The following is a 57,671-nucleotide window of genomic DNA, read 5'->3' on the forward strand; positions in this document are numbered from 1 at the left end:
GCAGCTGCTGCACCTGGAGCATACCAAGCAGAAGTTCCTAATAATTTTACAATTTCTCCACCACCAAATTTGGTTCTTTCAATAATTGCATCAATTTTATCTTGCGCCATTAATTCAGTCAATGGAATTCCACCAACAGTTGTATATCTTGGTAAAGGCACCATAGTATCTCCATGTCCACCCATTAATAAGGCTTGAATATCTTTAGGAGAAACATTTAATTCCATGGCAATAAAAGAACGGTAACGCGCAGTATCTAAAACACCAGCCATACCCATTACTCTTGACTTGTCAATTTTAGCAGTCAAAAATGCAGTATAACACATTACATCTAAAGGGTTAGAAACAATGATAATTTTAGCATCTGGAGAATGCTTAATCACATTTTCAGTTACTGACTTTACAATACCAGCATTTGTAGCGATCAAATCATCTCTACTCATACCTGGTTTTCTTGGAATACCAGAAGTAATTACCACAACTTCAGAACCTGCAGTTTTAGAATAATCGTTAGTTGAACCAGTGATTCTAGAATCATATAAGTTCACAGGTGAGGTCTCCCACATGTCTAAAGCCTTACCTTCAGCAACACCTTCTTTAATATCCAATAATACAATTTCGTTTGCAACTTCGTTATGTGCTAATACATTTGCACATGTTGCTCCAACATTTCCGGCTCCAACTACAGTAACTTTCATTTTTATTTGTTTAATTTGGTTAATCTACATATTTTAATAAGAATGCGAATTTACAAAACATTTTGAAAGAAATAAATTATATTCACGCAGTTTTTAATTAATTAGGAAAAAATTAATTCTTAGGCAACCCTTTATTATTTTTATCGTTTTAAAATCGTAAACCAACAAGTGGAAAATCAGCAAGAGCTACAAAATATCATTACAGGTTGTATTAAAGGTAAAAGAAAATACCAAAAGCAACTCTTTGAAAAATACTACGGTAAGATGATGGGGGTTTGTATGCGATATGCTAGGGACCAAGATGAAGCACAGGATATGGTTCAGAATGGATTTATAAAGGTATTTGAAAAATTAACCGTTTATAATTTTACAGGTTCATTTGAAGGTTGGGTACGCAGAATCATGGTCAACACAGCGATTGACTTGATTCGAAAAAATAAAAAGAACACATATGCTATCGAAAATGAAGCGGATATTGCTTCAGAAGAAGAAAATGGCATAATTATAGAGGAGGATTTAAATGCGTTAAACTTTAAAGCGAGTAAAGCAATAGAAGCCATCAGTAATTTATCTGCTGGATATAAAATGGTTTTTAACTTGTATGTGATGGAAGGATATACCCATAAAGAAATTGCCGAGTATTTAGGCATTTCCGAAGGCACTTCTAAATCAAACTTAGCAAAAGCAAAACAAAAATTAAGAGCGTCATTAAGCGCAGAAAAGGTGGAGTATCATGGATAAATTTGAAAAAACAATTAAAAATGCTGTTGAGCACTATGAAGTGCCATATACAGAAGCTGCATGGGATTCTTTTTCAAAGAAACTCGGTCCAGAAAAAGGATTTATTTCAAAATGGGTGATTGGTATTTCTGCAGTTGCAGTAATAGCAAGTGCTGGTGTCTGGTATTTATCTACCACGCCTACCCCAGTAAATATAACTCAAGAGGTAAGCGCAAACCAAACAGAAAAAGACTTACTATATTCAGAAACAACGACAGAAATAAAAGAAAATAGCAATCAAGAAAAAAATATTCAAACTAAAAACCCCGTTGCTCAACCAAAAGTAAATGCGCAAAACTCACCAAATACGGGATTAGTTGAAGGGCAATCAAAAAATAAAAAAGAAGAAACAAAAGCCATTCAACCAACAAAATTAATTCACTTAAACAACTTTGAAAAAGTGATTACACCTGCGCAAAACACACTACCTGTTTTAAAGCCTTTGGAGGAGAAAAATGAACTTGCATTAGCTGCGGAAACAAAAACAATTGACTATTCAAGCTTTAACTTACAAGTTGTTTCTAATCGCACAAGTATTTGTTTAGGTGAAGCTGTTATTTTAACGCCTTCTATTCCTAAAATAAAAGCAAAATATCAATGGGATATGGGAGATGGTACGCTACTCAGTACAAATCTGGTAGAATACACATACAAAAATCCTGGTACTTATCGTGTCACTATTAATTTGTTGGATGAAAAAACTGAAGAGCTACTGTATAAAAGCGAAGTGAAATTTATAGAGATATTAGCATTACCAGAAAACGCCATCCAAATAGAAATTGAAGAAGACTTAATTCCGACTGCTTATATTTCTTTAAGAGAAGATCAAATGAACAACCAAGTAGACTGGGAATTAACTAACCTTTATAAGTCCAGTCAAAGTAGTTTCCAATATAGCTTTAAAGAAAAAGGAGATTACCGCTTAAATTGCACGATTACGGGAAGCAATGGCTGTCAAAATACAATGACGCGTCATATTGAAATAGCAAATGATTATAATTTATTGGCGCCGAATGCATTTTCACCAAACGGTGATTTACTCAACGATTATTTTATTCCAAAAGCATTATTAATAGACAATAAGCCTTTCACCATGTCCATTTATAACAAGGCTGGATCCTTATTGTACCAAACAAACGAAGCTACGCGTCCATGGGACGGTCTATACACGAAAGACAGAACACAGGCGCCTAGCGGGATTTATATTTGGGTGGTAGAACAAACTAACGAATTCGGTGAGGAAGAAATTTACCGTGGACATGTTACCATAACTAGATAAATCATTTGTATTTTTTGAAGGCCGAATTGAGTAAATCAATTCGGCCTTTTTATTTTCACATTATCTTTAGTAGCGCTATACTTACTACTCCTTTTCTCTAGTTTAAAATTCAAAGAATGATCTATCCATGGCTACCTTAAATAGTTTATTAAAAACTAACAGGAATACAATTCAAAAGGAGATAATGGCATTGATTTAAAAGGCTGAAAATTGGGTGAAGCACCTTAACCAGAAGGAAAATAAAGCTAAAGGTAAATGAGGTCTAAAAAGAAACCGAATCACCCCTTGAAACAATGGTTGTAATTAACACCTATTCAACAGGTAATCATTAAATATATCTCACTATTATTTATGGGGACTTATTGCGTAAGGAACTGCGCACAGGTCAAATACAAAGTCTTATTCTTTAAAGAGAACATTAACGGTACCTGTATTTTCAAATAACTTATCGGCTTTATCTTTAAAAGTAATTAAATACACATAAACTCCCTCATACACAAAGTTATTATCAGGAAAACGACCATTCCAACCAACCTCTATGTCATCTGATTCAAAAATTGTTTTCCCCCAACGGTCGAATATTTTCAAGGTATAGCTATTAAATACATAGAGACTAATAACAGGGTTAAATATTCGGTTTTCTGAAATTTGACTATTTGGTATAATCGTATTAGGCACCCAAATTACCGGATCAAAAGTCATGCATTCTTCATCAGAATATGCTGTTTTTATAAAGCCATATTGATTCAACTCTTCTACAGCGGCAATACGGTAACAAAATCCACCTTCAGACTGATCAAACTGTGTCTCTAATTCGTCCACAAAGGAGCGAATCCCTGGATTTGTAGTTCCTATGGGTACTGGATTATACACCCCATCCATTCCTCTATAAATATCATATTGTTTTACGCCGCCATCAAACTGCAAGTATGGTGTCCAGGATAAGGTATTCACTAATTTAGCTTCATCTGATTGAATGGTCAAGTCAATAGCGCTAACCATATTGGTAGTTGCACCTAAATTTCCACAAGAATCTACTAAAGATACTTGGTATTGGTAAACGCCATCTGTTTGAATTTCAAAATCGTATATTTCATTGAAATCACTCCCGTTAGGCAACTCAGTTGTTAAGTATGTAAAGCCAAAGTCATTCGGTCCCTTTTTATAAATTTCAAAAGATTTAACCGAAGACAAAGATTCGGTGTACCATTCCACATGCATGCTGCCATTTAACTGATGAGAAACATTGGACAAATAGTGAAAATTAGGATTTGCTGCTGGTAAGATAGTTTTACAAAGTTCATTTGAATAAGTTATTTTCCCCGATTGAGAAACCCCTCTGATGAAAAAGCAATAAGTATTATTATAATCAATGTAATCATAATTAAAGCGAGCAATGTCTGGAGTTACCGTTTTGATCACCTGTGCTGGTGCATGATTTATGCTAAGTAAAATTTGGTATTCTACAAGAGGATCGTCTGCCGTCCAGCCATTATAAGAAGTCCAATTTACAGCCATTTTTAAATTACATAAATCAACAGTCGCACTAGTATAAATGGTTGCATGTGATTCACTGGCAGCTGAAGTTTGATAATTTGGTGGAATATTATTTATTAAGCAAGAATCAAATGCAGCCACGGCATAAGTTTCGGACTGTAAGTTGTGTTTTGCATTTAAGTCGACATACGAAGTAATGTAACGCCCATAAATAGTATCTAAATTTTCCCAAAAACCATTTATGATTTTTAATATTATATAGCCATAAGTATCTGAAGACTGGTTAACATTCCAAAAAACATTAGTTACATCATTCAATGTGTCTACCGTAACCGAAGAAACTACAGGAATGTAAGGGTTCATGATATCGATAAAAAAATCTCCTTCTACATTAGAAGTCGAACTACAACCGCTGGTATGATTAACCCTGACTTGATAATTCACAAATGCACTACAAATATCTATGGTATCACGATATTCAAAGGTGCCATAATTAATATTTTTATGCGGGCTCCAAACGCCTGCTGGGTATTCTTTAAAAATGGTATAGTTAATATTCTCTCCAGCTAACTGAGGGGTATGGGTAGGGTTCCATTCAACCAATACCCTCCCATCACCTAAATCATTTATTTCTAAAAAAATGGAAGAAATGGTATCTGAATAGGTAATTTCAATATTTCCATTGTCATTGGACTTGGTTGCAAGCACGTAATTTTTTATGCCTAAATTCCCGTTAGCACCAACATGGGTATAAGTCGCAGTATTGATGTTGGTAATGGTAGCAATGGGCGTTGGGCCAGACTCTAGACAATACACTTCATATTCGAGAAAAGTACCCGTTCCAACCACAGAAGGTAACCAATCAATAGTTACGTCTCCATTTGCTAACACATTGACACAAGTCATGTCCACTGGCGGAACAATTACCCCCTGCAATCTATCGGGCATAGAAACAGTGGACATAGGCATAGCCCATGCACAAAAATTGTACAACATCAAAAAAGTGAATATGCTTATGAATTTCAACTGTTTCATTGCGTTATAACGGCTGTAAAATTACTTTATTATAAATTAAGAGACCTAGCTTTAGGGCACTTATTTAGAATACGAAAAATAATAGAGATAGTTGTTTAAAAGACAGGTTAAATAGGAATATAAAACTTGTTTTTCTTAGCTTTCACTATTATCTAATAAAAACTCATCCAGCCCAAGTGATTGTATTGGTTGCACAGCTGCACCAGCAATTCCTTCAATTGAGCCATACATATTTGTAGTATTGAGCATCACCTTTTCGATTTGTTTTTCTCTTTTCTTCCAAATATTCATCATGGCTTTTTTTTCTTTATCCAAGTCTTGTTTTAACATTTCGAACCCTTCTACAATAGCCTGTACTTGACTTCTGAATTCGTTACCAGTTAAAAAGCTGTACAACATTTGCATTTTATCGCCTTTATTTTCATTTGAATCACTTACTTGTTGTACTTTAATTAGACCTTCTCGTATGGCCATTGCCAAACTTTTAAATTCGGCAAAAGAACAGACCCAGACGCCACTTACCATTTCAAAACTTTGCTGGTTTTTAGGTAAGGTTTCGGTTATTAACACAGGCACATCAGCACCAGCCAATCGCATATCATCTTTTAGTTTTTCAATCCATTCATTAGAAAAATTCTTAGTTCTTTTCGATTCGTAAATTATTTTACCACAAGCAACGCCACCTCTATTTCTAACTGTTTGTATACAATCGGCTCCTCTTACCCCTTTTGAAACTTCCTCAATAATATCAAATGGAAATTGCACTTTTAAATCATCTTCAATGGCCAATTCCTGTACTTCTCCTTGCATCTGCATAGAACCTTGCTCAGCTTTTCTTTTCATTTCATCAATCAACTTTTGCTGATCATCCATTTTCTTTTGAAATTCACGCTTTTGCATTTCAAACTTTTCCCCTTCTGCTTTCTTCACCTTCTCTTCTACCAATCTTTCCGTCTCCAATCTTTCTTTTTGGATTTTCAATTCCAGTTGCTCTTGCCTTTCTTTGAGTTCGTTCTCTTTTCTCATAAAAACAAGCTCTTTTTCTTGTAAAGCACGAATTTCTGCCTTCTTTTTAAGCGCTTCCTCTTCTAATTGCTTAAATTTTAATTCATTTTTTTCGGAGGCTTCCTTTTCTGCACTTTCGGTTAATTCTTTTCTAATTTGAGCACGGTCTGCTTCAATTTTTAATTTATACTCCTCTTGTGCTTGCCTTCTTTTTATTTCAAATTCCGCTTCTTTTTTTAATTGTAGCGCTTGTTTTTCTTCAAATACTCTTTGTTGTTTTTCCCGCTCTATTGTAATCTCCTGTTGTTTTTTTTGAAGTTCTTTTTTCAGTCTATCTTCAATATTTTTTGTAATAGTATCTTCCACACTAAAAACGTGTGCACAATTCGGACATTCTATTTTACTATTGTTCATGTTGGCTAAAATTTGGTATTCCTCAGTAAGGAAAACAAAATTAAGTAATATGGACGTAAATTATTTACGTTATTTAAATAGATATGCTTTTTTTTTGAACTGTTTTTATAAATCCAGTTTTTTCCAGATATAATTTGCTGTTTTTTCAGGCATTAAAATTAGCAATAACCAACAAATTCCGACGACTACAATCAACAGCTCTATTATTCCGCTATTGGGCAGTAATAAAAAAGCAGTAAAGGAAAATAGATTAAACAATACCGACTGTGTCAACTTACTGTTCATAATTTTGAACCTCATTCTTGTCACAAAACCGTTTAACAACAGCAAGGAAATTCCTGCGATAAAAAATAAAGCAATTAAAATTGAACCTGTAAATAATGAAGCCTTATCCTTATTAATCAAAACACTCAATAAATATAATATTGCAGCTACAGTCATGGCTATTGCCATTATTTTTACAATAAAACTATTTTCTTCTCGAATTCTTTTCATTTAATAAATCACAATATCAACAGCAATATTCTCTTCCCTCGCTGTTGGTCTTTGTTTGTTATTAGACATGATGGCGACCTGCTTATTGACATAAGTCCTGATTTCAGAAATCTGAATCAAGCCGTCTCCATTTGCATCTGCTTTGCGCTCTTTAAATCCTCTTATAAAGTTATAAGTAAATAAGCCATTTTTCCATTCATCACTTTCCATGGCATACTCAGCCCCACCAGCACTTGAAATTACCGTTGCTCCAGTTCCTTTTCGGGTATCAGAAAATAAATCGGCTGATAATTTATTCATGTTTTGCGCGCCAAAAGCATTTTTAACCGCAATAGCGCTTCCTACAGCACGGAATTGTATACCGCCTGACTCCACTTCCACCGCTGATGATTCTTCCACTTCTTCTTTATCTAGTTCACCAGAATGGCATGTATCCATTATCAGTAATTTTTGGTAAGCTTTAATACTGTTCAGTAACTTGGTAATTTCATCATAAGGTAATCCATTATTCGAAGGTTTATCAAAGTCAATATTATAGGTTCCAAAATAGTAATCAAAATTTTCATCCAGCAAACCATGTCCTGCAATAAAAACAGCTGCTACATCTCCAGCCTTACAGGACTGAAAAAATTGCGTCAATGCCCTGATGTTAGCTACCGTTACTTGTTCGTCTAGCAAATACTTAACATGTACCGTTTCGTATTGCTTATTATCCTCTTGCAATGCCTCTGCAATTTCAGTTGCATCCTTTGTTGGGTAGGTCAAATTATAGCGGGCATCTTTATATTTAGAAACGCCAATTGCAGCAATGTAAAAATCTTTTCCCGTCGGTTTTCCTGACTTTAAAATTTCTTTTGTGGCGTACAAGGATTCCGTGCCATTTGCATTGATACAAGAAATGTCAATTTTATTCAACCCCTCCAATAAAGTAACATTGGCCACGTAACGAAATGACAAAGGGTCAGTTCCTGGAGCTGGACGCAGCCCTTCCTCACCGTAAACAGGCGAATTATTGACGTAAACATTGATTTGTTTTATTGGATACTTTTCGTCCCAGGCCTTAATTGAAAATTCAATATTAGACTGGTCGGTCGTTAACGGAACCGTGTTTTCAATTTGCGTAAAAGGCAAGTTAAAGTCCATTATTAGACTACCCGCATCTATATTGTATTTTCTCAATCGTTTTCTATACAAATACTGATAAGCATCAATCAAATTCTGTGGTGTTTTCCCAATTGTTTTCGCGATAATATCCGGTCTGTTTAAATTGATATCATACTGTTCAAAAGGAACTAATTTCCCTCCAACCCTAAATGCAATGGAAGACAAGGCTGTTTTGGCGGCCATATAATAATTATCGGGCGTATAAATTATAAATTCTTTGTCATCTGTTGAAATCAAGGTTGCCAACACCTTCTTTTCTTTATAGGAATTAATCATGATTGAGCCATCATCAGACCCTGTAAAAACATAGTCAGCTTTATAATCAAAAAAGGCTTTATTGATACCTGACTTATGCGCATCTATTTTTGCCATCTGCTCCCCATTCAATTTCCAGAAGATTATGGAATTATCCGAACTAAAAACACTTTGATTCGTCGCATAAGTCATTAACACATCCCCTTTTTCATTAAAGTCTAAACCATTAATATCTCCTGTATGACCTGACCATTCTTTTTTTAATGCAAAAGTATTTGCATCATACACTTTTATTTTTCTATCCCAAGAAACTGTTCCAAAATGTGCGCCATTATTACTAAACTTAACCCCTCCAAAAATACTTGGCGAGGCAGATAAAGAAAGTTTTTCAATTCCTGTTTTAAAATCAATCACTTTACAATTCCCAATCAAGTCGGCATAAGCAAATTGGCTTTTTGTAGGGTGAAAATCGAAAGCCCTAAGCCCGACAGTATGCTTTACGGTATAAGCCGCTGTTTTAGTTTCGGTATCATATATAATGGTATTTGGCATATAACCACCCACGGCAATATATTTACCATCATTTGAATAACTTAGCATACTATTTACCTTATTATTGGTTTTATATGTCCCGGTAATCTTCCATGTTTTAGTATCGTACTCCACCATGTTTAAAGCATAGTTCATCACCACCAATTTTCTACCGTCGGCACTAAAGACACAAGGAAACATACCATTAATTTCTTTTGCTACTTTATTTTGACTCAGGTCCCAAATTTCCACTGTTCCTTTGGCCCTTGCAATCGCTAAATACTTGTCATTTTGATCGTAAGTCATATCAAGAATTGCTTTGGCTCTCGGTTCAAAAGATTTAAATATTTTCTTGTTTTTTAGGTTAAACAATTGAATAAGATTGAAACTTGAGGTCATCAGCACATCATTTTCAGGATAAGTTGCAATGCAATTAAAATCAAAATTCAAATCTGGGTCATCTTTTGAAAGTTCAGTTACAATTTTATTACTTTGATAATCATACACAATAATTCCGTTTCCGCTAACGCCAATATAGGCGTATGTTTTTTTGTTGTCTACCACTAAGGAATGTAAATGCTTACCAAATAAATCTTTCTCCATCAATACGGTTCCTTTTTGCAAGTCGACCACCCTAATGGCATTATTGACCAATACTTGAATTAAAAATCGATTATCGACTGACAACTGGGTTGGAATAGAAACATTCACATGTGCATTTGATGTTGAAATTCTTTCAATTTCTTCCAAGGTATTTAAATCCAAAATAATGATTTCATTCAAGTGACTGATCAATACAATCCTTTCATTTTTCAAGTCTAAATTTAAACTCAAGCAATAAAGCGATTCCTTTAAAATTACCTTTTGTTTCAAATTGGCATTAAAGCGACTTAGTTTGGAGTTTTCATCAATGTATATTATATCCTTTGAATTTGGTAAAAAGAAAGCCGACACTTCCATAGCCCCTTGTGCTGCTGTTTCGAATAATTTCTCACCCGAAATCACATTCCACCCGATCATTTCATTTTCCGAAGAAATGCCAATCAAAGTTTCATTATCCTCATGAAAAGTCAAAAAAACGATTCGGCCATCACTTCCCGTTATGGTCCGAAATTCTTTTCCTGAAGCAATGTCCCAAATTTTTATCAACTTGTTATTACCTGCACTGGCTAAAAACTGAGTATTTTCTGACACCACCATGGCGTTAATTTGCGTATTGTGTCCGGTGGTAAAAACGACCTCAGGTTGGGTATTCGACCAAGCAGAAAAGTTGCTTGTCATGCAGTATATGCACAAGATAAAAATGAATTTCATGGTTGGGTTATTTTGTTTAAAATTACAAAATTATTTTAAGACCCTTAAAAGTTACGTAAATACTGTAGAATTTTAAAAAGAAGCATGGTGAATTGGGTTCGATATTTTTTCAACACCAATTGTTGTTTCTTCCCCATGTCCAGTATAAACCACAGTATCGTCTGGCAATTTAAACATGGTATTTAAAATGGAATTTTTCAAAGTTTCAAAATCTCCACCAGGTAAATCAATTCTACCAAAACTACCTTTAAACAAAACATCTCCATTAATTACAAATCCTTGACCTGTATGGTGAAACACCAAATGATCGGGTGCATGTCCGGGACAAAAGTAAACATCTAAAGCACTGTTCCCGAACTTTAACACATCCCCTTCTTTTAATAAGGTTACAGGGTCTGGAGAAGGTTGGTAAGCATTAAAACCATACATACTGCTATAGGTTGGCACAGCAGCCAATTGCTGTTTTAAATTCTCATGCCCCACCACATCAATCCCATACGTTTTATGTACAAAGTAATTGCCCAAAACATGGTCGATATGCCCATGGGTATTTACTATTTTTACTGGTTTCAAATCATTTTTCGCAATAAAATCAACCAATTTATTTTGTTCATTTTTTTCATAACAACCCGGATCAATAATGATGCATTCTTTAGTTTCGTCATACAAAACATAAGTGTTTTCCTGAAAAGGATTAAAGGTCATTTTTTCTATTTGAATCATTGTTGTTATTTTATGTTACAAATTTAATGATATCCACTTATTAACCGTTCCTTTTTTTTATCTTTACCTCTTTAATTATGGTTTTAGATAAAATTTTCCGTTTTATTGTATTTGCAACAATATGCCTACTACCAAGCTTGGTATACGGTCAATTCTATCAAGGTTCTAATCAAGAATATGGTAAAAACCGTGTGCAATACAGTAGTTTCGGTTGGAAATCACACAATTACAAACGTTTTAGAATATATTACAGCAGTGCTGACACTAAGCTAGCCTATTATTCGGCCAAGGCATTTGATTATTATTTAAGGGAAGCGGAACAAAAATTAGAATTTAAATTTCCCGAAAAAATGGAAGTGATTGTATTTGAAAATCACGCAAAGTTTAAGCAAAGTAACATTGGATTATTACAAGATGAGCAGACCCAAATAGCAGGTACATCCAGAATATTTGGGTCAAAGATTTTTGTTTACTATGAAGCCAATCATCAAAACTTTAATAAAAGTGTAAAGTTTGCGGTTTACGAGGCCTTAATTAAAAACATGTTATTGGGTAATGACTGGAAAAATGTTTTAAAATCGAGTGTACAGTCGGGCGTACCCGATTGGATGGAGCAAGGATTAATCCGATACCTTACTGTGGGTTGGGACAGTGAAATTGAAAGTAGAACAAAAGACTTAGTGTTGACGAATAAACTATCTAAGTTTAACAATTTAAGTACCGAAGATAAGATTTATGCTGGCCACGCCATGTGGAATTACATTGGAGAATCCTATGGTAAAAGTAGTATTCCGGCTATTATTAATTTAACAAGATATACCCAAAGTATCGAGCGATCGCTTTACACTACCCTTTCCCTAGATTTTCAAAAACTAAACACCAACTATATTGCTTTTTACAAAGGAAGATATGTACGAGATTACAAAGTACAGAAAGAGCCAACAGGAGAAGAGATTAGCTTTAAAAAAAAGAAAGATGGTGTTTATTATAGTTTTAAATTATCTTCAGATGGAAAACACGTCGCTTATGTTGAAAATAGATTGGGACAATATCGTGTAAAATTGCTTGATTTAGCGACAAAAAAACGCAAAACCATTTATAAAGCAGGAACAAAACTAGAAAGGATTCAAGACTATAGTTTTCCGGTACTTGAATGGCATCCTAAGGTGAATGCATTTAGTTTTTATACCATAAAAAAAGACAAACTCTACTATTGTATTTACATTTTAGAAGAAGCAGGTAAAAACAAAGCATCATTAACTATTAAACCCGTTACTGAGCTAGATAAAGTCATTGCCTTTGATTATAGTTCAGATGGTAAAACACTCATATTATCGGGCGTTAAAAATGGTCAAACTGACCTTTATACTTATTCTGTATTTGGCGGACAATTAACGCAAATAACAAATGATTTATATGATGAATTAGAACCAAAATTCACCAACGACAATCAAAGTATTGCCTTTGTATCTAATAGAGAAAGTGATACTATTTTTAAGGATATTGACATGCAATTCTTGCCAAACACTACCGACATTTTCACCATGGATGTTTCGCAATTTAAGCGGACATTTAAAAAATTAAAAAGAATTACGAATACTCCGAAAATCAACGAACACAGTCCGCTACCGCTTAAGGGTGGCAGCATCACTTACTTATCAGAGCAAAATGGCATAGACAACCGTTTTATAGCCAAAGTCAATCGCGTAATTGACTATATAGATACCAGTATTCATTACCGAGATGAAATCAGTTTGCTCCCCCAAACCAATTATGTAACTGAAATTAGGGAACAAGCAATGAATTCGGACCAAGATTTAATATATTTAGTCTACCAAAACAACAACTATAAATTGTATAGGCAAACCTATGACACTACCAGCTTAGTTAAATTTTATAATGCAGGATATTTACAAAAGGCAAACGCAGTAAAAATTTCAAACCTAAAATTACAAGGAGCTAGTAATAAAGACACCGTTTACATCAACAATGTTTACTATCAGAAAATATTCGTGGAAATTGGTAAAGAAACAAGCATTAAGTTAGCAAGTGATTCCACAAAAGAAAAAACTAAACAACTCATTCCTAAATACCAATTCCCAAAGTACACGATTTACAATATTAACTTCACAAAGGATTTTCTGGTCACTAATTTCGATAATACTTTTTTATTTCCAAACTATCAAATATACCAAGGACCAGGTTCGGTATACATCAACCCTGGTCTTAATTCACTGACCAAAATTGGAGCGAGTGACTTATTTGATGATTATAAATTAGTAGGCGGTATTAGAATTCCACTTTCCTTGAATTCAGGCAGTGAAACCCTACTGTCTTTTGAAAACTTAAGAAATAGATTAGACCACCGTTTACTTTATTACCGACAAAAGGCAGTTTCAGAAACAGAGCTATCTAAAAGTATTACCCACGATATTCGTTACCGAATGAGTTATCCTATATCGGAAACTTTTAGTTTAAGATTAACCACTAATTTAAGACAAGATAAAACACAATACCCACCTGGAGCAGAATTTTCGGAAGACGTTATACAATATAATTCTGGTTTAAATTTTGAAATGGTTTTTGATAATTCCATTCCAATGGAACTAAACATAAGAAGAGGTTTAAGATTAAAAGTATTTGCGGAATATTTACAAGACTACACCTCTAATTATTATGCTACTTTTAATTTAGGAATTGACTTACGTTCCTATACTAGAATTACTAGAAATTTCATTTGGGTAAATAGAATTGCGGGGGCAACTTCTTTAGGAAGTAAAAGGCTATTATATTATATGGGGGCAGTAAACAATTGGGTATTGCGACCGACGGATAATTTCAATTTTGACTTAGATGTAGATCCTAGCCAAAACTATGGTTATCAAACGATAGCTACTCCATTAAGGGGATTTATTCAAAATACAAGAAATGGTAATAGTTTTGCATTACTAAGTACCGAACTAAGATTACCTATATTTTCATTTCTATCTCCCTTCCCTATCAACAGTGAATTTTTTAGACATTTCCAAATTGTTGCCTTTGGAGATGTGGGTTCAGCATGGACTGGTCCACACCCACTTTCCCCTGAGAATTACTTCAACAACCATAAAATAGACAATTATCCAATTCAGATCAATATTCAAAATTTAATTGAACCAATCGTTGGAGATGTAGGTTTTGGATTTCGTTCTAAATTAATGGGTTATTTTATCAAACTAGATATTGCTTGGGGTATTGAAGATTTACGCTTTTTAAAACCTGTTACACAAATCTCCTTAAATTTAGACATATGACAGCACAAACAATCATCTCGCTCATACTCATTGGTGTTTTTGCAGGTATTATGAGTGGATTTGTTGGTATTGGCGGCGGTGTAGTCATGGTGCCTGCATTAGTTTACATTATGGGGCTATCGCAACACACTGCACAAGGAACGAGTTTAATTTTGATGTTACCACCAATTGGAATATTAGCTGTCATGAATTACTACAAGGCCGGATCTGTTAACATTCCATACGGCATTATAATCGCCATAGCATTTGTAATTGGTGGATATTTTGGATCTAAACTAGCATTAAAATTACCGGCATCCACAGTCAAATTAGTTTTTGGTGTCTTAATGCTTTATTTGGCTGTAAAAATGATTTATTCAGGATTAAAAAAAACAACACCGGATGAAAAAGGAAATCATACAGAAGCAATTGAATGACCTCCATCAAGAGGTAATTACAATAAGGGAACACATACATAAAAACCCTGAATTATCATTCGAAGAATATGAAACATCCAAATTTATCCAGTCGAAACTAGCTGAATTTGGCATCCATTTTCAAGTGATTGGGAAAACTGGCATCACAGGAACCATACAACCTAAAGGAGCCGTAAAAAAATGGATTGCTTTAAGAGCTGACATAGATGCCCTTCCCATATTAGAGGAGACCAATGCGCCTTATCAGTCTACGAAAAAAGGAGTTATGCATGCCTGTGGGCATGATGTGCATACGGCAATGCTACTCGGTACTTTAAAATTCATTCAACAAAATATAGACAGCCTAGAGGTTGGCGTAAAATTTATTTTTCAACCAGGAGAAGAAAAACTACCTGGGGGTGCCAGCATGTTAATTGCTGAAGGTGTACTAGAAAACCCAAAGGTAGACGAGATATATGCACTACACGTCTTTCCAGAACTAGAAGCAGGCGCTGTAGGCTTAAAAGGAGGAATGTATATGGCTTCCTGTGATGAAATTTATATGACTATTCACGGAAAAGGAGGCCATGGTGCCATGCCCCATCAAAATATCGATCCTATTTTAATTACCGCCCATATCATAACCGGACTGCAACAAGTGATTAGTAGAAATTGTAATCCTGCCATTCCGGCTGTATTATCCTTTGGTAAAATAGAAGGATTAGGCGCTACTAATATCATTCCAAACAAAGTAGAATTAGCAGGTACTTTTAGAACCATGAATGAGGAATGGAGAGCGGAAGCACATCATTTGATAAAAAAACAAGCCACCTTTATAGCAAATGGCATGGGAGCAAAAATTGATGTAAACATTGTAAAAGGATATCCATTCTTAAAAAATGACGAAGCATTAACGGAATTAACAAAGCAAAAGTTAGTAAAATATTTTGGAGAAAATGCCGTTATTGATTTACCAATTCGAATGACAGGAGAAGATTTTGCGTTTTATGGGCAGCAAATTCCAAGTACATTTATAAGAATTGGTACGAAAAATGAAAAAAAAGGTATTGTTTACCCCGTTCACCACTCAAAATTTGACATTGATTCCAATGCTTTGGTTGTAGGTATGGAAACTTTTATTAATATTGTATTTCAAAAGATTTAAACATGAGAGTATTTAAAATCGTATTTACTTTGGTTACTATTTTATTGGCAACGCAAAGTTGTGAAAAAAACCACATTTGTGAATGTATTACATTTATTAATGAAGAAGAACAACCACCTATTGATAATACCTATCCAATATCGGATACGGATAAAAGGGCGGCTATTGAAGAATGTAACCAATCGGATACTACAGTAGTTACTTTAGATTTTGATAAATACGTTACTAATTGCGAATTACAATAAAATTATATATGAAAAATTTTGCCCTTATTTTATTATGTGCCACTATGGTCTCTTTTGTGTCCTGTAGAAAAAACAGAACTTGTAATTGTATCCATGCAAACACAGGTGTAATTCAATCCAGTACAAATACGACTGAGAATGTTCTAGATGTAACCAAAAAAGAAGGTGTTGAAGCTTGTGATTTAAAAGATACTACCTTTTCTTATGAAGGAATTACCACAAACATTGATTGTAGTTTAGTTTACTAAAAACACCTCCTTACGACTGTGAATACACAAAAATCCCTAGGCATAATTACGGGACTGATATTTATTGGAATTTCCATTTATCTGTCTTTCGAATTTATTGAAATAAATAAGAATTTTGTAGGAAGATTTGGAGTAGGTTGGGTTTTCTCAACTATTCTTCTTCGTTTACTGGTCTGTTTTTCCTTTGGACGTGGATTACAGTTAATCTTAAAAGCACTACTCCCTAAGTTAAAAGGAGCATTTTCATTTATAATTGGCTTTATAATTGGATTTGGTGTATCTTTTATTTCTCCCATTTACGCCGTTGATTATGGGGATTATTCAGACAATGAGATTAGCTTAAACACCAGTGATTTTAATGAAATTACACAAAACCAATATAGCAGTGAGACCGCTCCTTATTTGGTATGCTTTTTCACCACTACTTGTCCACATTGCAAAGCAGCTTGCCAATTACTAGGCTTTATGCATGCAGCAGGTAGAATGACGAAAGTGGTATTAATATTCCCTGGAGAAGTTGCCAATAGAGAAAAATTTGTCGCTGAAAATGACGGACTCGCATTTGACGCCTATTCTGTCTCAGATAAATTCTTTATTGAAAATTCAGGAGGTGTATTTCCTTCCATATTTTTAGTAAACCCAGATGGAAGCATGAATAAACACTGGTATGGTGGCGGCCTTAATTACACAGCCTTAGACTACCTTGCAACTTTCAAATAAACCATTTTTCCATATCAATAAAGGCATACTATTAATGCTTTTATCTTCCATGTGCTTTGCAATCGTCAACTTATTTGTAAAGTTGTTGACCAATGCCAACGGTCTTTTTGAAAATTTTCAGAAATTTCCTCCCTACGAGATAGTACTCTTTCGTTCCATTATATCCTTGAGTATTTGTATCTATATCATTCGACGCAAAAACATACCATTTTTCGGCAACAATAAAAAATGGTTAATCATTCGTGGTATTTTTGGTGCAACTGCTTTAACCATGTTTTTTTACACCTTACAAAACTTACCGATTGCAATTGCAACCACGGTTCAATACCTTTCACCTCTTTTTACCATTTTATTTGCCATTCCTTTACAGGGCGAAAAAGTGAAACCCATTCAATGGCTATTTTTTCTCCTTTCATTGTCGGGAGTATTTATCATTGGACTCACCAAAAGTACGGGCAGCATAGCATTTAACCCCTTATGGTTACTGCTTGGCTTAATATCCGCTGTATTCTCGGGTGTAGCTTACAATGCAATCATGAAATGTAAAACAACAGATGCCCCCATCACCGTAGTCATGTATTTCCCATTAATTGCCACTCCCGTAATGCTAGTTTTATGCATCTTCAACGGTTTTACCATGCCAAGAGGAATAGAATGGTTGGTAATTTTAATCATTGGTATATTTACACAATTTGCACAAGTGTTGATGACGAAAGCTTTTCATCATGAAAAAGCAGCAAAAGTAACACCCATTAAATACATTGGTGCCATTTATGCCATTGGGATAGGATTTTTCGTCTTTAACGAAACCCTTAGTTTAGCAGTATTCCTTGGAATTGCCTTTATTCTAATTGGTGTATTACTCAATAGTTTTTTAAAATTCAAATGGAGTGAAATTAGACAAAATTGAGATCGTATAATTTTTTGTATTGCCCATTCATCTGAATCAGTTCATTGTGGTTTCCTTTTTCAATCACTGTACCTTTACTAATCACTAAAATCTGACTAGAGTTTACAATGGTCGATAAACGGTGAGCGATAACAATAGACGTTCTTCCTTTTTGTAATTCAGCGGTAGCTTTTTGAATCATAGCTTCCGACTCAGAATCTAAACTTGCTGTAGCTTCGTCTAAGATAAGTATTTTTGGATTGTATACATATGCTCGTATAAATGAAACCAATTGCTTTTGACCTACCGAAAGTAGCCCTCCCCTCTCTTTTACATCATAATCATAATTTCCAGGAAGTTTCATGATAAACTCATGCGCGCCCACTTTTTTAGAAGCTTCTATTACCATTTCTCTGGTAATGGAAGTATCGCCCATTGTGATATTATTGTACAGCGTATCGGAAAACAAAAATACATCTTGCAACACTATGGCTATGTTTCGTCTTAAGGAATTCAGTGAAATATCTTTTATAGAGGTCCCTCCAATGGTAATTTCACCTTTTTGAAAATCGTAAAATCTTGTCAATAAATTGATAATTGTTGATTTTCCAGCACCCGTCGTTCCCACCAATGCTATCGATTGCTGTTTTGGCGCATATATGTCCACACCTTTTAACACCCAATCTTCCTCGTTATAGGCAAACCAAACGTTTTTAAATTCCACGTCGGCATTAAAATCTACATATGTTCTCTCCCCTTGATTATCAACCACTTCTTCGCTATCCAAAATGGCAAAAACCCGATCAGCTCTTACCACACCTCTTTGTAAAATATTGAATCGATCTGCCATTTGACGAATTGGTCGGTACAGCATGTTCACCCATAAAATATAGCCAAAGATAATCCCAGACAAATTGTTCACCAATTCAGGACTATAGTTCAACTGTAACATAGACCATAATATTAAAACGGCTATGGACAAAGAACTTAATATTTCGACCACTGGGAAAAATAAAGAAGTAGCCCATACTGCTTGCAATAGTGCATTTCGGTGCCCCTTATTCAATTCATCAAATTTTTCTGCTTCAATCTTTTCCTTATTAAAAAGTTGGACAATACTCATACCTGATATATGTTCTTGAACAAAAGTATTCAGTTTATTCACTTGGGTTCTTTCTTTTTCAAAGGCAGCTTTCATTGCTTTTGCGAAAATTCGAGTTGCAATAATTAGCAAAGGAATTGGAATAAGAATCAACAAAGTAACTTGCCAGTTGACATAAAACATCCAACAAAAGATGGCTACTAATTTCAGTAAATCTCCTAAAATAGATATTAGTCCTGTGGTAAAAATATCGGAAATTGCTTCAATATCGGAAATCAATCTGGTTACTACGGTGCCATTAGGGGTTTTATCAAAATATTTTAATCTAAAGGATTGAATGTGTTTGAATAATTTTTCACGGACATCTAAAATCACAGATTGTCCCAATACCGCTCCCAAATAGGCGACAATAAATTGAAATAGTGCTTCAAATAATAGTAAGATAAAAATAAGCAATACCCATATCATTAATTGACTTTCGGGGTCCGTACTAAACTGACCTACAAATGATTTTAACCAAAGCCCAATACCTCCGGTGGAACCATCTGTGGATTCAATAAATATATTAACCATTTCAACAATTAGTAATGGTCGGGTTGACTCAATAATAGCCAGTAAAACAGTCAGGAATAACCCGGTATAAAAAATCCCTTTGTACGGTTTTAAATAGGCCAATAACCTGCGGAACAATAAAAGGTCTTTTTTATATTTTTTAAACATTATTGCAAAGGTATAAATAGTTTTCTTGAAATTTATCTTGAATAAATAATAAGTTTTTTATAATTATATTATTCCTTATTCATTAACTTTGCCGATTCTAAAATTAAGGATATGCCGATTATTTCGATCAAGGGGATCAACATGCCAGAATCTCCAATCAGAAAATTAGTACCATTTGCAGAAACTGCAAAAAAAGCAGGAAAACATGTATTTCATTTAAATATAGGTCAGCCAGATATAGACTCTCCTAAAGTTGCTATTGACGCGCTGAAAGACATTGGTAGGACCGTCATAGAATATTCCCATTCTGCAGGTTTTGAATCGTACAGAGAAGGTTTATCGAAGTACTACAAAAAGAATGGAATGGATGTAAACGCCGAAGAAATCATTATCACTACTGGTGGTTCTGAGGCTTTGGTATTTGGATTTATGACCTGTTTTAATCCTGGGGACGAAGTAATTATTCCGGAACCTTTTTATGCTAACTACAATGGTTTTGCGCAAATGGCAGGGATTAATATCGTACCCGTAACAGCATCCATTGAAGATGGCTTTGCCTTACCTCCTATTGAAGAGTTTGAAAAAAAAATTACGCCAAAAACAAAAGGGATCGTAATTTGTAACCCTGGAAATCCAACCGGTTATTTATACGCACAAGACGAGTTAAAAAAACTAGCTGAAATAGTAAAAAAGAAAGACCTTTTCTTGTTTGCTGATGAAGTTTATCGTGAATTTTGTTACGATAATAATAGTCCTTTTTCTGTCCTAAATTTAGAAGGTATTGAAGAAAATGTAATCTTAATTGATTCTGTTTCTAAAAGATACTCTATGTGTGGTGCAAGAATTGGTGCTTTAATCACTAGAAATAAAGAAGTACTTAAAACGGTCTTAAAATTTGCCCAAGCGAGACTTTCACCTCCAACTTTAGCACAAATTGCAAGTGAAGCGGCATTAAATACACCTGATTCTTATTTTACTGACGTGGTAAACGAATATGTAGAAAGAAGAAATATTTTAGTAGATGGACTTAATAAAATACCTGGTGTAATCTGTCCAAAGCCTAAAGGCGCTTTTTATTGTATTGCGCAATTACCAATAGATGATGCAGATTTATTTTGTAAATGGTTACTAGAAGACTTTGAATACAATGGAGATACTATTATGATGGCTCCTGCTTCTGGTTTTTATGCCACTAAAGGATTAGGAAAAACACAAGTAAGGTTGGCTTACGTATTGGAGAAGGATGCATTAAAAAAGTCGGTAAAATGTTTAGAGGAGGCTTTGAAAATATATCCTGGGAGAAAGTAATAATGACCTATGTCAGCTATTATTTTTTTTAGACTAAGTAATTTTATATTAAGATGAAGCAAAAAGAAGATTTTTTAAATCAGCTACAATTTAAAATTGGAGATAGGTGGGAAAATTTAAAACCTGAAACAATAAATAACGTTCAGGACTTAAAAACATATATCATAGATAGGAATGCTAGAGCTTCATGGCCATTTCTTCATTTTTTACCTTTCTACTTTGCACTTAGAAAGCAAGTTTCAAAAATGATCAATCAACCGGTTTCTGGTAATTATAACCTGAATCAATTGAGTAAGTCGCAAAGACAAGCGCTAAACAATTTTATTTCTGAGGAGTATGCAAAACCTTTAACCATGTCAAGACCAAAGACTTTGCACCAAATTGTCTTTTTATTTCCTTTAGTGACCGTTTTGGGTAGTTTATTAATCAGTACCTATCTTATTACTGGTTTAGACTATTCTGGTTTATGGTATTTTTCTGCTTTAATTGGCTTAATACTCAGCTTATTGTTATTTGAAAAATCAAAAAAATTTAAAAATCAATTTAAACCTGCTCGTATTTTAGATTATGCTAAATCCTTTTTAGTAGTCAATCACCAACAATATCCAACTGGCTATGAGGAAAGTCAACTAGAAACTTTTCTCCTAGAAGAATTGACTGAATTTTATCAAAAAGAATTTACGCCAACAGCGACAATCGGTTAAAAAAAAGGTATTTTCACTTTTTAATTGCATTTAAAATTTTAACCAAATAAATGCGTTAATCGATTAATGAAAAAATTGTTTTTTATATTCATACTACTTTGTTTAGGTATTAGACTCGCTGCACAGTCGAATAAATACCTGTACTTACATGTTGAAAAATACAGTGAAAAACAGTTGCTTGACTCCAATAACAGCAATATTTCTATACACATTAAAGCATTTAAAAAAAGAAGTTTAGCCCTTGGCTATGTCGGATTAACCTTAAAAGACTCTGTTTTAAAAAAACAAAATTGGCATTATACCTTTGTAGCAGAAAAGTACTTTAAAAAAGTAATATTACTGTCTACACAAATGAGTATAGAAGTGCCTCTTAAAAATACTTATCAAAAAATAAACGCCCAATTAGTTGCATTGGAGAATACTGGTTTTCCATTTGCGCAAATAAACATTACCCAACAAGAAGAATTAGGAGAACAACTTACGCTACACTATGAAATTGATAGCGGAAAGCTTTTTACTATCCATAAAATACATATAAAAAGTCCGGATGAATTTCATGAAAAAACCATTTACAATATGGTGGGATTAAAAGTGGGAGACCTTTATAATGAAAAACAGATAAAAAACATCCCCAATGTATTTTCCAACACCAATTTGTATGAATTAATGCGACCTCCAGAAGTGTTATTTAGACCTGAATCAGTAGAATTATTTTTGGTCATCAAAAAAAGAAGGGCAAGTAATGCAGATGGGTATATTGGCTTTCAACAAGACCCAGAAAATAAATCGATTGTTTTGAACGGTAATGTCAACCTGACCTTAAAAAATGCATTAAACCGAGGGGAAATGATTGATTTTAATTGGCAAAGCAGTCCCGATAAAAGTCAAAATTTTATTGCCAAAATTGAATATCCTTACTTATTGGGATTACCGATTAGTATTGGTGGTAATTTTAACCTACAAAAACAAGACACTTCCTTTGTACGAAATTCTTTTTATGGCAGCATTAAGTATCTCCAAACGTTTTATAACATTGGTTTATTTGCACAATTGGATCAATCTTTTTTATTACGCAACGACAACCCATTAGGCTTAAGCGAATTCAACAGAACAGTATACGGCTTAGAAGCGACAGTAAATTTTCTCAATGCCAGCAAATACAAATCCACTTTTTATGGTAAAATAGGAACATTTAACTATGAATCAGATAGTTTTAAAACGGCATCCTCTACTCAAAATATACTTTACACCATAAAGTATCAGCAAAAAATAAATTTAATAAAATATTTTTATTTGAAAAACAATTTCGAATTCCAAAATATTCATGCCAATTATGCCTTGTCTAAAAATGAACAATACTATTTCGGGGGACTAAATTCTGTGCGTGGTTTTTATGAATTAGAACTAAATGGAAATACGGTTTTCTCCGCTTTAAACGCCTTGGTATTTAAACCTGTTGAATTGTTATCTTTTGAGTTGGTCTATGATTATTCCCAATTTCACAACGACGGTTTTTTCCAGACCAACAGTGTTGGTTTTGGGTTCAACTTAGAAAACGCTTCTTCTACTTTAAGTATTGTAATTGCGAACGGAACATTTGTTGGCAGTCCTTTTAATTTCCAGAATACGAAACTCCATTTAGGCTTCGTTTCCAACTTTTAATCATTAATTTATACGTTTAAAATTTTATCTATTGCATTCAACATTAAAAGTGATATTTTTGTAATACTATGAAACTACTCTTACTTTGTTTATTTTTTATTGGTTCATTTTCAGTTTTAGCACAAAATTTTGTACCAAATCAAATACTAATTCAAATTGCATCAACCGCAGAAACAAGAGAAGTATTTGAAAAAATAAATCAAAAAAGTGAAGTTCCGATAACTAAAATAACCTGCATATCCGATATCATGAATATTTACCAAGTCGACTATAGTGCAACAGTTGAACTGGATAAAATTATTCCACAAATAAACGTTATTCGAGGTATTATTGGTATTCAAAAAAATCATTATATCACAGAAAGGGTGACAATTCCCAATGACATTTCATTTGGAAATCAGTGGCATTTAAATAATACAGGACAAAGTGGTGGAACTGTGGATGCGGACATAGACGCTATTGAAGCTTGGGACATAACCACAGGTGGTTTAACAGCGCATGCAGATACGATTGTAGTGTGTATTATAGAAGGTAGTGGCGTAGATATTGACCATGAAGATTTAAAAGCTAACATTTGGAAAAACTATGCAGAAACACCGAACAACGGAATAGATGATGACGCTAATGGTTACGTAGACGATTTTAATGGCTGGAATGTCCAATCCTCCTCAGATGTAATATCAGCTGGCAGTCACGGTACTAGAGTTGCCGGAATGATTGGTGCAGTTGGTAATAACAGCATAGGGGTTAGCGGTGTTAATCACCGGGTAAAAATGATGGTTGTAGAAGGACAACAAGCGTCAAACGAAGCCACAGTATTAGCTGCCTACACCTACCCTTTAAAAATGCGTAAAAAGTATAATAACAGTAATGGAAATGAAGGTGCCTTTGTGGTAGTAACCAACGCTTCTTGGGGTGTTGATAATGGAGACCCAGCAAATTCTCCTTTATGGTGTGCCATGTACGACAGTTTAGGTAATGCTGGTATCATAAACGTTGGCGCTACAACAAACAGTTCTGTAAATGTGGATGTTTATGGAGATTTACCCACCACTTGTCCTAGTGATTATTTAATTGGCGTAACCATGACCAATCGCAATGACCAACTCGCAGGATCAGGTTATGGTCCAATAAATATAGATATTGCGGCACCTGGCCAATCCGTTTACCTGAGTAATTCTGGGGATACTTACAATTCCACTGGCGGTACTTCTTTTGCAGCACCTTGTGTTGCTGGAGCAATTGCCCTTATGTATGCCGCACCATGTCCTAATTTCATTGGTTTTGCTAAAACCTATCCCGATTCCGCAGTATTAAAAGTTCGAGCTTTAGTATTAGAAAATGCAGATCTGATTGCCAACTTGAATGGGTCAGTTGCTACAGGAGGTAGATTGAATGTAAACGAATCCATACTGGCTTTAATGAATGAATGTGATACCAATACCTGTGCTACACCTTACGCCATTAAAGTAACAGATTTAAGCGATACTGCTGTCACTTTTAAATGGCAAGGTTTTGAAAATGATGCTTATATCATCACTTTCACAAGAGCAGATGGCAGCGATACAATTATTAATACAACATCAGATTCTATACATTTCAATAATTTATTGCCTTGTTCAACTTATAAATTCAATATTAAAGGGAACTGTACCAGCGATACTTCGAGTGCAAGTAATACAATTACTATTCAAACAGATGGCTGCTGTTATGCTCCAGATTTAATACTCAATGACGCAACACCGAATTCTTTTAATTTTACTTGGAATACGATTTTAAATGCGACAAAATATGTAATACGTTACAAATTGGCTTCGGCTTCGATATGGAATTACGACACCTTAACAGGCAACAACTATTTACTACAAAACTTAGATACTTGTTCTGACTATGAATTAAGTATAAAAAGTATATGTACGGATAGTACCCGTGATTTTTCAACTAATTATTCTTTTTCTACACTGGGATGTGGCATTTGTTTTGAAGGGGACTACTGCAGCATAAATAGCATTTTAGTCAACTCCAGCTTTGAATGGATAGAGAGCATCACTTTAAAAGGAGTTACAGTAAACTCAGGAAATAATTCTGGGTATTATGATGGGGGTGTTATTACAGATGGACTCCTACCGGATAACTTCTATACCATTAGTTTTGAACCCGGTTATGCAGCAGGAGTATTTACAGAACATTATTCCCTTTGGTTAGACCTAGATCAGAATGGCACTTTTGAAAGCTCAGAAAAATTAATCGATAATTTGACTGGTTCTGGCGCTGTAAGTGCTTTGTTAATCATTCCCAATACAAGCATACATGGTATCACCAAGATGAGAATAGCAATGAATGGGGTAAATGCTGCTAGTAAGTGTGCAGATGAAGGCGGTAATATTTATGGTGAATATGAAGACTATTGTATTCAAATTGGTGGTAGTGTAGGTGTTTCCGATCAAGTTATGCCTGCAATTAAAATATACCCTAACCCAACCAATTATCGTTTTTCTATTGCTTCTCCAGAAAAATTAACTGCCATTAAGGTAATTAATACCAGTGGGCAAGTAGTAGCAAATTTAAAAGTAAACGATTCGAATTTATATGATATTTCGCATTTAAGTGCTGGTTCCTATTATATTCAAATGATAGGCGTATCTGGAATTTCAACACAACAACTTATTAAATATTAATGGCTGGATTATTTGATCAACCCAAATTAGATCCCGAAGATTTCTACAAATCACCGGAAGGATATATTGTCTTTACAGAAAAATACCACTTAAAAAGAGGGCACTGTTGTAAAAGTGGCTGTAAACATTGCCCTTACGGCTATGATAAAAAAACTGGTAGAATAATAAAATAAGTATAGCTTTGTAAAAAAATAAAGTACATGATTTTTATCGTTCATCCTGACAATCCTGATGCAAGAAAAATAAGTCTGATTGTAGACATTTTGAAAAAAGGTGGCATCATCATTTATCCTACTGATACTGTATATGCTATTGGATGTTCCTTAAACTTTAAAAGGTCAATAGAAAAATTGGCTCAATTAAAAGGTTTAAAAACCAAAAAGACCAACTTTTCCGTTATTTTTCATGACTTAAGTGAACTTACAAACTATACTAAACCTATAGACAGGTCAACATTTAAACTATTAAATAAAAATCTACCAGGACCCTTTACTTTTATTTTAAACGCCTCAAATCAAGTCCCTAAATTATTTGACACCAACAAGAAAACAATAGGAATTAGAATACCGGACAATAACATTGTACTTGCAATTGTAGAAGCTTTAGGTACCCCTTTAGTAACAACGTCTTTGCATGATGAAGATGAAATTATTGAATACACAACAGACCCTTATTTAATTGAAGAAAAATGGGCCAATAAAGTAGATGGTATTGTAGATGGCGGTTATGGTAAAAATGAACCCTCTACAGTAGTAGATTTATCCGCCGGTTATCCCGAGATTCTTCGGCAAGGAATTGGTGAATTAATGGAATAATATTAGACCTTTAATTCTTCTGATTTTAACTTTTCTTGGATCCACAACAAAGCATCCTTTTCTGTATTAAAAAATTTCCTTTCGTGTTGGGTGGGATATATTTTATCAATATTTTTAGCAATTAATTTATGTGTTAATGACTTTAGTACAAAAGCCTCATAGTTCTTAAAATAAGAACGTTCAGGGGAAGAAAAGACCTCATGTACCTTTTCATCCACACTCATATTCTCATCAAATATAATAATAAAAGGCATTTTCGGTTTGGTGAAAAATGGATCAAATGCTGCTTTATTTTTTACTAAATCAGCTGCTAAAATTCGAGTCAATGGTTTAAGTAAAATTCTAAAAATAGCATTATCTATTATGGAAAATTCAAATTTATCATTTTCGTATATAATTTTTTTCATAAAGTACTATATAATACAAAGTCCCTTCGTTACAATTTACAAAATATTTTACAATATGGGGACAAGAAAATGCTTTTTAATCTTATTCAATTCATTAAATAGCGTAACTTTGCCTATTAATTCAATGGCCAAGGCCATTTCATAAATACCAAAACATGTCATTCGACTCATTAGGATTATCAAATTATATATTACAAGCAATAGAAAAACAAGGGTACACTACCCCTTCCCCCATTCAAGCCCAAGCAATACCATTAATATTAGAAGGTAGAGATGTATTAGCATCTGCACAAACAGGTACAGGAAAAACGGCAGGATTTACATTACCGATTTTAGAAAAATTAAGTCAAACTACCTTTGCGAAAAACAGACCAATTCGTTCCTTAATATTAACACCAACAAGAGAATTAGCGGCACAAATTTACGAGAACATTAAAAATTACAGTGAATTTCTAGACATTAGAAGTACGGTTATATTTGGTGGTGTAAAGCAAACTTCACAAGTAAACGCATTGCGTCAAGGAGTTGATATTTTAGTAGCCACTCCAGGTAGATTGTTGGATTTACATAATCAGCGATTACTCAATTTATCTAAAGTTGAAATACTTGTACTTGATGAAGCGGATAGAATGCTAGATATGGGATTCTTAAGGGACATTAAAAAGATTATTGCTGTATTGCCTAAAAAAAGACAAAACTTATTGTTCTCGGCAACTTATTCTAAAGAGATTAAAACACTATCTAGTACTTTTTTGAATAATCCGGCACAAGTTTCTGTTACCCCTCAAAACACAACTGTAGAAATAATAGAACAAAAAGCTTATCGTGTGGATAAGGGAAATAAGCCACAACTATTAATTCACTTAATCAAAGAGAATAATTGGCAACAAGCCCTTATTTTTACAAGAACTAAGCACGGTGCAAATAAATTAGTTGAAAAACTAGACCGAGCAGGTCTTTCTGCAGCTGCAATTCATGGTAACAAAAGTCAAAATCAAAGAACCAAAGCATTAGATGGTTTTAAGAAAGGAAAAGTACAATTTTTAGTCGCTACTGATATTGCGGCAAGGGGATTAGACATTCCGTTATTACCTCACGTAGTGAATTTTGAATTACCAAATGTACCTGAAGATTATGTGCATAGAATTGGTAGAACTGGTAGAGCTGGAGCAAGTGGAGAAGCACTTTCATTAGTCGACATTGAAGAAGTGTCTTACATGCGTCAAATTGAAAAATTAACTGGTGAAAAAATTCCGACTGAAATATTAGAAGGATTCGAACCGCAAAACAATAAAGAAACGGGTAAAAAACCAGCGCAAGGTCAAAAAAGACCTTTTAACAAAGGAAAAAAACCTTTTGGTAGATCGAATAACAAACCGAAAAGAAAATCTAATAATTATTAAGACTAATCTAACGCATAACGAGATGAAAAAATCGCTTTTACTTTTAAGTACCATTTGTATATTTTTATTTTCATTTATGAATCCTATGGATAAGAAACAAAGCAATGGTATTTATGACATTGCTTTGAAAAGTATTGACAATGAAAACATCCATTTAATGGACTTTAAAGGAAAGAAAATACTTTTTGTCAATGTTGCCTCTAAATGTGGGTTTACACCTCAATATGCCGAATTGCAAAGTCTGTCTGATCTATACAAAGAGGAACTGGTTGTAATTGGATTACCATGTAATCAGTTTGGTAACCAAGAACCAGGAAAAGCGGAAGAAATTCAGTCTTTTTGTCAGAAAAATTATGGCGTTACCTTTTTAATCACCGAGAAAATTGAAGTAAAAGGAGAAAACCAACATGCATTATACCAATGGCTGACCAATAAGTCAGCCAATGGTAAAATGGACAGCAAAGTAAAGTGGAACTTTCAAAAATACTTGGTCAGCGAAAACGGCGAATTGATCGATATGTTTGGCAGTGCAGTAAGTCCTTTGGACGAAAAGATTACCGCAAACTTTTCCAGCAAAAAAAAATAAATCTGACTAGATAAGGCATTATTTACTCCCTAATTATTCTCGAAAATTCAACAAGTCTTGATCACGATTATAAGGTGAAAATACTATTTTATAAGAAGAAGGGACTGAAAATTGATGTTTCTTCAGGATGCTTTTAATGCCTTTTTTTCGACCAAAATCATAATAAAACCACAAAAACAACCTCGAAACAATTACTTTTTGAAGTAAATCATCTTTTTTTGTACTTGTACTTAAATAACTTTCCGTTGCCAAATCTAATTGGACATCTAATTGATCGGCATTATAAAAAGCAATTGGCGGACAACTGACCACACCACAATTTAACGTAAAGTGTATGCGGTGATCTAATTTAGTTGGTCGCAATGATTTTAACGCAAGGTATTGAAAAGGTATAGGGAACAAACCTGCAGTATACTTGTTTTTACCCCTTCTCAAAATGCCATGTTCAATTTGATCTAAACTATATTTTTTTCCAGCAATTTCAATCTTTTTGAGATGGAATACTTTTTCTCGCACCACTCCTTTATCATGGATGCGTAATTGATAAAAAGCATTGTAAATATTCACCCAAAAAGCTAATTTTTGCGCATCTGTTTTCAGTCCATACAATTGATCACTACTTGCATGTGCCAAGTCTGCAACAATAGATTCGGTAGGCTGAATCATTTTAACGGCCAATAATAACTTTTCAGAAAGCGCATTAAGAGAACACATGGTACAAGATTTTTAACTTATGTCGCAGATTCCCATTATTCCTAACAAAATTACTCTACAATAAATGTTGTTTGCTCTACTTTATTTTCAAATTGAACACGTAAAACATAAAACCCAGGCAACAAATCAGCCACATTCACTTTATTATTGCTCATTTCACTGGCAATCACTTGTCCGTTTAAGTTAATGATTTGCATCTCTTTTACCGACTCCGTCAAGCCTTCAATATAAAGGATTTGATGGGTAGGATTTGGATAAACTTTCCAATCGATTGGCTGCGCCACTTCAAGAACTCCAACGGTGTTAACGGCTACTTTAATGGCTTTTAAAGCATTTATCTTACCATGTCCCCAAGCCACATCTCCGTTTGGACCTATCATTCCTGTGTGCTCGTCCAATCTTCTTGTTTGGATAATGATATTTTTAACTTGATACGGAGAAAGGAAAGGATTGGCTTGAAGCATAAGCGCCACAATACCTGCCACAGCTGGCGAAGACATTGAAGTACCACTAAAACGTGCAAAAGGGTATGTTCTATTGTTAAAATTGACCGAAGTAATTTGGGAAAAACCATTATCGGTATAAGAAGAGATAGAAGAAGCGACACTTACCCCAGGCGCAGAGATATCTGGTTTTAAGTTGCCATTCATCAAGGGACCAACACTAGAAAAATTAGCTTTTTGTCCACCGTATATAGTGCCATTAAAATTTGCGTACGCAGCACTATGCGCAGCAACCGTTATGGCCTTACCAGAACAAGCCGGAGCACCAATACCATAATTAGCATCTCCTGCTAAATAATCTGGTAGAATAGCTGTAAAATCCATGCCCCAATTTCCAACATCCGTGCTAAGTTCAGTGACATTCCAAAAATGAACAGTCCCACTTGGCGCAGTACTTTCTAAAACAATTCTCAAAACACCAGGTTTTTTAATCCGCAACCTCATTTGTGGTCGACCATTTGTTGGATAGGAAGCATCCATGGATAAGTTATAAGCCACAGTATCATTTCCAACGACAATAATCGAGTCGATATAATTAGTTAAAGTGCTAGTATTGTACCAAGGGGAAGCGTTTAAAACTTGCCCACTTCCATCCACGATAGAAAATCTTGCTTCAAATGAATTTCCTGCATCTCCCCAACCATGAATACTTTGTCCCCATAAGTTATTAGTCGCACCAGAATAAAAATTAACTCTCGTCTTTATAGAATCATTTAAAAAATCGTGTTTCACATGAAAGTCTACATCTCCATTATTTCCACCCGAGGTCACAAAAACTACACCTTGCTCTGCATAATTATCCAGTGCCTGGCTCAGTAAAGAAGTTCCGTCCAACGCACCAGTGTGATAAAGTCCCCAACTCATGTTAATGACTAACCTTTTATTTTCTTGTAAAGCTTTTTCATACATCCATTCCCAAGCATCTAACACTGCCGATTCGTCGACCAAAAAAGTAACCATTAAATAGTTTGCTTCATAAGCTACTCCTCTAAACACAGTTCCTGCACCACTACCTCCAGCAATTCCAGCAACATGTGATCCGTGTGTTGCATACGAATAAATATTTGCCGTGTCGGCAGCCGCATTCGCTAAATCAATTGCTGAAGCATACTCTGTTCCATAATTAAAATTACTTGGATGCGGTCCAGAAGTTTTAAACTGATCCCAAGCCGCCAAAATTCTTGTATCCTGCAGTAAAGTGTCGTAAAACATTGGAGAACTATAATCAAATCCCCAATCGGTAATGCCAATCAAAACATCTTTACCCGAATAAATTTCTGGCAAACCTAGTCCACGGTGTACACTATCTACCTTTGTATCTACTAATAATTTATTCAAGGTGGGTTTAATTTTACCAGCAATCTGTAGGGTCTCTATCCCTTTTAATTCTAAGAAAGAAACCACAGCATCTAAAGGAATTTTAAGAGAGAGAATTGTACCTACTTGCCCTCCCAACATCACATTTAGTGCTTTTAACTCATTTTTATTGAAATTTGACTTAATTTTAACCAGTACAGCCAAGTAATATCGATTAGAAAGGTAATAAATAGGATATTGGTGTAATAATTTCTGATCTAATTTATGTGCATTTGATTTATACTGTGTTTCGATAAAATTTAAATCAAACTTACAATTTTGTGACATTTTTATTTGCCCAAAAGAAAAGTGCGTTATCATTAAGACTGCAATAACTATATATTTTTTCATGCTTAGAGAAGTTTTGGAAAGGAAAGGTAAGTATAAAATAGAATTAATGGAAGAATATCTTAAAGTCTATATTATTCCCACCTCATTTAAAATGGCTAATAAAAACAGTGCAAAAGCTTATCGCATTAAATTAATATAGCTTTCGTAGCTTTTTTGTTCATTTCTCCAAGTCATTGCTTTTACTTGTACAAGATAGACGTCATTATTTTGAAGCATACCTTTATAATACCCATCCCATCCAACATTTATGTCATCCGTTTCAAAAATCAATTCTCCCCAACGGTTAAATATTTTATATTCCATTAACTCTTTAATCCCCCAGCCTTCAACATAAATCAAATCATTATTGCCATCTCCATTAGGGGTGAAAGTTGTAGGTAGACTGATAAAAGTTTCTGGGTGAATTTTTATGACATACAAAGCCTCGTCAGTAAAACAACCAATTTCATCTGTAATAACCAATTGATAGCTGGTTTGGACTAAAGGTTGCACAAAAGGATTTGGACATTCTAGACAACTCAATCCATTAGAAGGATCCCAAATAATAGTATAGTGAGTCCCATCATAAGGCATTGGTAAAAAAATAGAATCACCAATGACAATGGTGGTATCAAAATCTGGAATATTAATTGGGTTGTAAACCTTTACACTTGTAAAATCAGATACAGTACAACCATATGCATTGGTAACGGTTAGGTAGTAATTTGTATTGGAAGTTGGTTTATCGTTTACTATTTGCGTATTGGCGTTATTTACCAAGAATACAGGGTCACTGGTCCATACATAAGAATAACTAGTATCCGTAACTAAGTTCATTACACTTGCAAAATCACCTTCACAAATCGTGTCTCCTTGTAATTCAATAATAGGATTTGGATAAATAATAATCGATTTTACTATGGTATCAGTACAGGTTAAAGTATTATTTTTTATTCCTAATAATACATCAAAAGTTCCCGTCGTATCGTAATTATGTGCGCCTGGATTCTCCAAAGTCGAAGTTTGTCCGTCTCCAAAATCCCAATAATAGGAATTGGCATTATTGGCGTTATTTTGTAAAGGATATGGCATTGGGCAAATGGCGGTATCTATATCATTTCCATTTCTAATAAAATCAGCTTTCACATCAAATATATTTATTGGTTTTGTTCTAGTAAGTGGACAAGAACCATCCACATTAGTCATGATTAATTTAGCCAAAGTTTGGCCGCCTGGTGGAACAAAGGTGTATTGATTCGAAACTGGACTTACTGCACCAGCACCTTTTCCATCCCCAAAGTCCCAATAATAATCTCCCACAGAAATACTATCCGTGATATCAAATGTTACAATGCCTAATCTACAAATAGTATCTAATCCCAAATCAGTCATAAAATCACCAGATGGTTGCTGTACCATAATCAGTTTATTAATTGTATCGCTGCACCCAAAAGGAGAATTTAAGGTGACTATCAATTGCACGGTATAAGTTCCATTTGTATCGAATACTGTTCCTGGATTAATAATGGAAGAATTTAATCCGTTTCCAAAATCCCAGGAATAACTAGCTGCATTTATTGCAGTACTTGTATTGGTGAAAATCACATTATCATCTGGACATACAAACAGGATCGAATCTACGGAAGAGGAAAAGTCAGCTACTGGGTAATCTGCTACTGTAATAATAATTGAACTAGTATCTAAACAACCAGAAGCAATTTCTGCAATTGCCATATTCACATGGTATTCTCCAGCTTGCACGAAGGTATTTAAAGGATTTTGAATAGTACTAGTATTCGAATCGTCAAAATCCCATTCATAAGTCAAACTAGAGCCATAAGTCGTAAAATCACTTGCTTGAAATTGAACAGTTGTACCACTACAAATAGTAATGTCAGGCACTGTAATAGTAGATACTGGTTTATAAATATCTAAATTTAATGTTGTTTTGGTTTTACAACCAAGTACATCTGTAATTTCTAATCCAACTGGCACATTTCCAACAACATTCGAATCGGGAACAAAAATATGTGTTGGATTTTCAACAAACGCGGAATCATTATCTGGAAAATTCCAAATCCAACTCGCTATGGTTGTATCTGCGTAACTTAGGGATATAAAATTCAACGTATCTGGAGTACAAATAGAAGAATCGGACATGGAAATTATTGGCGTTACACCATAAGTGTTTACAAATGCCCAAGCGGTATCTTTACAGTTATGAATATCACGTACCACCAACATAACTTCGTTCATTCCCGGTTGATTAAACAACACTGAATCTATTGGCTTTTCTGTCATTAAAGGTCGCATAGTAGAATCGCTAAAAAACCAAGTATACCCCATGTTACAACTTTCAAAAACATCTACAGAATTGGAAGCATCTATGGTAAATTCAGTTCCTGCACACCATAAAGTATCATAAGCTATAGCAGCAGATAAGTTCCTTGCTTGCACTAAAAAAGTGATGCTATCATCTGCACATCCAGTAGAAGCATTACTGGCTACTAATTTCACATAGTAATCACCTGAATTTGCAAAAGTATGTGTGGGGCTTAAAGCTGTACTTGTAGTTAAGTCATCAAAGCTCCACGACAATGTTGTTGCATCTTGACTAGTACTCTCAAATAGCACGTCTAATGGCGTATCACAATCTATACTATACTTAAAATCTGCTATTGGCCCTTTGACATTTATCAACGCGGTTTGCGTAGTTTGGGAGTAACAACCATTAAACCCTACCACCATAGTTACATCCTGTGGACCAGACTCATGGTAATAGGACCATGATGGGTTTGCTACGTCAAAGCAACTAAATTGTCTGGCATCTTCTGAATAATAATGCCAAGCATCAACACTATCGGCTAAAGGTCCTGCTGTAATATCTGTAAAAAGAATACTTTCACCCGGACATATATCCGTGTTACTTACAGAAAAATTTGGTGTAAGGACATCTCCAACAGCAATGGTTACAAAATAAGAAGTATCCTTACAGCCATTAGCATTTGTAATAATTAAAAAAGCATTAAACTCCCCTGTACTTGTATAAGTATGACTTTGATTCTGGTCGGTTGCACTTGTCACTACCGTACCATCTCCAAAATGCCACTCCCAATTGGTAATATCAGAAAATGAAGCACTTGAATCGTTAAATTCAACGGACAAAGGCACACAACCATCTACGACATCCGGAATAATAATTGCATTGGGTTTGTTTAAGGTATCCACTTGCACGGCAACGCCTACGCATCCAAAAGCAGTGGTCATTTGTAAAGTCGTTGTAATTATAATTTCACCATTAATCGAGTACGCATTCGTATCACCAGTAGTGTATGAAAATAATGGTGTTGTTGTGGTCAATAACGTGTCTGCTACGGTCCACAAATAACTTGCAGCATTTAAATCTGTTGGCGTATATTGAATAAGCATAGGTTCTTGACAAGCAAAATCTGGCGTCGACGTAAAAGATGGATCTATATCTTCCACAAATACAGTAATAGTAGTATCTTTTGGACAGGCTCCAGAAATAGTAAGTGTAATGTCATGGTAACCTCCCGAATTAAAACTTACTTGTGCCCCCCCCGTGAACACAAAAGTACCACTTGGATCCGTGCTCCAATTATATAAACCAGGACTGGAAAGATTTACAATATTAGCGAGCGTATTTATACAGATTGTATCAGAAATTTCAAAACTAGCCAAAGGTTCCCCAACATTCACCATGGTAAAGCTAGAGTCTGCACAACCATTGGTATCTGTAGCCACCAAAACCACCTGTGATTGCCCTGTAGTAAATTGTTGTCCTTGGGGATTTGTAGTTGTTGCAGTATTTGTATTTCCAAAATCCCAAGCGTAAGTTAAGGGGCCCCATAGAGAAGTAGAAGTATTTTGAAAATTTACATTTAAAGGGGAAACACAACCCATTGGGGGATTTGGCGAAGTTAAAAATGAAACATTGGGTGGCGTTGAACTATTAATAACATTATTATATTGTAAACTGGCATTACAGGAAGCTAAATTAGTCACTAATGAAAGGGAGACATCATAACTACCCGCAGAAGGAAAGAAATATACCGGATTTGTCCCCGTTGTATTACCTCCATTACTGAACACCCAACTTAAACTAGTTATGGTAATGCCGTTATTTAAAACGGTTGTATTATTAAAACTCACATTTAAAGGTGCACAACCTTGTTCATTATTTAGTGTAAAAGTTGGTATAGGTGTTGGGTAAACATCTATGGTAATGTTTCCGATTATTGGACCTCCAGCAACTTCCCTAAAGTTAACCGTAAAAGTACCAGCAGTGATGTAAGTATTCGAAGGATTTGCAATATTTGCAGTACTTCCATCTCCAAATTCCCAGAAAAAAGTAGAAGATCCAGCAGGCGCAGTAAAGTTTATCGCTAAAGGAAGACAACCTTCATTTATATCTGAAGTTTGAGCATATACACTTTGATTATAAAATGTAGCAAAAAACAAACAAAGTAATAATTCTTTCAAAAATTTCATCAAATGGAAAGTTAAAGCTTTTTTATTATAATGCGCTAAATTTAGTTAAAAAACTATAATTAAATGATTTATATTACATACTTTTGACAATAACAACAATTTATTTTTTATTTACATGAAAAAAGTGTTTCATTTATTTTTTTGTATTCTGTTTTTATCAAGTACCACTGTTTTTTCACAAAACGTATTTGAATCATTGCCATGCTTGGAGAAAAAATTCTCTATAGTAGTACACATCACTAAAGACAGTTTAGGCGAGCCAAACATTTTAGAAAGTGATATTATAGCTCATGTTACAAGTTTAAATAATTTATGGGACGACATATGTGTATCTTTCGAAATCTGCGAATTTAGATATATTGACAATTTCCAGTACGACATAATTGATAATATAGACAGTACAGAATGGCCTCAATTACAAGTTGACCATCATGTAGCCAATCACATCAACATGTTTTTTGTTCAAAACACCTTAGAAGGGAGTAGTTTTGCAAGTTTAGGAGGAGTAGCCAATACAAATAGCGGCGGACTTGTGATTGTAAAAACACATGGGTTTTCTGTAATTGCGCATGAAATGGGTCATTTTTTTGGACTGTATCACACATGGGAAGGATCCTTGTCTGCGAATCCAGAATTGGTAGATGGCAGTAATTGCGACACGGCAGGAGATTTGGTATGCGATACACCCGCCGACCCTTTTTATGAAGACTCTGGTATAGCATGGGTAGAAATAGGGACAAACGAATACCTTTATGATGGTTTAGATGCGAATGGAGATTATTACATTCCTAATGTTGAAAATATCATGTCATATTACCCTGGAGGATGTAATTTTACGCATGGTCAATACCTAAGAATGGCTAATACCTACTTGAATTCAAATCCAAAAATGTGGTAGTCATGAGATTTATTCTACTTTTACTCACCTTTAGTTTTATCACCGTTGGATTCGGTCAAGATCTTCATTTATCACAGTTTTATACGAATAAAATGAACTTGAACCCTGCTTTTTCAGGAAGGTATGACGGTACTTACCAATTTTCAGGAAACTATAGAAATCAATGGCGCGAAGCTGGCACCCCCTTAAACACCATTTTCTTTTCCTTTGACAAACACTTTTTTATTCATGCAGATGAATTAAATGTCGGCATATTATTTAATGATGACCAGTTTGCTGGTTATAACCAAAGGACCAATAAATTTTTACTAAATGCGAGTTATACAAAAAGACTTGGTTTAAATAAATTAAGTGCAGGTATCCAAATGGGAGTGGTTTTAAGTAGTACCGATTTTTCCAACCAAACCTTCCCGAACCAATGGGTTTATTTAAATGGAGAATTCGACCAAAATGTTCAAAATGGAGAAACCAACTTATCGGCTAATCAAGCATATTTTGATGCAAATATGGGACTAGTATGGTCGCGTAAGTTCAACAATATAACCCCCACGGTAGGATTTTCCGTATACCACATAAACAAACCAAAAGACACCTATAATGAAACTTATATAGAGAGATTAAGGATGCGTAAGGTGTTTTTCACAGAAGTGGATTGGCGAATAAAAAATAATCTTTCCATTGAACCTAAATTTCTATACATGTGGACTACCAATGCGCAAGATTTAATTGTTGGTACCAACCTTAAAAAACACCTTAACTCAAAAATCATTCACCACATATATGCAGGAGTAATGATGAGAACAGGTTTTAGTAGAAACATTGACGCTATTTTTCCTACGATTGGATTTAATATAGATAAATTTGACGTAGGCTTTAGTTACGATATTAACGTGTCTCAATTGAGCCAATACAACAATAGTAAGTCAAGCTTAGAATGGTCAGTCGTGTATACATTCCCTATGTTTAATCCAAAAAAATTAGCAATACCTTGCGATAGATACTAATTTAAATAACATGAATTTAAAAACCATTTTATATACCGTTATTTTTATATTTTCTAATGCAACTTATTTAATTGCACAGGGAGAGGAAAAAGCATTGACAGATATAAAATTAAAAGAACTCAAAGGCTTAGCAAAAAATTCATTAAGACTTGGTGATACCTATACTGCTTTATATTATTATGAAGAATGGGCTAAAAGAAAACCAAAAAATAACGACCTTAATTTTCAAGTAGCAGAACTTTTTAAATTCACCAGAAACTATAAGCAAGCAGAAGTTTGGTATGCAAAACTTGATTCTATCGATCCGAAAGCATATCCTTTAGCTGTTTTTGAACTTGCAAGAATGCAAGTAGCACAAGGGAAATATGAAGCAGCAAAAGAAAATTATTTAGCCTTTAAAAAACTAGCTAGATATGTAGATGATATTTATTATAGAGACCAGTATAAAAAAGGAATTGCTTCCTGCGATTTTGCAATCACTTACAAGGATTCGGCCCCTACCGCCATTATAAACCATTTAAACCGTACCATAAATAAACCCCATGTTGAATTTTCGCCAATTATTGTAGATGAAAACAACCTAATCTATGGTTCTTTAAACATTGAAGGCGTTGAATATTATAACATTAGTGCACATGATAGCATGACAGTTCCATTACGGAAATTTTATACAGCAAAAAAAATAAATGATGAATGGGAATCACAAGGCGAACTTAAAGGCCCTTTTAATCAAGAAAATGCACACGTTGGGAATGCAACCTTATCCCCAGATGGCAATAGAATGTACTATACGATATGTCAGAAAAACTGGCAAAATAAAGTTGTTTGTCATTTGTATTATACAGAAAAAACGGGCGAAAATTGGACAGCTCCAGTAAAAATGAATGAAAGTATTAATTTACCTAATTTTACTACCACACAACCTGCAATTGGCATTGACTCTAGAACCAATGCTGAATTGATTTACTTTGTTTCCGACAGACCAGGAGGAAAAGGGGGATTAGACCTATGGTACACAGAATACAATAAAAGAAGAGAAATATTTAAAACGCCCAAAAATGCTGGTTCAAGAATTAACAGTAAAGGAGACGAAGCTACCCCTTTTTACGATTATACTGCACACAGTTTATATTATAGTTCTAATGGTGGAATTGGATTTGGTGGGTATGATATTTATAAAACCTTTGGCGAAAAAAGAAAATGGGAGCCCTCAGAAAATTTAGGTAAAGGAATTAATTCCTCTTATGACGATTTAGATTTTGTATTAAACAAGGACAAAAGTGGTGGGTTTATTATCTCTAATAGGGCTGGAGGAATGGCACTATTGAGTGAAACTTGCTGTGATGATTTATATGAATTCACTTTTTCTGAATTTATTAAAATAGAATTTTTAGCGGAAGTCAAGAATGTGGAAAATGAATCTTTAGATGATTTTAAATTGAACGTTTATTTGAATAACCCTAATACTGGCGAGAAGGTATTGATTAAGAAAGAAGACCTACATCAATCCAGTTTTGAATTAAACTTAAACCAAGGGTACACTTATTCCATTGAAATTTCTAAAGTAGGATATTATTCAAAAAACACAGAAATAACGACTGCCACCATTAGCGAATCCATAGCCATTAATAAAGATATCATTTTAGAAAAAATTCCAGAGGAACCAATTATCTTAAAAGGAATTTTATACGAGTATAACAGTGCGCAACTTAGTAAGTCGGCAAAAGCAATAATCGACACCACACTTTATCAATTACTATTAGACAAAGAAAATATTGTCATTCAAATATCTTCTCATACAGATAATGTAGGAAAAGACGCGTACAATATGAACCTCTCCGTTAAAAGAGCCAAAAGTGTGGTAAATTACTTAGTTGACAAGGGTATTGACCCAATGCGTTTAGCATATAAAGGGTACGGAGAAACCATGCCTATCGCATCCAATCAAAATGAAGATGGATCAGATAATCCAACAGGAAGAAGTTTAAACAGAAGAACCGATTTTAAGGTAATTAGTGAATTAAAAAGAAACCTTCCTGAGCAAGAAGAGGATGAGGAAGCAAAAGACAAAAAATATAAAAGGGAGAAAAAAATAAATTTCTAAATTGCTTTCGCATTTACACCTTTACAGTTTCAGTTCAATTCTTACATTTTCATTTTCCAATTCAATCATGTGCTCTTCTAAAATAAAGTTCCCTTCTTTAAATTTGTTATTCCTCGTTTCCGATTGCTCTTGTCTTCTAACACTTCTAGCATAACGTCTCACGGCATTAGCGTCTTTTAAAATAATTCCTGGAACAGGAACACTTTTACCATTTTCATCTTTTGCTACCATGGTAAAGTAAGAGGAGTTGCAATGTTTTTTCTTACCTGTTTGAATATTTTCAGCTTCTACCCTTACACCAACTACCATAGAAGTTCTACCTGTAAAATTAATGGAAGCTTTAAGAGTGACAAGCTCCCCTACTTCAATCGGTTTTAAAAAATCGACTTTATTTACAGAAGCAGTAACACAATAATAAGCAGAATGTTTGGAGGCACATGCAAATGCAATTTGATCCATTAAATTGAGTATAAAACCACCGTGTATTTTACCACTAAAATTAGAATTAGATGGCAACATTAATTGAGTAATGGTTATTCTTGAGTCTTTTATTTCTTTGAAGTTCATAGCGTTTTTATGATGAATTAAATGTAGTCAATATAAGTGAGTTTTAGCCAAATTACCATTTACCATTTCCACATTCACAAAAAATATTTGATAGTATTCATGGGTTTATGTTCAAGTTATGAAAGAAGTATTTAATTTAGAAAAAAATTAAAAAGTGGTTTTAAATTATATTTGGATTGGATTTTTCTTAATTGCACTCGTTGTTGCCATTGTGAAAACAATTGGTGGAGACATGGATGTTTTCTCTGCCATTGTGAATAGTACTTTTGACATGGCAGAAACCTCCTTTACTATTGCCATAGGATTAACAGGTGTTTTATGTCTATGGTTAGGGATTATGAAAATTGGAGAAGATGGTGGCGCAATACGTATCTTATCCAGGTTAGTTGGACCTTTTTTTAACAAACTTTTCCCAGACCTTCCTGAAGACCATCCGGCGAGGGGTTCCATGTTAATGAATTTTTCGGCCAACATGTTAGGACTTGACAATGCCGCTACACCAATGGGATTGAAAGCCATGAACGAAATGCAAACGGTAAATCCAGATAAAGATACAGCCAGCAATGCACAGATCATGTTTTTAGTTTTAAATACTTCAGGTCTAACTTTAATACCTGTAGCGGTAATGAATTACAGAAATTTATTTGGCGCTGAAAATCCATCTGATATATTTATCCCCATTTTAATCTCCACTTTTTTTGCTTCTTTAATTGGTTTGATTACGGTTGCAATTTATCAAAAAATAAATTTGTTTGACAAAGTTGTATTGGCATACATAGGAGGACTTACCCTAATTATTGCGGGTATTCTTTGGTACTTTACTAGTTTAACACCGGAAGACTTGGCAGTACAATCGAGTTTATTTAGTAGTATCGTTTTGTATGGTTTAATTTGTGCTTTTATTATCATGGCTTTGGTTAAAAAAGTGAATGTTTATGAATCCTTTATCGAAGGTGCGAAGGATGGATTTGGTATTGCCATTAAAATAATTCCATACTTGGTGGCCATTTTAGTTTCTATTGGCGTATTTCGTGCTTCGGGAGCACTCGATTTTTTGATTGAAGGCTTTAGATGGTTTTTTGCTTTGTTTACCAGCAGTACCGAATTTGTAGATGCTTTGCCCACTGCCTTGTTACGACCATTGAGTGGCACTGGCTCTCGTGGCATGATGTTGGATATTTTTGAAACACATGGTGTGGATAGTTTTGCTGGAAAACTGAGTGCAACTTTACAGGGTGCTACAGACACCACTTTTTACATAGTTGCTGTATATTTTGGGTCCGTTGGAATAAAAAAGACCCGATACGCAATAAAAGCAGGTCTGATTGCCGATTTAGCAGGTATTGTTTCCGCCATAGTAATCGCCTATTTATTCTTTGGCTCCACCATTAATCAAACGCAACTTAGTCCGAATGAAGTATTGAATGATTTTCAAACACATTGGCAAACCCGTAATTTTGAACAATTATCAACCTACATGAGTGAAGACATTGTACTATACGACCAAACCTATGATACCATTGCCATTAATAAGGAACAAGCCATAACGCAATTTTTCAAAACAGACCAATCTACTCAGTTTAAAAATAGCCTTATTCAAGAAAATGATCAATATTTTGGATTTATTAAGGCCTCAAATGAAACTTTAGACAAAAAGAACGTTAAATTGGTGATATCGAAACAAAAGATTACGGCAATTCAATATTTAGGTATATTTTAAAATGTTCGGAAAAAAGAAAAAAAAGAAACAAATTGAAGGAAAGGTAAAGTTGCAACCACTTGATTTTCCTGCAAAAGTATTAAGTGTATGGTCTGAAGCCATCTCAGGGGATGAAAAATGCTTACAAGTTTTACTGAAAAGTGAATATCGGGCCTTGGGATTGTTTGTGTACGCTTTGTATTTAAAAGAAGATGCAAGGACCTGGTTATTAGAAAATGGCTATGCGCATTTAATGGCCATGATTAATGGTGTGGAAGGAAACAAAAATGCCATAGCATGGTTGGATGTCCACGGTTTTCACATCCTAAAAAATATGGCATTATCTGCCGACGGAGAAGCTGCTGGATTCCAATGGTTGGTAGACAATAACCATAAAGATATGGCTTTGATTTCAAAGAAAATTGAACACTTAAAAGATGAAATTGAGTTGAACAATAATGATGTGCATAGAATCAGCAGAGATTAAATTCTTAAGCCGTGATCTTTACCTATCTCAATTAAAAACGTATATGCTTCTTGGTAGTTATTTTTTATTTTCCCATCCAAAATAGCTTCCTTTATTTCAGACTTTAACTCCCCAACTAATTTGCAAGGTTCTAAATTAAAAGTTTTTATAATCTCTTGCCCAGTAATAGGCGGTTGAAAATTTCGAACATGGTCTTTTTCCTCTACTTCTTTTAGCTTTTTTCTTACTTTTTGAAAGTTGTTTTTGTATTTCTGTACCTTAAATTCATTCTTAGAGGTAATGTCAGCATTACAAAGCGTCATTAAATCCTCAATATCATTCCCTGCCTCAAACAACAATCTTCTAATGGCTGAATCCGTTACATTTCCTTTTACCAAAGCAATAGGTCTTAAATGTAAACGAACTAATTTCTGGACATATTTCATTTTGTTATCCAGCGGTAATTTCAGCTTTTTAAAGATTCCAGCAACCATTCTAGCGCCAACATCTTCGTGGCCATGAAAAGTAAAACCAACTTTTGGATTAAACCTTTTGGTCCTTGGCTTGGCAATATCATGCATGATAGCTGCCCAACGCAACCACAAATCGTTGGTATTCATACTGATATTATCTAATACTTCTAATGTATGGTAAAAATTATCTTTGTGACTTTTTCCATCAATAGTCTCTACACCGTATAAATCAACCATTTCAGGAAAAAACTCTTTTAATAGGCCACTATCAAACAACAACTTGAACCCTTTCGAAGGTACAGGTGACATAATTATTTTATTTAGTTCATCTACTATTCTTTCTGTCGAAATTATTTTCAGTCTACCAGCATTTTCTTGGAGCGCATGCTTTGCTTCCAAGTCAATTTTAAAGTTCAATTGGGTAGCAAATCGAATAGCCCGTAACATACGTAAAGGATCATCTGAAAATGTAATATTAGGTGTCAAAGGTGTTTTAATTATTTTCTTTGAAATATCTTCCAATCCATTAAAAGGATCAATCACCTCGCCAAAGGAACTTGCATTTAAACTTATAGCCAAAGCATTAATGGTGAAATCACGCCTGTCTTGATCTTCTTTTAAAGTTCCTTTTTCCACAATTGGATTCCTAGAATCCTCATTATAAGATTCCTTTCTTGCCCCAACAAACTCCACCTCTATATCGTCGTATTTAAATGCTGCGGTTCCAAAATTTTTATAAAAAGCAACTTTCTTTACGCCCAAAGCTTCGGCCACTTTTTCGGCCAAGAGTAATCCATCTCCCAACACAACTATATCTACATCTTTAGATGGGCGATCTAAAATAATATCTCTAACAAATCCGCCAATCACAAAAGATGAAAAGTGATTCGCTTTTGAAACCGTCGAGACAGTTTCGAACAATTGGTGGTTTAAATGGCTTTTTAAATTCAAAATATTATTTTCTTAAGATATTAATCTCTCCATTTTCACCAATTTTAATAATTTGAGAAGGAGCACTATTTGTTTTTTCAAAACTAGGGTCAACTATAAAGTCCACACCTTTTTTTATTTCTTCATCAATATCCTGAAACGATTTTGGATAAGGATGATTAGATATATTGGCGGAAGTGGAAATTAAACCGTGCCCAAGCTTTTGAATAAGTTGGTAAGAAAACGCTGTAGTTTCGTTGACCATTCTCACCGCAATACTTCCATCACTTCCTAATACCGCAGGCGCAACATACTGTCCTTTTGGGTATATAATAGTCAATGGTTTATTGGCATAATCGAGTAAATCATAACACACATCTGGAATTACCTTTACGTGTTTATTTAAAACTCTTTCTGCATTTACGAGTACGATAAAATTTTTATCCGCAGCTCTTTTTTTTAGCTGATTAATTTTTTCTAAGGCAGCAATATTGTTCGGATCACAACCAATACCCCAAATGGTATCGGAAGGGTACAAAATTATACCTCCTGCTTTAATTACTTTATACGCTTGTTCAACTTGGTTTTTCACGTTGCAAAAATAAAAAAAACCATTTATAAATAAATGGTTTTTCAAATTAAGGTTAGTTTTATCTTATTTAAGGATTAATTTTTTAGTGATAACTTCATTACCAGCACTAACTCTCACGAAGTATACTCCTGTACTTAAAGTTGATAAATCTATGTAATTATTTAACCCTGTAGCTGAATTCGAATAAACTATTTTTCCAATGGTGTTTAATATTTCTATATTAGCTCCTATTTTATTCAGCGATAATGTTACACCTTCTGTGGATGGGTTTGGGTATAATTTAGCGGTAAATGCATCACTTTTCAATGTTTCATTAGATAAGTAATTTGGATTAGCATCTTTAGACCAAATCATTTTTAGGTTAATTGCCCCCATTCCTGGAATGGTTAATACAATATCACCATAAATAAAAATAGGAAAATTACTAGTAGCGGTATGGTAGTAATTATAAGATGTTCTTGTTATGGTCGCATTTCCAAGTAAAGTTAGACCAGAAAGCGTTTCAACTGTTTTAACTCTTAAAGTATTCGCGTATGTATTACCTGGTAATTTTAATTCTCCTTCACCATCTGCTTCAATTGTGGCTGTTCCACTAATTGCGACTGTTCCAAAAGTAGGAACCGTTGCTTCTCCTGAAATCACATCATTTGTAGCATCCCCAAAAGCGATAGGAAAAGGTAAACCATCTAAAACATCTGTATTGTATTTAATCACATAATCTGACCCACCTGAAGAAAACACAAAACCATGTGTTATTACATTTGTAGTTGTATTTTCAAAAAATGTTTGAACACCACTATTAAAGTCTTCATGATAAACAGCAGCTGGAAAATCGGTTGCAAATGAAGAGGTTGCAATATCAATTACGGAAGTATTATAAAGACCTGCGTCATCTACTAAAATAATATTTGAAAAGTCCCAAGTCGTCCCCGCAGCATTACCTATGGTTGAAGCCTGGCTCGGTGTTGCTGAATCCACTAAATAGTATTGAAACATATCTCCTGTTGACAAGGTGTCACTCAGCGAAATAGATTGCGCATTAGATATAAATGCGGTAAATAAGGCAAAAGAAAGTATTAGTTTTTTCATATTAATGGCAGTTTTCTATTTTAATTCCACACAAATTAACAACTTTGTATTTAATTTAAAAAATATTTACTTGTTTGATTTAAAGAAATACGCAAAAATTGTTTTAGTTATAGTAGGTTTAATCACACTATTTTTCATGTATAATTTGAAAAATTTAAAATTTGACTATGATTTTACGGCATTTTATGCCCAAAATGATCCTGAAACTCAATTTTTTGAAGCACACAAAAATAGATTCGGAACCGACAATGATTTTGTTTTCATGTCCATTGAAAACGATCCTTCCATTTTTGAAACTGATTTTTTAAAAAAAGTGGCTGCTTTTGTAGCAGAACTTGGCGAAGATTCATTGGTAAAAAATGTCGCTTGTTTGACTAATATGTCGGAGTATGTAAAAACCCCTTATTCTCGTCTTGCGATCAATGTTCCATACTTAAATATTTGCGATACTTGCGATTATTACAATGACTCCTTACGCATTTTTAGTCGCCCAGAAATTGAAGCTTTTTTCATTAACCAGGATGCTACTGGAATGATGGTTCGAATTGACCACTTAGAATACCTGTCTAAAAAAAAATGTGATTATTTAAAACAATCCATTGACCAGTTAATTGAAAAGTATGGATTTGAAAAATACCATTTAGCTGGTCGGGCAATCGGGCAAAGTTATTATGTTGACATCATGAAGTTTGAAACCTTATTCTTTATAGGGCTTTCCTTTATTCTTATCATTCTATTTTTATATATTGCATTTAAATCCTGGTGGGGTATTTGGCTCCCATTATTGATTGTCAGTTTTTCCATGTTATGGATTATCGGTTTTATGGCGGCTATTGATGCACCTATCAATATTGTGTTAACTGTTTTACCTTCCATCATGTTTGTAGTTGCCATGTCGGACGTCATCCATTTGGTTTCAAAATACATTGAAGAATTAAGGTTGGGTACACCAAAAAATAAAGCGGTAATCCGGGCTTATAAAGAAGTAGGTTTTGCGACACTGTTAACTTCAGTAACCACCGCCATAGGTTTTTTAAGTTTACTGACTGTACCAATGCAAGCGATAAAGGTCTTTGGAATATACACTGCTTTGGGTGTTTTATTTGCTTTCTTTCTGGCCTACACATTGCTACCGGCTTTGCTGATATTGGTTAAGCCACCCCCATTGACAGAGAAAAAAATCACCCAAAACTTTTGGTACAAAAAACTACATGCTAGCTTCTTATTTATCATTCGCAACAAGCTTAAACTATTTTGGGTTTTTGTTTTATTTATTGGTGTAGGTATAATGGGCATGCTTAAAGTACAAAACAACTACTTTTTATTAGAGGATTTGAAAGAAGACAACTTTATGCGTCAGCAGTTCACTTATTTCGATAAGGCTTATATGGGACTAAGACCTTTTGAATTATCCGTAGAATTGGTGGACAGTAATAAAACAATTTTCGACTATGAAGTTTTGCGTAGCATTAATCGAATTGATAGTTTTTTGGAAAGCGATTACGGTTTGAATCAAACCTTTTCCTTGGCTAAAGTTTTTAAAATTGCCAATCGGATTGAGCATGCTGGACAATCAAAATATTATCAATTCCCTAACGAGGCAGCGACTGCTGGTTTTTTAAAAACTTTATTAAAACTAAAAGATAAATCCATGTTAGGCGCCCTGGTAGATTCTTCTCAACACTACACAAGAATATCGAGTACAATGGGAGACATTGGAAAAATTGAAGCCGACAAAAAAACCTTGCGACTACATCAATTTATTAAAAGTGAAATTGATTCCACCCTTATTAGAACTCAGATTACTGGTACTGGACATATATTGGATACCAACATGGCTTCCATTTCTTTTAACCTTACCTTGGGCCTATTAATGGCAATATTAATAGTATCCTTACTGATGGGCTTTTTATATAAAAACTTAAAAATGGTTTTAATTGCATTAGTCCCCAACATACTGCCATTACTTTTTTTAGCTGCAATTTTAGGTTACTTAGGAATAGACTTAAAAGTTTCAACGGCCATTATTTTCACCATTGCTTTTGGTATTGCTGTAGATGACACCATCCACTTTATGAGTAAATTTAAATTAGAATTGAATAAGGGAAAACCATTTTTATATGCCTTAAAACGTACCTACCTATCTACTGGTCGGGCAATTATATTAACCACTTTAATAATATGTGCTGGTTTTTTACTTTTACTATTTTCTGATTTCCTAGGTACTTTTTATATTGGTCTATTGATTAGTTTAACCTTAGTATTCGCTTTACTGGCTGACTTGGTATTATTACCGGTGTTAATCCTTTTATTCTACGGAAAGAAATCGTAAATTTGGTCATACAAAAAAAACAAAAAAAAACATGAACGAAGTACCCAAAAAGCTAATTGCATTTATTGCAGTTTTATTATTAATCGTAATCGTACTATTTAAATCTTCCGTTACCATCAACGCAGGGGAAAATGGTGTATTATTCCAACCTTTTAGTGGTGGTGTTTATACAGAGTCACCTTATAGTGAGGGATTTCATATTATTGCACCTTGGAATAAAATGATTATTTATCAAGTACGTCAACAAAAAATTTCAGAAACCATGGCCGTTTTATCTTCCAATGGACTAGAAATAAAATTAGACGTTACTTTACAATTTCAACCCATTAAAAAAGAATTACCAAAACTACACCAGGAAAAAGGTATTCAATATATTGATGACATTGTAATACCTGCAATGCGCTCTGCTACTAGAAGTGTAATTGGAAGATATACGCCAGAGGAGATCTATTCTTCAAAAAGGGATATTATTCAAGATGAAATTGATGAAGAGACAAGAAAAATCATTGAAAAACAATACATCAGCGTAAATGAAGTATTGGTAAGAGATGTAACTTTACCGGCTACTATTAAAACAGCCATTGAAGAAAAACTGAAACAAGAGCAAGAATCTTTACAATATGAGTTTAGGTTACAGAAAGAGCAAAAAGAAGCACAAAGAATTAAAATTGCAGCGGAAGGAAAAGCAGAAGCTAATAGAATTTTAAATGCTTCCTTGACTGCAAACATTTTGCAAGAAAAAGGAATAGAAGCCACTTTAAAATTAGCCGAATCTCCAAACACGAAAGTGGTAGTTGTTGGTGGAAAAGATGGTTTACCATTGATTTTAGGTAATAATTAAGCTTTAATTAATTGAAATAAAAAATGCCCTGACAATTATTGTCAGGGCATTTTTTTTGTTTCAATAGCTTCAATTGTTCAAGCCATTATATTGACCTAGATTTTGTTTCTTTTTCTTTTTTAATTTTTTCTTCTAAAGCATTGGTCATTTTTTCAGCCTGTTCAATTTTTTCTTTTTTCTCCAGGTATTCCGTTTCTTTAATTTTACCTTCTTTTTTTGCCTTTTCTAAATCTTCTTTTGCGACTTTAATTTTTTCTTTGCTTCGTTGCACGTCTCCTTCTCCTCTTTCAATTGCTTTCTCTAAATTTTTCGACTTTTCTAGGTGATTTTTCTTAGCATCTTCAGCACGTTGTTGCCCATATTCTTTACCTTCTAGTCCTTTTTTATCTTTGCCGTACCCAATTCCTTTAACCTCCGAGCTTTTCTTATTCTCTTCCTTCGAGGAAACTTTTGTCGACTTCCTTTCCTTTTTTTGGATTTCTAGGTCGCTTTTTACTTTTTGGACTCCATGCTCCCCTTTTTCACCATGTTGCTTTAACTCCTCTCTACTTTTATCCACTTTTTGCGCATTTTTTTCAATCGCCTTTTCGACTTTAACCTCCGTTTTATCGACTTTATGCTTTACTTCTTTTTTTATTTTTTCCTGCTTTTTCTCTAGACCAGTCTGGGCAATTAATGGTGTGGTTGCAAATCCAAACCATAACATACTTACTTTTAATAATGTGTTCATAGGTGTTTTTAAAGTTTATTTTAACTGTGAAATTGTAGCCAAAAATGATGCCATATGTTTTCTTACTAGCCATAAAAAAAGCCCTGACATTTTAACGTCAAGGCTTTCCTATACTTAAGTAAAAATATTACTTTGTCAATGCTTTTGCAGCACTTACTTTTTCTTTTAATTGAGATGTAAGAGCGGCAGCTTTTTGGATTTTTTCCATTTTTGCAGTATACTCTTCCATTTTAATTGACTTGCTAGCTAATGCAGCCTCTAAAGTAGCTTTAGCAGCTTCAATTTTAGTGTTTGCACCAGTAACTGTAGACTCACCATTTGAAACAGCACTACTCAAAGCAGCTTTCTTTTCTGTCATAAATGCTTTGGCAGCTGCTGCTTTTTCTTCTCCAACAGGTGTATTTGCCATTTCAGCTTTATAATCAGCAGCAGTTTTTACATTCGCTTTTTCAGTTTCTACTTTTGCAGTCACTTCTTCTACCATTTCATCTGTAGATAAACTTGCTACTTTTTCAGTTGCTTGTTCTTTTACTGCAGTTGCTTTTTCTTCCAAACTATTTTTTGCACTAGTTTCTACTGATTCTGCTTTACTTTCAAGACCTTCTTTTGTATCCGCTTTAATAGTTTGCGCTTTACTTTCAATATTCTTTTGTTCTTGACTCAAAGATTTACTAACCTCTTTTTTTGTTTGATTTGCTTTTTCTTCGAAGTTTTGAGCCATCAATGATGCACTAAAAAAAACGGCACCTAATAGTATAATTGATTTCATATTTTTATATTTTAAAGTTCGTTTAATAATTGATTTAATTCATCACTAGCTGCTTCAATTTCATGCGCTGATTCATCAAACACAGTAGACAAAGAGTCCATAGTATTAATCTCACTGGTCATTTCTTTTAGTGCCGCTGCTTTTTCTTCTTCCGCTTTTTTCTCTGCTGCTGCATTTCCACAGCTAGCTAATAACAAGCCTGTGAAAATCATAATCGTTAATTTCTTCATTTGATAAGGTTTTAAAATAATTTACACAAATGTATTGTTTTTTTGGGTAAAAAAAACGCAGGCCATTAAGAAGTATGTTTTTAATAGCTGTTTGCCTATTAATAAACCATCATTTTTTTGGTAACAACTGCGCCATCTACAGTTAACTGCACACTATACATCCCTGCTTTAAAACCACTTACATCAATACTGCTTTTATTACTTATATTCCGTGTTAAAAGTAAAGCACCATTCATGGCAAATATTTTTAATGTACCGTTTTCTCCTGTTCTTATTACCACATTTTGTTTGGCTGGGTTAGGATAAATGAAGAAATCAAGCTCCTGATTGTCCACTGTTTGATAGCCCGTAGTTACAATATCATTTACATCTCTAGGTAAAATTTTAAATTGAGAAAAGCCAAATTGACCAATTCCAGTTATTGCATAAACATTTCCAATTACAGCGGTAGATTGGTAGTTAAATATATCGTCATCTATAATTAAACTTCCAGAATTATCGTTTACCATCCAGGTATTAAACCCACCATTATTATCGGTACATTCCGCAGCTTCTACTTTTACTAAGACACCTTCCCATTCTTCTGCATTTGCTGCTGCAGTAGTGACAACCGTAGCCACAGGTAAACTATTGCCAGAATTGATAATACTAAAAGCAGTAACGGATGTTAATTCTGTTAAACCATTAAATTCATCTATTGTACCAGTAACCATCACGCTATCTCCAATCGCTAAATTTTGTGTATTGTCGTAGACATAAATTCCATTCCAAGCACCTGCTCCATCTTGGATAAAATACCTGTTTTGTCCGGTAATACCTGTTACAATGCCATAAGTAGTAATTGAATTTCCTAATTCAGGAGAGTCTCCATTTACATTGTTAGTAAATTGAATAGCATATATAGATACGGTTATTGGCGGGATTGCACCAATAATGTCATTAATATCTCTAGGAATTATTTTATAATCACCATATGAATAATGGCCAATTCCGATTACGCCATATACGGTATTTAAAGTGGGTGTATAAGCGTATAGCTCATCATCTACCAACAAAGAATCATTTGCAGAAAGACCGTTATTGATTAACCATTGGCCAAAACCAGCATTTATGTTTGTACAAGTGGCGTTATTTATCTCTATTAAAACCCCTTCCCACTCTTCTTGCGTTTGCACATCTACTGTATTTAAAGTAGTTGCAATTGGGGAAACGTCAGGTATTGGCTCCAAAATATAGTTAGTAATCAATTCAATTTGTGTAGCATCATAATTTTCTGCGACGGTACCAGTAACTGTAACACTATCTCCTCTAGATGGTGTATTGCTATTGTCTTCCACAAAAATACCTGAAAAAGCACCAACTCCATCTTGAATCCAATAGCCTAAGCCTGGATTTATACTGGTAACAACTCCAGAAGTAATGGTCAATGAATCTTCAAAAGAAGAAGGTCCTGTACTTGTATTTTGTAAAGCATAAATTGTATGCTGTGCAGGTACCGCTGTATTAGTATATTCGACCATTGAAACAGAATCTAAAGCAAACCCATTGGCATCTGTATTTTTTAATGATAAAATTAACTCTATTGAATCACAAGTGATAGGGATAGTAATGTTTTGAGAAATGGATGACAAAGCGCCACTTGTCGCTGTTGACTCATAATTAGAGTTATCATATACATAGCCGGCACTTGAAGAACCTGCAGATAGATCATAAAAAGCAGCTCTTACTTCACCTTGCAACCCCCTAACCCACATGGTAATGGCGTAAGTAGCTCCTGGCGTAACTACAATCGTATCTGAAGTAAAACGTTTATGTCCAGCCCCTGTATTAATCAATTGCGCCATACTTGTTCCATAAGTAACACCAAAATTGATTTCATTTACATTAGAAGAAGCAATATTTGTTTTGGCTCCAAACCAATCCGCTGGATTTCCAGATACCATGTCCCATGAGCTAAAGTCACTTTGAAAAGCCACTTGCGACATGGCTGTTGCACCAATAAATAGTGCTGAAATTAAAGTAAAAAACTGTTTCATCTTTTTTGTTTTTATTATTTATCCATTTATGATTATATCATCTATTTCCCATGTAGAACCATCAGTATTTGAACCCGTATATTTAAAAGCAAAATAAACTGCCTTGCCTGCAAATAATGACAAATTAATATCGCCAGTATTTTCAAATCCCCAACCATTTGGGTTAGAATCCCAGTTAACCGAAGCGGTAATATTTACCCAAATAAATAAATTAGGATCCCCTATACCATCATAATCTTCAGAAACCAATAATTGTAATTGGTCTCCATCATAATTTACGTCATTATTAAAACCCAAAGTTGGATTGGAAATAAGTGCAAAGGCCACTTTTGGGGATATCAACCAATTTTCACAAAGGAAATTTCCGCCATTAAAATTCGATATTTTGGCATATGGTGTTAAAGCACCGCCCACAGTAGACGTCTCCCAAGTGTCTTCCCCGTCAACTTGGACACTCATCCAACCACCAGAAGTAATACTATTGTCATTAAAGTCTTTACTTAAATTAGCACCAGGTATTAAAGTTATTCCATTACACCTTTCTCCTGTCATTTCCACCTCGTTAAAAGACCTGATTTTTAATTGTAAATCATCATTAAAACGATCCACAATGACAATAACTTGTCCATTTCCTTTCGCTATATTCATACCTGCAAACTCTGCAAATCCTGAGGTTCTCAATAAAATTGAATTTCCAAAACAGTCTTCTAGCCTTCTATTTTCAGCGAATTGTGCCGGAGCATCTGCATAAGTCGCTCCTAATTCTTCCTTTGCAAATTGAACCCCTGTTAAAATGACTAATTGATTGACAAAATTGGTGTCAATATCTTCTATCGACATAGCTTTGGGGGGAATACCCTGTCCTTTTACTTGCTTAATTACCCGCGTACTTGGGTCCACATTTGAAAGTTGCATCACCCCATTATAATTATCAATTAGAGCGCCCAACAAGTTAATCCTTAAAGAATCACCTACCAAAAAATCTGTAGCACTCAACAAGCGTAAATTAATTGCCGCAGTTGCATCTTGAATGTATAAACTTTTGTAAATGTTACCGTCAGATTCATCCATAGTTACTGTAGCAAATACAGATAAAGTATCCTTTATTTCTAATTCTGCTCCTTGGTATAAATCTATTACCTCTTGAATCGTCAAAATTCTATTGGCATTTAAAGTATGATAAGGTGGATGATCTAGTTCTTTTTTACAAGCGGCGATTCCTAAAATCACCATTGAAATTATTATTATTCTTTTCATCTTTATGTTTTTCCTGAGATGACTATATCATCAATTTCCCATGTTTTCCCATCACTGCTACTTCCTATGTACTTAAAAGCAATCACAACATTTTCATTGGTATAAGCGGATAAGTCAATGATTCCTGAATTTACCCATTCCCACCCTCCTGAAGAAAGAATGGGATTTAAAGTGGCCCATGTAGCAATGTTTGGGTCTCCTGCACCACTGTAATTTGTAGAAATATATACCTCTAAATTAGTACCTTGATAGTTACTCGCGTTGATAAAACTCAATCCTGGTGTGTTAATTAAGCTCAAATCAATTGCTGGAGAAACCAACCAGCTTTCACATGCAATGTTATTGGATCCGTCAAAATTTGATATTTGACAATAAAAAGAAGCAGCGCCTTGGTCGTTGGTTTCCCAAGTATCTGATCCCACAATTTGTTCCATGTGCCAACCTCCAGTTGAAATCAATTCATCATTAAAATCTTTTACAATGTATTGTCCTGCACAGCGCTCTGCATCCATTTTTATTTCATCAAAAGAACGAATTATCAATTGCACATCTCCATTAAACATCCCTACAATTGCCATAATACTTCCGTTTCCTTCCGCCACCAATTCATCCGCAAAATTTGCGTAACCGCTATTGCTAAACCATACCGTATTTCCATCACAATCTTCCACCATAATGTCTTTCGATTCTTTGTCTTCAGCAAAAGCATAAGTCCCGCCTATTTCAGGATAAATAAACTGAACATTTTCCAGTTTAATTAAACGAGACTGTAAGTTAGGATTGACATCAGAAACCGATAAAGCAAGCGGTTTAATGTCTTTGTCAACCGCCAATTTTACAATGTTATTGTCTGCGTGAACGGCATCTAATTGTAAAACTCCGTTATAAGTACTCAATACGGTCCCCTTTAAGTCGATTCTTATAGAATCGCCCACGTAAAGTCCACCAGCAGATAATAAACGAACATTCAAAGCAAAATCTCCTGCTTGAATATAAGTCGATTTGTACAAATTTCCATCCGATTCATCCATGGTCACTGTAGCGTAGACCGACAATGAATCGTTAAAATTGATTGGTGAACCTTGGTAACTTGCGATTAAATCTTCTAAACTAATACTTGCTCCAGCAAGGACAGGATCAATTGCTGGTGTTTCAAATTTTTTATGGCAGCTTAGCACTACCATTCCAATAGATAATAATATTATAAGTCCCTTCATAATTTAGAATCTTAATTTTGCAGTTATAAAATAATTGAATCCGTACATGTATGCTAGTCTAGGCGGAAATTTATTGATGGATTGACTTTCAAACCGTAACTGCTCGTATCCTCCTGTTTGAAATGATTGGTTATTGGTTATGTTATTTAAGTTGGCTGAAATCGCTAAGAATTTGTCCTTAATTTTAAATGATTTACCGATAAAAGCACTGACCGAATAACCATCTTTCAATTTAGTTTGATCTAATACTTCATCCCATTGTGGATCGCTAGTCACAAAATTCTCAACAGCTTCTGCAGTTCTCCTGTCTGGGTTTGGATCTAAGTAAATATTTGCATAATAATTGTAATTAACACCGGCAAACCAATACTTTTTACCGTTGTATTTTAAACCTACTGAAAAAGCGGATTGTGGCATTCCACCTACCTTGTAGTTCTTTAAATAAATCGTTTTGTCTTGGTCTAATGAAGCCGCAGAGTTATCGACATATACATTTGCTGTTGGACGAGAAGTGTACAAATGCTGAGCGTGTGCTACCACTAAATTACCTTGTAATTTAGTGGTAATGTTTCCTTCTAAACCAAACTCAATTCCTTGGTGTAAATAATCTACACCTGTCATGGAATAATTTACAAAATTATTGTAGGCGTCGTTATAGAAACTTCTGGACCAAACTGCATTTTTCCTTTGGGTGTGGTACAAGGTGAATCTCATTTTTAATTTTGGATACCTTAATAAATAAGAAATATCACCAGAATAGATAAATTCATTTTCTAGACCATCTACCAAATAATCTCTGGTGCGCGGCGAAACAAAAGCATCTCTAGAATAAGGCGCTTGTGATTTAACAACTGCGTTTACTGTTACAAATTGTCTTCCTGATAATTTATAAGTCAAACCTGATTTTATTGCGTAATTCACAAAATTTGATTTTTCAGAATCTCCTTTTGAATCTTCGGGAAATTTTCCGTTTTGATTCAAACCTTCCCTATAAAAGTTGGTGTGTGATAATTCAAGAGCAGCATAGGCATCCATTTTATTCAACATAAAGTCAAATTGACCAAAAGCGGTTGTCTTGTGGTTATAAACGTAATAATCGTAATCAAATTTCTCCCCCACTTTTACCAAATGATTTGGCGTTGCTAAGTTATTTTGTTGAATGGCTGGATCAACGCCGACTTGAGCCGCAAAACGATCCACATCTAACCAAAAATCTCCTCCTAATAAATCTTCAATTGTTTTGTAATAATGATTTCTTTGGTATTGATAAAAAGCACCTACTGTAAATTTAGTTTTATCCGTAATTTTTTTATCGTACTTTGTATTTACACCATAGTTGATACTATTATTCCAACGGTTTTCAACTATGTATTTCGAACGGTTTCCAATCACGGTATTTCCCGCAATACCATCTACATTTTCTTGGCTGTATAAATTTTTCACATTCGCAGCATATAAGTTGTCCCATTGAATTTGTCGACCAGCTGGATTG

Annotated in this window: 46 protein-coding genes (2 of these 46 only partly in view); 24 read left to right on the forward strand and 22 right to left on the reverse strand. The window is 34.3% G+C overall.

Features of this window, described 5'->3' with window-relative positions:
- Positions 1 to 698, reverse strand: the 5' portion of a protein-coding gene (gene mdh, locus DNU06_RS08660) for a malate dehydrogenase (protein WP_111062856.1). 238 nt of this gene lie to the left of the window's left edge; the window shows 698 of its 936 coding nt (coding positions 1–698); the start codon lies at positions 696 to 698; the stop codon falls past the left edge of the window.
- Between the two features lie 168 nt (positions 699 to 866).
- On the opposite strand from mdh, the gene DNU06_RS08665 reads away from it, so the two are divergent.
- Together DNU06_RS08665 and DNU06_RS08670 are read left to right on the forward strand one after the other, a co-directional pair.
- Positions 867 to 1,439: an RNA polymerase sigma factor gene (locus DNU06_RS08665; protein ID WP_158526856.1), complete on the forward strand. Its 573-nt coding sequence runs from the start codon at positions 867 to 869 to the stop codon at positions 1,437 to 1,439.
- Positions 1,432 to 2,757, forward strand: a complete 1,326-nt coding sequence (locus tag DNU06_RS08670) for a T9SS type B sorting domain-containing protein (protein ID WP_111062858.1) — start codon at positions 1,432 to 1,434, stop codon at positions 2,755 to 2,757. The genes DNU06_RS08665 and DNU06_RS08670 overlap by 8 nt, the downstream gene beginning before the upstream one ends.
- 399 nt (positions 2,758 to 3,156) lie before the next feature.
- Here DNU06_RS08670 and DNU06_RS08675 read toward each other — a convergent pair whose 3' ends face one another.
- From DNU06_RS08675 to DNU06_RS08695, 5 genes are all read right to left on the reverse strand, one after another.
- Positions 3,157 to 5,289: a T9SS type B sorting domain-containing protein gene (locus tag DNU06_RS08675; RefSeq protein WP_111062859.1), complete on the reverse strand. Its 2,133-nt coding sequence runs from the start codon at positions 5,287 to 5,289 to the stop codon at positions 3,157 to 3,159.
- Between the two features lie 135 nt (positions 5,290 to 5,424).
- Entirely contained in the window at positions 5,425 to 6,708 is a 1,284-nt protein-coding gene (locus DNU06_RS08680) for a DUF2130 domain-containing protein (RefSeq protein ID WP_111062860.1), read from the reverse strand.
- A gap of 105 nt (positions 6,709 to 6,813) precedes the next feature.
- Positions 6,814 to 7,203 carry a hypothetical protein gene (locus tag DNU06_RS08685; RefSeq protein ID WP_111062861.1) on the reverse strand — a complete coding sequence of 130 codons (390 nt, stop codon included), beginning with the start codon at positions 7,201 to 7,203 and terminating at the stop codon, positions 6,814 to 6,816.
- Positions 7,204 to 10,467, reverse strand: coding sequence for a caspase family protein (locus DNU06_RS08690; RefSeq protein WP_111062862.1), 3,264 nt, complete (start codon positions 10,465 to 10,467; stop codon positions 7,204 to 7,206).
- Positions 10,468 to 10,539: 72 nt separating this feature from the next.
- Positions 10,540 to 11,190: an MBL fold metallo-hydrolase gene (locus DNU06_RS08695; protein ID WP_111062863.1), complete on the reverse strand. Its 651-nt coding sequence runs from the start codon at positions 11,188 to 11,190 to the stop codon at positions 10,540 to 10,542.
- 77 nt (positions 11,191 to 11,267) lie between these two features.
- Between DNU06_RS08695 and DNU06_RS08700 the strand changes: the two genes are divergently transcribed.
- Genes DNU06_RS08700 through DNU06_RS08730 form a run of 7 tightly spaced genes read left to right on the forward strand, consistent with a single transcriptional unit; the run spans position 11,268 to position 18,166 of the window.
- The gene (locus tag DNU06_RS08700; RefSeq protein WP_111062864.1) at positions 11,268 to 14,483 is read left to right on the forward strand and encodes a BamA/TamA family outer membrane protein; all 3,216 of its coding nucleotides are present in this window, start codon (positions 11,268 to 11,270) and stop codon (positions 14,481 to 14,483) included.
- Positions 14,480 to 14,899, forward strand: a complete 420-nt coding sequence (locus DNU06_RS08705; RefSeq protein ID WP_111062865.1) for a sulfite exporter TauE/SafE family protein — start codon at positions 14,480 to 14,482, stop codon at positions 14,897 to 14,899. The genes DNU06_RS08700 and DNU06_RS08705 overlap by 4 nt, the downstream gene beginning before the upstream one ends.
- Positions 14,865 to 16,043, forward strand: a complete 1,179-nt coding sequence (locus tag DNU06_RS08710; RefSeq protein WP_111062866.1) for a M20 metallopeptidase family protein — start codon at positions 14,865 to 14,867, stop codon at positions 16,041 to 16,043. Before DNU06_RS08705 ends, DNU06_RS08710 begins: the two co-directional genes overlap by 35 nt.
- Positions 16,044 to 16,045: 2 nt before the next feature.
- Positions 16,046 to 16,288, forward strand: a complete 243-nt coding sequence (locus tag DNU06_RS08715) for a hypothetical protein (RefSeq protein WP_111062867.1) — start codon at positions 16,046 to 16,048, stop codon at positions 16,286 to 16,288.
- 8 nt (positions 16,289 to 16,296) lie between these two features.
- A complete protein-coding gene (locus tag DNU06_RS08720) occupies positions 16,297 to 16,536 on the forward strand; it encodes a hypothetical protein (protein ID WP_111062868.1) in 240 nt (79 codons plus the stop codon).
- Between the two features lie 18 nt (positions 16,537 to 16,554).
- Positions 16,555 to 17,256 carry a hypothetical protein gene (locus tag DNU06_RS08725; protein ID WP_111062869.1) on the forward strand — a complete coding sequence of 234 codons (702 nt, stop codon included), beginning with the start codon at positions 16,555 to 16,557 and terminating at the stop codon, positions 17,254 to 17,256.
- Positions 17,240 to 18,166 (forward strand): DMT family transporter, encoded by a 927-nt coding sequence (locus tag DNU06_RS08730; protein ID WP_262510047.1) that lies wholly within the window; start codon positions 17,240 to 17,242, stop codon positions 18,164 to 18,166. The genes DNU06_RS08725 and DNU06_RS08730 overlap by 17 nt, the downstream gene beginning before the upstream one ends.
- Here DNU06_RS08730 and DNU06_RS08735 read toward each other — a convergent pair.
- Positions 18,153 to 19,967, reverse strand: a complete 1,815-nt coding sequence (locus DNU06_RS08735; protein WP_111062871.1) for an ABC transporter ATP-binding protein — start codon at positions 19,965 to 19,967, stop codon at positions 18,153 to 18,155. The two genes, DNU06_RS08730 and DNU06_RS08735, sit on opposite strands and share 14 nt — an antisense overlap.
- A gap of 111 nt (positions 19,968 to 20,078) precedes the next feature.
- Here DNU06_RS08735 and DNU06_RS08740 point away from each other — a divergent pair, with 111 nt between their 5' ends.
- From DNU06_RS08740 to DNU06_RS08760, 6 genes are all read left to right on the forward strand, one after another.
- A complete protein-coding gene (locus DNU06_RS08740; protein WP_111062872.1) occupies positions 20,079 to 21,275 on the forward strand; it encodes a pyridoxal phosphate-dependent aminotransferase in 1,197 nt (398 codons plus the stop codon).
- Positions 21,276 to 21,328: 53 nt separating this feature from the next.
- Positions 21,329 to 21,979, forward strand: a complete 651-nt coding sequence (locus DNU06_RS08745) for a hypothetical protein (protein ID WP_111062873.1) — start codon at positions 21,329 to 21,331, stop codon at positions 21,977 to 21,979.
- A gap of 66 nt (positions 21,980 to 22,045) precedes the next feature.
- Complete coding sequence (locus tag DNU06_RS08750; protein ID WP_111062874.1) at positions 22,046 to 23,641, forward strand: BamA/TamA family outer membrane protein; 1,596 nt, start codon at positions 22,046 to 22,048, stop codon at positions 23,639 to 23,641.
- 68 nt (positions 23,642 to 23,709) lie between these two features.
- Positions 23,710 to 26,319, forward strand: coding sequence for a S8 family serine peptidase (locus DNU06_RS18325; RefSeq protein ID WP_111062875.1), 2,610 nt, complete (start codon positions 23,710 to 23,712; stop codon positions 26,317 to 26,319).
- Entirely contained in the window at positions 26,319 to 26,492 is a 174-nt protein-coding gene (locus DNU06_RS17825; RefSeq protein WP_158526858.1) for a DUF5522 domain-containing protein, read from the forward strand. Before DNU06_RS18325 ends, DNU06_RS17825 begins: the two co-directional genes overlap by 1 nt.
- A 27-nt stretch (positions 26,493 to 26,519) precedes the next feature.
- Complete coding sequence (locus tag DNU06_RS08760; RefSeq protein ID WP_111062876.1) at positions 26,520 to 27,134, forward strand: L-threonylcarbamoyladenylate synthase; 615 nt, start codon at positions 26,520 to 26,522, stop codon at positions 27,132 to 27,134.
- A gap of 2 nt (positions 27,135 to 27,136) precedes the next feature.
- Here DNU06_RS08760 and DNU06_RS08765 read toward each other — a convergent pair whose 3' ends face one another.
- A complete protein-coding gene (locus DNU06_RS08765; RefSeq protein ID WP_111062877.1) occupies positions 27,137 to 27,541 on the reverse strand; it encodes a hypothetical protein in 405 nt (134 codons plus the stop codon).
- Between the two features lie 155 nt (positions 27,542 to 27,696).
- Here DNU06_RS08765 and DNU06_RS08770 point away from each other — a divergent pair, with 155 nt between their 5' ends.
- Positions 27,697 to 28,944: a DEAD/DEAH box helicase gene (locus tag DNU06_RS08770; protein ID WP_111062878.1), complete on the forward strand. Its 1,248-nt coding sequence runs from the start codon at positions 27,697 to 27,699 to the stop codon at positions 28,942 to 28,944.
- Positions 28,945 to 29,020: 76 nt separating this feature from the next.
- Entirely contained in the window at positions 29,021 to 29,530 is a 510-nt protein-coding gene (locus tag DNU06_RS08775; RefSeq protein WP_199399008.1) for a glutathione peroxidase, read from the forward strand.
- Between the two features lie 33 nt (positions 29,531 to 29,563).
- Here the strand turns inward: DNU06_RS08775 and DNU06_RS08780 are convergent, their stop codons facing one another.
- The 3 genes from DNU06_RS08780 to DNU06_RS08790 all read right to left on the reverse strand — a co-directional run bounded on the left by DNU06_RS08780 (position 29,564) and on the right by DNU06_RS08790 (position 36,945).
- Positions 29,564 to 30,244 carry a DUF547 domain-containing protein gene (locus DNU06_RS08780; protein WP_111062880.1) on the reverse strand — a complete coding sequence of 227 codons (681 nt, stop codon included), beginning with the start codon at positions 30,242 to 30,244 and terminating at the stop codon, positions 29,564 to 29,566.
- 50 nt (positions 30,245 to 30,294) lie between these two features.
- Positions 30,295 to 32,454 (reverse strand): S8 family peptidase, encoded by a 2,160-nt coding sequence (locus DNU06_RS08785; RefSeq protein ID WP_111062881.1) that lies wholly within the window; start codon positions 32,452 to 32,454, stop codon positions 30,295 to 30,297.
- Between the two features lie 117 nt (positions 32,455 to 32,571).
- Positions 32,572 to 36,945, reverse strand: coding sequence for a PKD domain-containing protein (locus tag DNU06_RS08790; RefSeq protein WP_111062882.1), 4,374 nt, complete (start codon positions 36,943 to 36,945; stop codon positions 32,572 to 32,574).
- 115 nt (positions 36,946 to 37,060) lie between these two features.
- Between DNU06_RS08790 and DNU06_RS08795 the strand changes: the two genes are divergently transcribed.
- From DNU06_RS08795 to DNU06_RS08805, 3 genes are read left to right on the forward strand one after another with little or no spacing between them, the layout of a single operon-like run.
- A complete protein-coding gene (locus tag DNU06_RS08795; protein ID WP_111062883.1) occupies positions 37,061 to 37,843 on the forward strand; it encodes a M43 family zinc metalloprotease in 783 nt (260 codons plus the stop codon).
- 2 nt (positions 37,844 to 37,845) lie between these two features.
- A complete protein-coding gene (locus DNU06_RS08800) occupies positions 37,846 to 38,847 on the forward strand; it encodes a PorP/SprF family type IX secretion system membrane protein (protein ID WP_111062884.1) in 1,002 nt (333 codons plus the stop codon).
- 10 nt (positions 38,848 to 38,857) lie between these two features.
- Entirely contained in the window at positions 38,858 to 40,951 is a 2,094-nt protein-coding gene (locus DNU06_RS08805; protein WP_111062885.1) for an OmpA family protein, read from the forward strand.
- Positions 40,952 to 40,972: 21 nt separating this feature from the next.
- Here the strand turns inward: DNU06_RS08805 and DNU06_RS08810 are convergent, their stop codons facing one another.
- Positions 40,973 to 41,518 (reverse strand): acyl-CoA thioesterase, encoded by a 546-nt coding sequence (locus DNU06_RS08810; RefSeq protein ID WP_111062886.1) that lies wholly within the window; start codon positions 41,516 to 41,518, stop codon positions 40,973 to 40,975.
- A gap of 154 nt (positions 41,519 to 41,672) precedes the next feature.
- Between DNU06_RS08810 and DNU06_RS08815 the strand changes: the two genes are divergently transcribed.
- Both DNU06_RS08815 and DNU06_RS08820 read left to right on the forward strand, forming a co-directional pair.
- On the forward strand, positions 41,673 to 43,238 hold the full coding sequence (locus DNU06_RS08815; protein WP_111062887.1) for a nucleoside recognition domain-containing protein: 1,566 nt from the start codon (positions 41,673 to 41,675) through the stop codon (positions 43,236 to 43,238).
- 1 nt (position 43,239) lies between these two features.
- Positions 43,240 to 43,704, forward strand: coding sequence for a hypothetical protein (locus DNU06_RS08820; protein WP_111062888.1), 465 nt, complete (start codon positions 43,240 to 43,242; stop codon positions 43,702 to 43,704).
- Here the strand turns inward: DNU06_RS08820 and DNU06_RS08825 are convergent.
- The 3 genes from DNU06_RS08825 to DNU06_RS08835 form a co-directional block, all read right to left on the reverse strand.
- A complete protein-coding gene (locus DNU06_RS08825; protein WP_111062889.1) occupies positions 43,701 to 45,107 on the reverse strand; it encodes a CCA tRNA nucleotidyltransferase in 1,407 nt (468 codons plus the stop codon). The two genes, DNU06_RS08820 and DNU06_RS08825, sit on opposite strands and share 4 nt — an antisense overlap.
- A 4-nt stretch (positions 45,108 to 45,111) precedes the next feature.
- Positions 45,112 to 45,678, reverse strand: coding sequence for an L-threonylcarbamoyladenylate synthase (locus DNU06_RS08830; protein WP_111062890.1), 567 nt, complete (start codon positions 45,676 to 45,678; stop codon positions 45,112 to 45,114).
- A 63-nt stretch (positions 45,679 to 45,741) separates the two neighbouring features.
- Positions 45,742 to 46,767: a T9SS type A sorting domain-containing protein gene (locus DNU06_RS08835; protein WP_111062891.1), complete on the reverse strand. Its 1,026-nt coding sequence runs from the start codon at positions 46,765 to 46,767 to the stop codon at positions 45,742 to 45,744.
- Positions 46,768 to 46,912: 145 nt separating this feature from the next.
- Here DNU06_RS08835 and DNU06_RS08840 point away from each other — a divergent pair, with 145 nt between their 5' ends.
- Both DNU06_RS08840 and DNU06_RS08845 read left to right on the forward strand, forming a co-directional pair.
- Positions 46,913 to 49,099 (forward strand): efflux RND transporter permease subunit, encoded by a 2,187-nt coding sequence (locus tag DNU06_RS08840; protein WP_158526859.1) that lies wholly within the window; start codon positions 46,913 to 46,915, stop codon positions 49,097 to 49,099.
- Between the two features lie 31 nt (positions 49,100 to 49,130).
- A complete protein-coding gene (locus DNU06_RS08845; RefSeq protein WP_111062893.1) occupies positions 49,131 to 49,940 on the forward strand; it encodes a prohibitin family protein in 810 nt (269 codons plus the stop codon).
- Between the two features lie 85 nt (positions 49,941 to 50,025).
- Here DNU06_RS08845 and DNU06_RS08850 read toward each other — a convergent pair whose 3' ends face one another.
- The 7 genes from DNU06_RS08850 to DNU06_RS08880 form a co-directional block, all read right to left on the reverse strand.
- Positions 50,026 to 50,670, reverse strand: a complete 645-nt coding sequence (locus tag DNU06_RS08850; RefSeq protein WP_111062894.1) for a hypothetical protein — start codon at positions 50,668 to 50,670, stop codon at positions 50,026 to 50,028.
- A 127-nt stretch (positions 50,671 to 50,797) separates the two neighbouring features.
- Positions 50,798 to 51,439, reverse strand: coding sequence for a hypothetical protein (locus DNU06_RS08855; protein WP_111062895.1), 642 nt, complete (start codon positions 51,437 to 51,439; stop codon positions 50,798 to 50,800).
- A gap of 11 nt (positions 51,440 to 51,450) precedes the next feature.
- A complete protein-coding gene (locus DNU06_RS08860) occupies positions 51,451 to 51,669 on the reverse strand; it encodes a hypothetical protein (protein WP_111062896.1) in 219 nt (72 codons plus the stop codon).
- A gap of 98 nt (positions 51,670 to 51,767) precedes the next feature.
- The gene (locus DNU06_RS08865) at positions 51,768 to 53,705 is read right to left on the reverse strand and encodes a T9SS type A sorting domain-containing protein (protein ID WP_111062897.1); all 1,938 of its coding nucleotides are present in this window, start codon (positions 53,703 to 53,705) and stop codon (positions 51,768 to 51,770) included.
- A gap of 18 nt (positions 53,706 to 53,723) precedes the next feature.
- Complete coding sequence (locus DNU06_RS08870; protein WP_111062898.1) at positions 53,724 to 54,962, reverse strand: DUF5689 domain-containing protein; 1,239 nt, start codon at positions 54,960 to 54,962, stop codon at positions 53,724 to 53,726.
- A 2-nt stretch (positions 54,963 to 54,964) separates the two neighbouring features.
- Entirely contained in the window at positions 54,965 to 56,179 is a 1,215-nt protein-coding gene (locus DNU06_RS08875) for a DUF5689 domain-containing protein (protein WP_111062899.1), read from the reverse strand.
- 3 nt (positions 56,180 to 56,182) lie between these two features.
- Positions 56,183 to 57,671, reverse strand: partial view of a TonB-dependent receptor plug domain-containing protein gene (locus DNU06_RS08880; RefSeq protein WP_111062900.1) — the 3' portion only. It continues 1,049 nt past the right edge of the window; only the last 1,489 of its 2,538 coding nucleotides appear in the window; its start codon lies beyond the right edge, outside the window; it ends in the stop codon at positions 56,183 to 56,185.

This window comes from Putridiphycobacter roseus (assembly GCF_003234935.1).
Taxonomy (GTDB): Bacteria; Bacteroidota; Bacteroidia; order Flavobacteriales_D; family Crocinitomicaceae; genus Putridiphycobacter; species Putridiphycobacter roseus.

Bases quoted from the DNA above. Each gene is read 5' to 3' on its own strand.
- DNU06_RS08670 (WP_111062858.1), top strand. From the start codon at position 1,432: ATGGATAAATTTGAAAAAACAATTAAAAATGCTGTTGAGCACTATGAA.
- DNU06_RS08675 (WP_111062859.1), bottom strand. From the start codon at position 5,289: ATGAAACAGTTGAAATTCATAAGCATATTCACTTTTTTGATGTTGTAC.
- DNU06_RS08680 (WP_111062860.1), bottom strand. From the start codon at position 6,708: ATGAACAATAGTAAAATAGAATGTCCGAATTGTGCACACGTTTTTAGT.
- DNU06_RS08685 (WP_111062861.1), bottom strand. From the start codon at position 7,203: ATGAAAAGAATTCGAGAAGAAAATAGTTTTATTGTAAAAATAATGGCA.
- DNU06_RS08690 (WP_111062862.1), bottom strand. From the start codon at position 10,467: ATGAAATTCATTTTTATCTTGTGCATATACTGCATGACAAGCAACTTT.
- DNU06_RS08695 (WP_111062863.1), bottom strand. From the start codon at position 11,190: ATGATTCAAATAGAAAAAATGACCTTTAATCCTTTTCAGGAAAACACT.
- DNU06_RS08700 (WP_111062864.1), top strand. From the start codon at position 11,268: ATGGTTTTAGATAAAATTTTCCGTTTTATTGTATTTGCAACAATATGC.
- DNU06_RS08705 (WP_111062865.1), top strand. From the start codon at position 14,480: ATGACAGCACAAACAATCATCTCGCTCATACTCATTGGTGTTTTTGCA.
- DNU06_RS08710 (WP_111062866.1), top strand. From the start codon at position 14,865: ATGAAAAAGGAAATCATACAGAAGCAATTGAATGACCTCCATCAAGAG.
- DNU06_RS08715 (WP_111062867.1), top strand. From the start codon at position 16,046: ATGAGAGTATTTAAAATCGTATTTACTTTGGTTACTATTTTATTGGCA.
- DNU06_RS08720 (WP_111062868.1), top strand. From the start codon at position 16,297: ATGAAAAATTTTGCCCTTATTTTATTATGTGCCACTATGGTCTCTTTT.
- DNU06_RS08735 (WP_111062871.1), bottom strand. From the start codon at position 19,967: ATGTTTAAAAAATATAAAAAAGACCTTTTATTGTTCCGCAGGTTATTG.
- DNU06_RS08740 (WP_111062872.1), top strand. From the start codon at position 20,079: ATGCCGATTATTTCGATCAAGGGGATCAACATGCCAGAATCTCCAATC.
- DNU06_RS08745 (WP_111062873.1), top strand. From the start codon at position 21,329: ATGAAGCAAAAAGAAGATTTTTTAAATCAGCTACAATTTAAAATTGGA.
- DNU06_RS08750 (WP_111062874.1), top strand. From the start codon at position 22,046: ATGAAAAAATTGTTTTTTATATTCATACTACTTTGTTTAGGTATTAGA.
- DNU06_RS18325 (WP_111062875.1), top strand. From the start codon at position 23,710: ATGAAACTACTCTTACTTTGTTTATTTTTTATTGGTTCATTTTCAGTT.
- DNU06_RS17825 (WP_158526858.1), top strand. From the start codon at position 26,319: ATGGCTGGATTATTTGATCAACCCAAATTAGATCCCGAAGATTTCTAC.
- DNU06_RS08760 (WP_111062876.1), top strand. From the start codon at position 26,520: ATGATTTTTATCGTTCATCCTGACAATCCTGATGCAAGAAAAATAAGT.
- DNU06_RS08765 (WP_111062877.1), bottom strand. From the start codon at position 27,541: ATGAAAAAAATTATATACGAAAATGATAAATTTGAATTTTCCATAATA.
- DNU06_RS08770 (WP_111062878.1), top strand. From the start codon at position 27,697: ATGTCATTCGACTCATTAGGATTATCAAATTATATATTACAAGCAATA.
- DNU06_RS08775 (WP_199399008.1), top strand. From the start codon at position 29,021: ATGAATCCTATGGATAAGAAACAAAGCAATGGTATTTATGACATTGCT.
- DNU06_RS08780 (WP_111062880.1), bottom strand. From the start codon at position 30,244: ATGTGTTCTCTTAATGCGCTTTCTGAAAAGTTATTATTGGCCGTTAAA.
- DNU06_RS08785 (WP_111062881.1), bottom strand. From the start codon at position 32,454: ATGAAAAAATATATAGTTATTGCAGTCTTAATGATAACGCACTTTTCT.
- DNU06_RS08790 (WP_111062882.1), bottom strand. From the start codon at position 36,945: ATGAAATTTTTGAAAGAATTATTACTTTGTTTGTTTTTTGCTACATTT.
- DNU06_RS08795 (WP_111062883.1), top strand. From the start codon at position 37,061: ATGAAAAAAGTGTTTCATTTATTTTTTTGTATTCTGTTTTTATCAAGT.
- DNU06_RS08800 (WP_111062884.1), top strand. From the start codon at position 37,846: ATGAGATTTATTCTACTTTTACTCACCTTTAGTTTTATCACCGTTGGA.
- DNU06_RS08805 (WP_111062885.1), top strand. From the start codon at position 38,858: ATGAATTTAAAAACCATTTTATATACCGTTATTTTTATATTTTCTAAT.
- DNU06_RS08810 (WP_111062886.1), bottom strand. From the start codon at position 41,518: ATGAACTTCAAAGAAATAAAAGACTCAAGAATAACCATTACTCAATTA.
- DNU06_RS08820 (WP_111062888.1), top strand. From the start codon at position 43,240: ATGTTCGGAAAAAAGAAAAAAAAGAAACAAATTGAAGGAAAGGTAAAG.
- DNU06_RS08835 (WP_111062891.1), bottom strand. From the start codon at position 46,767: ATGAAAAAACTAATACTTTCTTTTGCCTTATTTACCGCATTTATATCT.
- DNU06_RS08845 (WP_111062893.1), top strand. From the start codon at position 49,131: ATGAACGAAGTACCCAAAAAGCTAATTGCATTTATTGCAGTTTTATTA.
- DNU06_RS08850 (WP_111062894.1), bottom strand. From the start codon at position 50,670: ATGAACACATTATTAAAAGTAAGTATGTTATGGTTTGGATTTGCAACC.
- DNU06_RS08855 (WP_111062895.1), bottom strand. From the start codon at position 51,439: ATGAAATCAATTATACTATTAGGTGCCGTTTTTTTTAGTGCATCATTG.
- DNU06_RS08860 (WP_111062896.1), bottom strand. From the start codon at position 51,669: ATGAAGAAATTAACGATTATGATTTTCACAGGCTTGTTATTAGCTAGC.
- DNU06_RS08865 (WP_111062897.1), bottom strand. From the start codon at position 53,705: ATGAAACAGTTTTTTACTTTAATTTCAGCACTATTTATTGGTGCAACA.
- DNU06_RS08870 (WP_111062898.1), bottom strand. From the start codon at position 54,962: ATGAAAAGAATAATAATAATTTCAATGGTGATTTTAGGAATCGCCGCT.
- DNU06_RS08875 (WP_111062899.1), bottom strand. From the start codon at position 56,179: ATGAAGGGACTTATAATATTATTATCTATTGGAATGGTAGTGCTAAGC.